The organism is Nostoc sp. NMS7, assembly GCF_017115085.1.
Taxonomy (GTDB): domain Bacteria; phylum Cyanobacteriota; class Cyanobacteriia; order Cyanobacteriales; family Nostocaceae; genus Nostoc.
The window spans coordinates 1-57,671 of record NZ_JABXKJ010000079.1 but is presented as its reverse complement, the minus strand read 5'-3'; the positions used below and the strand labels follow the sequence as shown (position 1 = coordinate 57,671).

Annotated in this window: 53 protein-coding genes and 2 tRNA genes (1 of these 55 running past the window's edge); 31 read left to right on the top strand and 24 right to left on the bottom strand. The window is 43.0% G+C overall.

Annotated features, from left to right (window positions below; all coding sequences use genetic code 11):
- A protein-coding gene (locus HWQ38_RS07900; protein ID WP_292792020.1) for a DUF2281 domain-containing protein crosses the window boundary here: on the top strand, positions 1 to 228 show its 3' portion. It extends 42 nt beyond the left edge of the window; only the last 228 of its 270 coding nucleotides appear in the window; its start codon lies beyond the left edge, outside the window; the stop codon is at positions 226 to 228.
- A complete protein-coding gene (locus HWQ38_RS07895; RefSeq protein ID WP_292792018.1) occupies positions 215 to 403 on the top strand; it encodes a hypothetical protein in 189 nt (62 codons plus the stop codon). Before HWQ38_RS07900 ends, HWQ38_RS07895 begins: the two co-directional genes overlap by 14 nt.
- Positions 404 to 827: 424 nt before the next feature.
- On the opposite strand, the gene HWQ38_RS07890 is transcribed toward HWQ38_RS07895, so the two are convergent.
- The 3 genes from HWQ38_RS07890 to HWQ38_RS07880 all read right to left on the bottom strand — a co-directional run bounded on the left by HWQ38_RS07890 (position 828) and on the right by HWQ38_RS07880 (position 1,799).
- The gene (locus tag HWQ38_RS07890) at positions 828 to 1,106 is read right to left on the bottom strand and encodes a BrnA antitoxin family protein (protein WP_292792016.1); all 279 of its coding nucleotides are present in this window, start codon (positions 1,104 to 1,106) and stop codon (positions 828 to 830) included.
- A complete protein-coding gene (locus HWQ38_RS07885; RefSeq protein WP_292792026.1) occupies positions 1,069 to 1,293 on the bottom strand; it encodes a BrnT family toxin in 225 nt (74 codons plus the stop codon). The genes HWQ38_RS07890 and HWQ38_RS07885 overlap by 38 nt, the downstream gene beginning before the upstream one ends.
- 179 nt (positions 1,294 to 1,472) lie before the next feature.
- Positions 1,473 to 1,799, bottom strand: coding sequence for a hypothetical protein (locus tag HWQ38_RS07880; RefSeq protein ID WP_292792014.1), 327 nt, complete (start codon positions 1,797 to 1,799; stop codon positions 1,473 to 1,475).
- A gap of 219 nt (positions 1,800 to 2,018) precedes the next feature.
- Here HWQ38_RS07880 and HWQ38_RS07875 point away from each other — a divergent pair, with 219 nt between their 5' ends.
- Entirely contained in the window at positions 2,019 to 2,435 is a 417-nt protein-coding gene (locus HWQ38_RS07875) for a hypothetical protein (RefSeq protein ID WP_292792012.1), read from the top strand.
- 112 nt (positions 2,436 to 2,547) lie between these two features.
- On the opposite strand, the gene HWQ38_RS07870 is transcribed toward HWQ38_RS07875, so the two are convergent.
- Positions 2,548 to 2,620: transfer RNA gene (locus HWQ38_RS07870), tRNA-Thr, on the bottom strand.
- 33 nt (positions 2,621 to 2,653) lie between these two features.
- Here HWQ38_RS07870 and HWQ38_RS07865 point away from each other — a divergent pair.
- Entirely contained in the window at positions 2,654 to 2,941 is a 288-nt protein-coding gene (locus HWQ38_RS07865) for a DUF3493 domain-containing protein (RefSeq protein WP_292792010.1), read from the top strand.
- Positions 2,942 to 3,020: 79 nt separating this feature from the next.
- Here the strand turns inward: HWQ38_RS07865 and HWQ38_RS07860 are convergent, their stop codons facing one another.
- The 4 genes from HWQ38_RS07860 to HWQ38_RS07845 form a co-directional block, all read right to left on the bottom strand.
- Positions 3,021 to 4,706: a DUF1565 domain-containing protein gene (locus HWQ38_RS07860; RefSeq protein ID WP_292792008.1), complete on the bottom strand. Its 1,686-nt coding sequence runs from the start codon at positions 4,704 to 4,706 to the stop codon at positions 3,021 to 3,023.
- A 361-nt stretch (positions 4,707 to 5,067) separates the two neighbouring features.
- Positions 5,068 to 5,208, bottom strand: coding sequence for a hypothetical protein (locus HWQ38_RS07855; protein ID WP_292792006.1), 141 nt, complete (start codon positions 5,206 to 5,208; stop codon positions 5,068 to 5,070).
- Between the two features lie 32 nt (positions 5,209 to 5,240).
- Positions 5,241 to 5,666 (bottom strand): hypothetical protein, encoded by a 426-nt coding sequence (locus HWQ38_RS07850; RefSeq protein WP_292792004.1) that lies wholly within the window; start codon positions 5,664 to 5,666, stop codon positions 5,241 to 5,243.
- A gap of 436 nt (positions 5,667 to 6,102) precedes the next feature.
- The gene (locus HWQ38_RS07845) at positions 6,103 to 7,074 is read right to left on the bottom strand and encodes a M48 family metallopeptidase (RefSeq protein WP_292792002.1); all 972 of its coding nucleotides are present in this window, start codon (positions 7,072 to 7,074) and stop codon (positions 6,103 to 6,105) included.
- Positions 7,075 to 7,185: 111 nt separating this feature from the next.
- Between HWQ38_RS07845 and HWQ38_RS07840 the strand changes: the two genes are divergently transcribed.
- The 3 genes from HWQ38_RS07840 to HWQ38_RS07830 all read left to right on the top strand — a co-directional run bounded on the left by HWQ38_RS07840 (position 7,186) and on the right by HWQ38_RS07830 (position 11,540).
- A complete protein-coding gene (locus tag HWQ38_RS07840) occupies positions 7,186 to 8,736 on the top strand; it encodes an ATP-dependent DNA helicase (RefSeq protein ID WP_292792000.1) in 1,551 nt (516 codons plus the stop codon).
- Positions 8,737 to 8,977: 241 nt separating this feature from the next.
- Positions 8,978 to 9,193 (top strand): DUF2839 domain-containing protein, encoded by a 216-nt coding sequence (locus HWQ38_RS07835; RefSeq protein WP_292791998.1) that lies wholly within the window; start codon positions 8,978 to 8,980, stop codon positions 9,191 to 9,193.
- A 253-nt stretch (positions 9,194 to 9,446) separates the two neighbouring features.
- Positions 9,447 to 11,540, top strand: a complete 2,094-nt coding sequence (locus tag HWQ38_RS07830; protein ID WP_292791996.1) for a prolyl oligopeptidase family serine peptidase — start codon at positions 9,447 to 9,449, stop codon at positions 11,538 to 11,540.
- A 510-nt stretch (positions 11,541 to 12,050) separates the two neighbouring features.
- Here the strand turns inward: HWQ38_RS07830 and HWQ38_RS07825 are convergent.
- The gene (locus tag HWQ38_RS07825) at positions 12,051 to 12,518 is read right to left on the bottom strand and encodes a hypothetical protein (protein ID WP_292791994.1); all 468 of its coding nucleotides are present in this window, start codon (positions 12,516 to 12,518) and stop codon (positions 12,051 to 12,053) included.
- Positions 12,519 to 12,876: 358 nt separating this feature from the next.
- Between HWQ38_RS07825 and HWQ38_RS07820 the strand changes: the two genes are divergently transcribed.
- The 4 genes from HWQ38_RS07820 to HWQ38_RS07805 all read left to right on the top strand — a co-directional run bounded on the left by HWQ38_RS07820 (position 12,877) and on the right by HWQ38_RS07805 (position 17,506).
- Entirely contained in the window at positions 12,877 to 15,636 is a 2,760-nt protein-coding gene (locus HWQ38_RS07820; RefSeq protein ID WP_292791992.1) for a pitrilysin family protein, read from the top strand.
- Between the two features lie 490 nt (positions 15,637 to 16,126).
- Entirely contained in the window at positions 16,127 to 16,624 is a 498-nt protein-coding gene (locus HWQ38_RS07815) for a hypothetical protein (protein WP_292791990.1), read from the top strand.
- Positions 16,625 to 16,658: 34 nt separating this feature from the next.
- Positions 16,659 to 17,084: a hypothetical protein gene (locus tag HWQ38_RS07810; RefSeq protein WP_292791988.1), complete on the top strand. Its 426-nt coding sequence runs from the start codon at positions 16,659 to 16,661 to the stop codon at positions 17,082 to 17,084.
- 212 nt (positions 17,085 to 17,296) lie between these two features.
- Positions 17,297 to 17,506, top strand: a complete 210-nt coding sequence (locus HWQ38_RS07805) for a hypothetical protein (RefSeq protein ID WP_292791986.1) — start codon at positions 17,297 to 17,299, stop codon at positions 17,504 to 17,506.
- A gap of 228 nt (positions 17,507 to 17,734) precedes the next feature.
- On the opposite strand, the gene HWQ38_RS07800 is transcribed toward HWQ38_RS07805, so the two are convergent.
- Both HWQ38_RS07800 and HWQ38_RS07795 read right to left on the bottom strand, forming a co-directional pair.
- The gene (locus HWQ38_RS07800; RefSeq protein WP_292791984.1) at positions 17,735 to 18,367 is read right to left on the bottom strand and encodes a DUF4231 domain-containing protein; all 633 of its coding nucleotides are present in this window, start codon (positions 18,365 to 18,367) and stop codon (positions 17,735 to 17,737) included.
- A 3-nt stretch (positions 18,368 to 18,370) separates the two neighbouring features.
- The gene (locus HWQ38_RS07795) at positions 18,371 to 19,123 is read right to left on the bottom strand and encodes a hypothetical protein (protein WP_292791982.1); all 753 of its coding nucleotides are present in this window, start codon (positions 19,121 to 19,123) and stop codon (positions 18,371 to 18,373) included.
- A 463-nt stretch (positions 19,124 to 19,586) separates the two neighbouring features.
- On the opposite strand from HWQ38_RS07795, the gene glyA reads away from it, so the two are divergent.
- From glyA to HWQ38_RS07770, 5 genes are all read left to right on the top strand, one after another.
- Entirely contained in the window at positions 19,587 to 20,870 is a 1,284-nt protein-coding gene (gene glyA, locus HWQ38_RS07790; RefSeq protein WP_292791981.1) for a serine hydroxymethyltransferase, read from the top strand.
- Between the two features lie 156 nt (positions 20,871 to 21,026).
- Entirely contained in the window at positions 21,027 to 22,277 is a 1,251-nt protein-coding gene (locus tag HWQ38_RS07785; RefSeq protein ID WP_292792024.1) for a competence/damage-inducible protein A, read from the top strand.
- A gap of 49 nt (positions 22,278 to 22,326) precedes the next feature.
- Complete coding sequence (locus HWQ38_RS07780) at positions 22,327 to 22,587, top strand: CopG family transcriptional regulator (protein WP_292791979.1); 261 nt, start codon at positions 22,327 to 22,329, stop codon at positions 22,585 to 22,587.
- A complete protein-coding gene (locus HWQ38_RS07775; RefSeq protein ID WP_292791977.1) occupies positions 22,574 to 22,990 on the top strand; it encodes a PIN domain-containing protein in 417 nt (138 codons plus the stop codon). Before HWQ38_RS07780 ends, HWQ38_RS07775 begins: the two co-directional genes overlap by 14 nt.
- A 128-nt stretch (positions 22,991 to 23,118) precedes the next feature.
- A complete protein-coding gene (locus HWQ38_RS07770) occupies positions 23,119 to 23,733 on the top strand; it encodes a hypothetical protein (protein WP_292791974.1) in 615 nt (204 codons plus the stop codon).
- A 137-nt stretch (positions 23,734 to 23,870) separates the two neighbouring features.
- Here the strand turns inward: HWQ38_RS07770 and HWQ38_RS07765 are convergent, their stop codons facing one another.
- Positions 23,871 to 24,662, bottom strand: coding sequence for a class I SAM-dependent methyltransferase (locus tag HWQ38_RS07765; RefSeq protein ID WP_292791973.1), 792 nt, complete (start codon positions 24,660 to 24,662; stop codon positions 23,871 to 23,873).
- Positions 24,663 to 24,914: 252 nt separating this feature from the next.
- Between HWQ38_RS07765 and HWQ38_RS07760 the strand changes: the two genes are divergently transcribed.
- The gene (locus HWQ38_RS07760) at positions 24,915 to 26,435 is read left to right on the top strand and encodes an ABC transporter permease subunit (protein WP_292791971.1); all 1,521 of its coding nucleotides are present in this window, start codon (positions 24,915 to 24,917) and stop codon (positions 26,433 to 26,435) included.
- Between the two features lie 159 nt (positions 26,436 to 26,594).
- Here the strand turns inward: HWQ38_RS07760 and HWQ38_RS07755 are convergent, their stop codons facing one another.
- Complete coding sequence (locus HWQ38_RS07755) at positions 26,595 to 26,783, bottom strand: hypothetical protein (RefSeq protein WP_292791970.1); 189 nt, start codon at positions 26,781 to 26,783, stop codon at positions 26,595 to 26,597.
- Between the two features lie 235 nt (positions 26,784 to 27,018).
- Between HWQ38_RS07755 and HWQ38_RS07750 the strand changes: the two genes are divergently transcribed.
- On the top strand, positions 27,019 to 28,164 hold the full coding sequence (locus HWQ38_RS07750; protein WP_292791969.1) for a histidinol-phosphate transaminase: 1,146 nt from the start codon (positions 27,019 to 27,021) through the stop codon (positions 28,162 to 28,164).
- A gap of 8 nt (positions 28,165 to 28,172) precedes the next feature.
- Here HWQ38_RS07750 and HWQ38_RS07745 read toward each other — a convergent pair whose 3' ends face one another.
- Positions 28,173 to 28,727, bottom strand: coding sequence for a hypothetical protein (locus tag HWQ38_RS07745; protein WP_292791968.1), 555 nt, complete (start codon positions 28,725 to 28,727; stop codon positions 28,173 to 28,175).
- A gap of 740 nt (positions 28,728 to 29,467) precedes the next feature.
- The gene (locus tag HWQ38_RS07740; protein WP_292791967.1) at positions 29,468 to 30,073 is read right to left on the bottom strand and encodes an N-acetyltransferase; all 606 of its coding nucleotides are present in this window, start codon (positions 30,071 to 30,073) and stop codon (positions 29,468 to 29,470) included.
- Between the two features lie 991 nt (positions 30,074 to 31,064).
- Here HWQ38_RS07740 and HWQ38_RS07735 point away from each other — a divergent pair.
- The 3 genes from HWQ38_RS07735 (at position 31,065) to HWQ38_RS07725 (ending at position 36,071) form a co-directional block, all read left to right on the top strand.
- On the top strand, positions 31,065 to 34,655 hold the full coding sequence (locus HWQ38_RS07735; protein WP_292791966.1) for a response regulator: 3,591 nt from the start codon (positions 31,065 to 31,067) through the stop codon (positions 34,653 to 34,655).
- Between the two features lie 68 nt (positions 34,656 to 34,723).
- A complete protein-coding gene (locus tag HWQ38_RS07730; RefSeq protein ID WP_292791964.1) occupies positions 34,724 to 35,950 on the top strand; it encodes a hypothetical protein in 1,227 nt (408 codons plus the stop codon).
- A gap of 50 nt (positions 35,951 to 36,000) precedes the next feature.
- Positions 36,001 to 36,071 (top strand) — tRNA-Gly (locus HWQ38_RS07725).
- A 582-nt stretch (positions 36,072 to 36,653) separates the two neighbouring features.
- On the opposite strand, the gene pstB is transcribed toward HWQ38_RS07725, so the two are convergent.
- From pstB to pstS, 4 genes are all read right to left on the bottom strand, one after another.
- Positions 36,654 to 37,460, bottom strand: a complete 807-nt coding sequence (gene pstB, locus HWQ38_RS07720) for a phosphate ABC transporter ATP-binding protein PstB (protein WP_292791962.1) — start codon at positions 37,458 to 37,460, stop codon at positions 36,654 to 36,656.
- A 57-nt stretch (positions 37,461 to 37,517) separates the two neighbouring features.
- Positions 37,518 to 38,399, bottom strand: coding sequence for a phosphate ABC transporter permease PstA (gene pstA, locus HWQ38_RS07715; protein ID WP_292791960.1), 882 nt, complete (start codon positions 38,397 to 38,399; stop codon positions 37,518 to 37,520).
- A gap of 19 nt (positions 38,400 to 38,418) precedes the next feature.
- Entirely contained in the window at positions 38,419 to 39,369 is a 951-nt protein-coding gene (gene pstC / locus HWQ38_RS07710) for a phosphate ABC transporter permease subunit PstC (RefSeq protein ID WP_292791958.1), read from the bottom strand.
- 167 nt (positions 39,370 to 39,536) lie between these two features.
- Positions 39,537 to 40,721: a phosphate ABC transporter substrate-binding protein PstS gene (pstS, locus tag HWQ38_RS07705; protein ID WP_292791956.1), complete on the bottom strand. Its 1,185-nt coding sequence runs from the start codon at positions 40,719 to 40,721 to the stop codon at positions 39,537 to 39,539.
- Between the two features lie 474 nt (positions 40,722 to 41,195).
- Between pstS and HWQ38_RS07700 the strand changes: the two genes are divergently transcribed.
- The 3 genes from HWQ38_RS07700 to lspA all read left to right on the top strand — a co-directional run bounded on the left by HWQ38_RS07700 (position 41,196) and on the right by lspA (position 42,900).
- The gene (locus tag HWQ38_RS07700; RefSeq protein ID WP_292791954.1) at positions 41,196 to 41,360 is read left to right on the top strand and encodes a hypothetical protein; all 165 of its coding nucleotides are present in this window, start codon (positions 41,196 to 41,198) and stop codon (positions 41,358 to 41,360) included.
- 306 nt (positions 41,361 to 41,666) lie between these two features.
- Positions 41,667 to 42,254, top strand: a complete 588-nt coding sequence (locus HWQ38_RS07695; RefSeq protein WP_292791952.1) for a biotin transporter BioY — start codon at positions 41,667 to 41,669, stop codon at positions 42,252 to 42,254.
- Positions 42,255 to 42,423: 169 nt separating this feature from the next.
- On the top strand, positions 42,424 to 42,900 hold the full coding sequence (gene lspA, locus HWQ38_RS07690) for a signal peptidase II (protein WP_292791950.1): 477 nt from the start codon (positions 42,424 to 42,426) through the stop codon (positions 42,898 to 42,900).
- Positions 42,901 to 43,103: 203 nt separating this feature from the next.
- Here lspA and HWQ38_RS07685 read toward each other — a convergent pair whose 3' ends face one another.
- A complete protein-coding gene (locus HWQ38_RS07685) occupies positions 43,104 to 43,751 on the bottom strand; it encodes a hypothetical protein (RefSeq protein WP_292791948.1) in 648 nt (215 codons plus the stop codon).
- Positions 43,752 to 44,185: 434 nt separating this feature from the next.
- On the opposite strand from HWQ38_RS07685, the gene HWQ38_RS07680 reads away from it, so the two are divergent.
- Positions 44,186 to 46,453, top strand: a complete 2,268-nt coding sequence (locus HWQ38_RS07680; RefSeq protein WP_292791946.1) for a transglycosylase domain-containing protein — start codon at positions 44,186 to 44,188, stop codon at positions 46,451 to 46,453.
- A 53-nt stretch (positions 46,454 to 46,506) separates the two neighbouring features.
- Positions 46,507 to 46,872 (top strand): four helix bundle protein, encoded by a 366-nt coding sequence (locus tag HWQ38_RS07675; protein WP_292791945.1) that lies wholly within the window; start codon positions 46,507 to 46,509, stop codon positions 46,870 to 46,872.
- A 69-nt stretch (positions 46,873 to 46,941) separates the two neighbouring features.
- Here HWQ38_RS07675 and HWQ38_RS07670 read toward each other — a convergent pair whose 3' ends face one another.
- Entirely contained in the window at positions 46,942 to 48,384 is a 1,443-nt protein-coding gene (locus HWQ38_RS07670; protein WP_292791944.1) for a DUF4335 domain-containing protein, read from the bottom strand.
- Positions 48,381 to 49,007 carry a DUF3038 domain-containing protein gene (locus tag HWQ38_RS07665; protein WP_292791943.1) on the bottom strand — a complete coding sequence of 209 codons (627 nt, stop codon included), beginning with the start codon at positions 49,005 to 49,007 and terminating at the stop codon, positions 48,381 to 48,383. Before HWQ38_RS07665 ends, HWQ38_RS07670 begins: the two co-directional genes overlap by 4 nt.
- A gap of 515 nt (positions 49,008 to 49,522) precedes the next feature.
- Here HWQ38_RS07665 and HWQ38_RS07660 point away from each other — a divergent pair.
- The 3 genes from HWQ38_RS07660 to HWQ38_RS07650 all read left to right on the top strand — a co-directional run bounded on the left by HWQ38_RS07660 (position 49,523) and on the right by HWQ38_RS07650 (position 51,507).
- Complete coding sequence (locus HWQ38_RS07660) at positions 49,523 to 50,041, top strand: adenine phosphoribosyltransferase (protein WP_292791942.1); 519 nt, start codon at positions 49,523 to 49,525, stop codon at positions 50,039 to 50,041.
- Between the two features lie 77 nt (positions 50,042 to 50,118).
- Positions 50,119 to 51,165 carry an ABC transporter permease gene (locus HWQ38_RS07655; protein ID WP_292791941.1) on the top strand — a complete coding sequence of 349 codons (1,047 nt, stop codon included), beginning with the start codon at positions 50,119 to 50,121 and terminating at the stop codon, positions 51,163 to 51,165.
- A gap of 60 nt (positions 51,166 to 51,225) precedes the next feature.
- Entirely contained in the window at positions 51,226 to 51,507 is a 282-nt protein-coding gene (locus HWQ38_RS07650) for a hypothetical protein (RefSeq protein ID WP_292791940.1), read from the top strand.
- Positions 51,508 to 51,996: 489 nt separating this feature from the next.
- Here HWQ38_RS07650 and purF read toward each other — a convergent pair whose 3' ends face one another.
- Complete coding sequence (gene purF, locus HWQ38_RS07645) at positions 51,997 to 53,496, bottom strand: amidophosphoribosyltransferase (protein ID WP_292791939.1); 1,500 nt, start codon at positions 53,494 to 53,496, stop codon at positions 51,997 to 51,999.
- A gap of 381 nt (positions 53,497 to 53,877) precedes the next feature.
- Positions 53,878 to 56,379 (bottom strand): phosphoribosylformylglycinamidine synthase subunit PurL, encoded by a 2,502-nt coding sequence (gene purL, locus HWQ38_RS07640; protein ID WP_292791938.1) that lies wholly within the window; start codon positions 56,377 to 56,379, stop codon positions 53,878 to 53,880.
- A gap of 145 nt (positions 56,380 to 56,524) precedes the next feature.
- Here purL and HWQ38_RS07635 point away from each other — a divergent pair, with 145 nt between their 5' ends.
- Together HWQ38_RS07635 and HWQ38_RS07630 are read left to right on the top strand one after the other, a co-directional pair.
- Complete coding sequence (locus tag HWQ38_RS07635; RefSeq protein WP_292791937.1) at positions 56,525 to 56,722, top strand: DNA-binding protein; 198 nt, start codon at positions 56,525 to 56,527, stop codon at positions 56,720 to 56,722.
- The gene (locus tag HWQ38_RS07630; RefSeq protein WP_292791936.1) at positions 56,722 to 57,117 is read left to right on the top strand and encodes a type II toxin-antitoxin system death-on-curing family toxin; all 396 of its coding nucleotides are present in this window, start codon (positions 56,722 to 56,724) and stop codon (positions 57,115 to 57,117) included. The genes HWQ38_RS07635 and HWQ38_RS07630 overlap by 1 nt, the downstream gene beginning before the upstream one ends.
- The last annotated feature ends 554 nt before the right edge of the window (positions 57,118 to 57,671 follow it).

Sequence of the window (57,671 nt, the reverse complement as noted above, 5' to 3'; positions counted from 1 at the left end):
CCCAGTTACCTGAAAATTGAACTTTTACATTATGCCGAATATTTAATCACTAAATCTTCAACACTTCCACAAGTCGAAGATGTAACCGTTTTAGAAACCAATACAGAAGAAAGAGAAAATTGGCAATTCTTCTCTTTAAATAACTTAAATCAATGTTATGCAGAAGATGAACCAGAATATGCTATAGAATCAATTAAAGAATATAACCCTAATTATGAAAGAAGGTAACATAATACTAACTCCTATTCTTCAAGCAAATGGAGAAATAAAAAACCGTCCTACGCTTATTTTGAGAGAAATGCCAAAATATCAAGACTTTTTGATATGTGCGATTAGTACACAATTAAAACAATATATTCCTAACTTTGACGAAATCATTTCACCTAATGATGATGATTTTTAATCCAGTGGTTTAGTTCGTCAATCTGTTATTAGATTAAGTTTTTTAGCTGTCATTACTCGTAACAGTATAATTGGCTCAATTGGCACAATATCAACAGAAAGGCATAAAAAATTATTACATAATCTTAGTCAATATCTAATTCAATTAATAGAGTAATTGCCACAGACATCAATCCTACAAAATAGTGCGGGCTACGCCAACGCATTTGTGATTTCGGGGTTCGCATTTATTATTTTTGTGTTTGCAATTATAGATTTGGCGATGCCCTTCGGCGCAGGCTCAGGGTAAGACCTGGGTTGGGCTACGCTAACGCATTTGTTATTTTGGCGATCGCGCTTTTGAGTAAATATTAAGCAATACCCCCCAATATAAATTGTCATCTAATCGAGGGGGAAATTCCGGTGTAATATTGAATTTTAAATTGTTACACTGCTCTGTGTTCCTCGCAGTTTTTGATGTAACGACGTAAAACAGAGTTGATTAAGGTTTTATATTCTCCGCTTTGAGCTTGAAACCACTCTAGTATATCTGGCTCAATCTGTACCACGTGCTGTGCTTGAGGTGCGGGAACTCGGAGAGTAGCTTTCTGAAAAAAATCTTCTGTCAATGGTGGAATATCAGAGTAGTCAATTTCTTCATCATTCATTGACTCCAATGCTGTCCAGTTAGTACCAGAGGTATTTCTCAAGTTTTTGTCGCTCATACCGATTTGCCCTTCGTGCTGAAATGATCCGAATCACATTATTTTTGCGTTCTGTCCAAACTACAACGGCTACACCGTTGCCGAGGAAACCTATACCGAACCAACGGTTTTCTCCGTAATCAAAACGATCATCTAACTCAATTAGCATTGGACTTTCAAACATCTCAGGAACATCGGCGAAATCAATCTCATGTTTGCGAAGATTCTCTAAATTTTTCGCCTCATCCTACTCAAACTGCATGAAAATTTAGACACGCTAATTGAACCATCTCTATTATCCTGCATAATATCCCAATACGCTCAGTGTTAGAGATAAAAACTTACGGGGAAGCAAGCTACGCGCAGCCCCTCGTAAAGAAGTGCGGGCTACGCCAACGCATTTATCGATTTGGCGATGCCTACGGCGGGCTTCGCCAACGCGTTTGTAATTTCCGCGTATGCATTTATGGATTTGGCGATCGCAATTGCTATTTCGGGGTTCGCAATTGTTATTTCAGGGTACGCAATTGCTATTTCGGAGTTCGCGTTTGTTATTTCGGAGTTCGCGTTTGTTATTTCGGGGTACGCAATTGCTATTTCGGAGTTCGCATTTGTTATTTCGGGGTTTGCAATTGCTATTTTGGGGTACGCAATTGTTATTTCGGGGTACGCAATTGTTATTTCGGGGTACGCAATTGCTATTTCGGGGTTCACAATTGCTATTTCCGCGATCGCATTTATTGATTTTGTGATTACTGTTGCTGATTGTACTTATTCTAAAACAACAAATCGATATGAGAAATGAGTAAAAATACAGACAAACTCGTAATTATTTCGTTTAACTTTTAATGAAATAAATCCACAAAACTACCCATCTCAGGCAAAAGGATACTCCACTATATTGAAAAAGGAATTATTAAAAAAGAATGTGTTATGTCTTTAAAAACTCGTGGTTCTGCTGCTGTTGACAAAGCCCAACTCCGTCTCGCCTTGCTTAAATCTATTGATGAAAATCTGGATTTAGGACATGGGTTAACCATTGAAGCTTACACTCACTTAATCAACACTACCCGTGCTGTGCTAGAAGCTAATAATACGCTGGTTTCCAATCTGGAAGAATCGCGTAAAACAGTAACCCAGATGGATAAAGCTCTCTCCGAAATATCTGAACGAATGCTAAGTGGAGTTGCAACTGTATACGGCAGAAACAGTATAGAGTATTCCAAGGCTGGCGGCTCTAATCGAAAACGAAATAAACAATCTAGTTCAAAAGTTACTCCAGTTTTAGCGGTTCTTACTACTCAACCTACTCAAGCTGTAATTGCGAATGCGTCAAGTAACAGTATATAAATTGTTGCTTTCCAGAAAGATGACAATAATTTGTCACAACTACATCAATGTGTCAGTGACGACAGATAATTAGTCACTGTACACTTGATTTATGTCAAACTTAACTAATCAAAGCCGATGATGGGACTCGAACCCACGGCCTGCTGATTACGAATCAGCTGCTCTACCAACTGAGCCACATCGGCGTACACAATCTATAACTATACCATACTTTAATCATGGTAGATCAAAATCCTAAAAATCGTCTTAACCCTGAACAATATGCCAGCCTCAAAGCAGAAATAGCCGCTCCTTATCGCGGCTTACGACAATTTATTTACATCGCTTTCGGTGCTTCTGGCTCACTCGGTGCATTCGTCTTTTTCTTCCAAGTGCTTGCCGGACGGGATGTTGAGAGTGCTTTGCCTAGTTTAGCTCTCCAAGTAGCGATCGTTGTTTTAATGGTCTTCCTCTGGCGCTGGGAACAGCGTCGGCAACAACGCCCTGAATCGGTTAAAAAACCCTAAAATTAATAAAACTCACAATATTGGAAGCGCCAGACTAACAAATTATCAGTCTGGCGCTTTCAATTTGCTAACTAGGCATTTACGGAACTGTTACCAAATAGGATGAAGGAATTGGTTGAGCGCGTCCAGCATTGACGAGTGCCTGGTAAACAAAAGCCGCAACTTCGGCTCTAGTCGCCTGACGATTAGGATTGAGTTGCTTCGCTGTGGGATAGTTAATTACTAATTGCCGTGCAGTTGCCGCAGCAACGGGTGCGATCGCATAATTAGGAATCTGGGCAGCATCAGTGTAAAAGTTAAGGACATTCTGATTATTCGTAGTTAAGCCCAAACCATTAGCTAAAGCTACTAAAGCCTGCACTCTTTGAATTTGCTGCTGTGGCTTAAAAGTGCCATCGGGATAACCAGAAACAAATTGACTCTGGTAAGCAGATTGAATTGCAGCGTAAGCCCAGAAATTGCTTGCTACATCCTTAAATTTAATGGCTGGGCGTTTAGCTGGTGGTGTTAGGGCTTTAGTGACAATAGCGGCGAATTGAGCGCGGGTTACAGGTTCATTGGGTTTAAAGCTGCCATCAGGAAAGCCAGCAATAATATTTTGCGAGGCTAAAGCTTGGATGTAGTTTTTTGCCCAGTAATTTGCTGGCACATCTTTAAACCCTCCAGACGGGATGTTAACAGCTGCGGCAACAAAATCTACTGAGCCAAAAATCTTTTTCTGATCGATATCGTTGCCAACAGCGACAATTTTACCGGTTTTAGTGGCGTTGTTCACATCATAACGAGTGTTCTTGCGGATAAGATTACCACCAGGATTCTCGTTGGTGCCGAGGTCGGGTAGAGCGTTGACAGTTGCGACTACTCCATCCCGTTTATTGTTCTGAATGACATTCTTACGCAATACGGGCTTCGCTGACTCTGAGATAAAAAGACCGTCTTGGTTTTCGACAATTTGGTTTTCCACAATTAGAGGTGTGGAAGTGCCACCGATCGCTAGACCAAAACCAGTATCCTGAAATAAGTTATTCCGAATCTCTCCTTGGGCAGCTTTAGCAATTGAAATCCCATTGCCTTTGTTTTGCACAAAGACGTTACTCTCAACTTTGGGATTGCCTGTACCCGTGACAAAAACGCCCTCTCTGAGACTGTTAGTAAAAGTACTGTTTTTGATAGTGGGATTAGTTGATTCTACCCACACACCCGTACCCCGCGCATTTGGGTTGGTGACGGTGACACCGGCGATCGTGGTATCTTGGTCGGTAAGAATGGTAATATCCTGTCTGGCAAAGGTGCGACTAGTGTAAAAACCTCCACCTGAAATCAATATCGCCTCACCTTTAGAAGCTTCATCACCCCGCAGTGTTACCCCTGGTTTAAGCAAGAGCGGGAAGCTTTCGCCACTTTCCTGGTTATAGTTCCCAGGTGCTAATTGAATAACTGCACCTGGTTGGGCTTGACTGAGAGCGAAACTGATGCTTTTGTAGGGTGCAGATGACGTTGTACCAGCACCAGCACTATTTACACCATTTGTGGGATTAACATAAATCACTGCGGCTGTTGCGGGAGCTTGCGCTGTGAGAGTTGAGCCGATACCTTCTGGATGAGTCGCACCAGGATTAACCTCACCCGCTAGTAATATTGACCCACTAGAAACAACAAGCATTGCCGTTAGTCCGGCTCCCACGCGCAAAGTATATCTGAGATGATTGCTAGAAAGAGGGCGAAAATTTTTCGCCTTAGAAATGTGAAAACCCCGATATTTCATTTTTTGAGTCTGTGATGTGCTGAATTACGGTATGTCGAACAAGGTTGAAAGTAGCAGCTTTGTAGCTGCTATAAAACCCATGCAAAACTATACTGGATGATTAGCACTGATTCAGCTAAATTCCCTAGATAGATCACAGAACTTATACATTAGTTATATTGTGTTATTGAGAAAACTTTATTGGTACACCATTTATGACATTTTAAGACAAAATTAGTTTTGTCAATAGTAATTACACGATAAATCGGCTAGGTAGTGGGGTATTAAATTTACCTTTTTACTGACTTGACTATGAGATACCTATCAATAGGTTCGGTTAAGGCAAGAGACGCGATAAATCGCCGTCTCTACAAAGGACTGATTATTGTAAAGACGGCGATTTATCGCGTCTTTGCGATCTAGGACGTGTCATTGAGATACCTATAAGAAAAAAGGCGATCGCGCGATCGCCTTTTGGATAAAATGCGATCGCAGAAAATATTATTGATATCTTATATAACAAAGGCTCAGTATTTTACTCTCCAAGTCAAACCTTTATTTCTGCTCTAATTTTAGGGAATGCCTAGAGGAAACAGCTTTCATTTTCAAGTTAGTAAATTGCCCGATCGCTTTTAGCAATTCTTGCTGATCTGGTTGCAAATTCAGTTGTTCTAGAGCTTGATTCATCTTCTTACCAGCCCGGAGATTGTGAGCAAGTTGGGCACGCTGGGATGTGTTTAAGACTGCTTCAATTTCCCTGTTTCTTCTCTGACGCACAGCCTGGAGTTGTTGGCTTTGTAGAGGAGTCAGGTTAATCACCGACGAGGTGGAGTAGCTTGCAGTTTTGGCAGTTTGGGGGAAAATGACACCAGAAGTAGTATGGAGTTGAACGGGTGCAGCTAAGGCAATTCCCGGCATGAAGAGAACAAAGAAAAGAATATTAATTAACACAAAAAGCCGTTTTGTCAAGTTAATTCCCATATTGATAAATGCCTATATCTAAATTTAATGCTCAGATATAGTTAAGCAATTTTCAAGTCCTAATTTTGGAATCTTGAATTTATCCACTCCCCAGAGCAAGTAAAATTCGGTATAATAAACTACATAATTTACTAGTCTTAAGGAAAGTAGGCACTATTTACTGATATCAGAAACCTCGATTTTGTTACCTGTATGAGTGCCCACCTCCGGTAATTCGGGAGCATCTGACTTTCGTGAAAAGTTTTGTAAAACCTCACCCCAACCCTCTCCTTACTAAGGAGAGGGAGTAAGAATCTTGTTTCTCATCTGGTATATTTGGTTTCACTGAAATGCTCGCCAGTAATTCTTCCTTAATTACGTTAGCGTCACGCAAAGCGAGTCCGCGTACTCTGTAAGAGTTGCAAGCTACGCTTTTAGCGTCTGGTAGAGAGCGTCATTACGAATTAGGATCAGACCTTCTTATTCTGTCAATTTCTCGTTGTAATTCTTCAATTTGACGGCGTAAAGTTTCTGTTTGATTTGTGGAAGATTCGGCTGCAACATTTACTGCTCCTGATGCGGGCGATCGCTGATAATTTCCGCGGCGAATTTGCTGATATTCTTCGGATACTGCCCACGCTCGTAAGTAATGCAAGCGTTCAACTGGGAACGGATGGCTCAACATTGTACCCTGAGCGCCACTGTACATCAAGAATTTATACACCTGATTCAGTCCATCTTCATCCAATGCCTGATAATTTTCTGACTGCTTGATAAATTCTTGTAAACTACATTCATTGGCATATTTGTTACTACCGCCAGAGACTTTCATCATTAAAGACATCACGGGATTCAAGTCATCCATCACTAGTAGGGCGGCGCGATCGGACGATAACTCAGCTTTCCGCCGCCACTCAAAAAAGGCGTAAATCAAGCCCTGAGAGACAAAATTACCGATGCCGAAGGTCAATTCTCCCAAGGCAGAAGCAGCACTCATCGCCCACATCGCCATTTGAATTAAAATAGTATGACCACATTTAATATGCCCCAGCTCATGGGCTAACACCGCCCGAATCTCGGCTTCGTCTAGTAAGTCTAGTATCCCTGTATTTATGACTATGTAAGGATTCTCTTGCCCCAGCGCATAGCTATTTGCTTGGGGATTTTGCGAGACAAACAGTGTCGGTTCTGGGTAAATATCCAAATCTCGGACGCATTCCCGAAATATCTGGTAAATAGTGGAATATTGACGCGGCCCAACTTGGATGGTGCTACCCATTAGATAGACTAATTGAGGACGTTCGTAAACAAATTCCAGAAATTTACGAGCGATTAAATCAAATCCTGGTAAATTTCGTAAAGCTTGCTCGGCTTGGCGATCTAGTGGATGCCTGAAGGCTTCGCTGGAAATTCCTGTGTAAGTTGGCATAATTTAGGGTAATTGGTAATTGGTCATTAGTTTTGGACTAATGAGAAAGGACAAGATAATAGAAATGGGGCAATTGGAAGTAAAAGTAACTTTGTATGGGATTAAAAGCCTGTGATTGAGGCAGAAGTTCATTTGTCACTACATAACTTTTTGCGATCGCAAGCGGGGTTCCCTTCCTGGCCCCATCATTTGACGATGGCCCGGTTGGTAGCACGCGCCTTGCGCCTGGGACGTAGCGCCTTAATTCAAGTCGGGGCGGTTTGTGGCTATCAAGGGCGATATCGTACTAGTTTCGTAGCATCAGCCCTAATGTGGCATGGCCCTGTAATTATTGTTGCTCAAGAAGCCGTGCAGCAACTTCTGCTGCGGGTAGAAATTCCCCGTCTCCAGCAGTGGCTACCAACCAACAAACCGATTAGGACGGGTGACGCTTGGCCTGATGCCCAGTTCCAAGGGCTATTGTTGACTTCCCCAGAAGCTTGGTTAAGAGGACAATTTGCTGGTGGCGATCGCTTTCCTCAAGGCATCCCCACAATTATTGATGGCGTAGATGATCTCGAAGATTGGGTGCGTGATCAACTTACCCAAGATATTCAACCCGATGATTGGGATCAACTCATGCTGGCTTGCCCAAACGAAGCAGAAGCAATTCGGGAAGCACGGATACAACTGACACACGAACTTTTTCAGCATCCTGCCAATCCTTATGAGTGCTATTTAATTTCCCAGCCAGAAATAGAAATTTTAAACCGTCTGCATTTAGCTTTAGAGTCAGTACAAGCACTGCCAGAACCTTGGAAACAATTCTGGCAACAATTTCAAACCCTTGATGAAAATCTTTCCCCCTATCCTCTCTTCTGGGCGACTATTGCCCATCGACAAGGTTTATTTTCTTTGCACTACGCCCCAATGGAATTAGGCGAAATACTCTCGCCCATTTGGCAGCGACAACCAGTAGTTTTAATTGGCAGCGCTATAGAACCGGAAACTGAGGCTCCCCTTTTCCTACAGCGCCTGGGTTTGGACGATTTAACTTGCCTGAAGTTCTCCTCGGAAAGTCAAGCAGAAGCAATTCAACTGTATGTACCGTATAAGTTACCCCTACCCAACACGCCAGAATTTCAAGCGGCATTTATTCACAAAGTCCGCACACTGGTTTGTCTAAGTGCTACAGCCCCAGGATTAACGGTTGTCTTGGTGGGCGATGTCCCACTCAAGTCTCAAGTTGCGACAATTCTGGCCTCAGAGTTTGGTTCGCGGGTGCAAGTGGAAAAAACTTGTTTAGATGAAAACGGTATTTTGATTAGCGGTTGGGAATTTTGGCGAGAACATCAACGAGTCTTGCCGGCACCCCATTTGTTAATTATTGCGACTTTGCCCCTACCATCTTTGGAAAATCCCCTAGTAGCTGGTAGGGTAGCTCGTTATAAGCGATCGCATCAAGATTGGTTTCGTTTATATTTGTTGCCAGCAGCTTTAAATGAATTACAACGAGCGATCGCTCCAGTCAGAGAAAGTCAAGGGATCGTAGCTTTACTTGATAGTCGCGTCGTTAACCGCAGCTACGGCGCTCAAATTCTCACTGCTTTAAGTCCTCTGGCACGGATTAACTATCTCGATCCCAGTCTGTTTTCTAGCACTGATGAAGAAAATTCAGCTTAAAGTTCAGTTGTCAATGCCCAATACTTCTCTACGAGAGGCTACGCCAACGACAACGCTACTTCGACATCGCTCAGTACAAGTCAGTACAAGTGCCCAATTTAAATTTTGTCAACGAAAGTGCGATCGTTTAAAAGTAAGGATTATTATCAGCTTATGAAAGTGATGTGATTCATCGCCTCTCTGTAGACATGATTTCTGGCAAGATAAATTTAGAACCTAAGTAAAATTTGAGTTGCTGATTATGGGTGAAGCAAAGCGCCGCAAAACCACACTAGGGGAAACTTATGGTCAAGAGACTCGCATCTTGCCTTGGCTTCCCATCACAAAAACTCAATCCGAAAAATTTGTCACTTGGACTACTCGTGGTGCCTGGATAGGCATTGGACTGATGGTTGTAGGATGGGCAACTATCCGTTTTATCGGACCAGCCTTCGGTTGGTGGCAAGTAGTCTCATAACAATTTAAAATTCCAAAATTAAAGGCATTTTCAGGCGGGAGCATCTGTTGTAGGGGCACAGCAATGCTGTGCCTCTACCGCGTGGTCTATTTACCTGAAAATAGCTGTAAATGAGGGTAGGCGTAGCCCTTGCTTATCCTAACGGAACTGCTTGCTGCTTAGTAGTATCCCGGCAGGTACTCTTTTCAACGGGAATTTTCCCGCAGGTTTGGTCAGTGTGTAGTATGTAAAGAAGCACTTTTGACCTGAGATTATGCCCTCCTCTGAAAAACCCCTCACCTACCCATCCAGCCACAAGAGCGATCAAGTTGATAACTACCACGGTACTTTAGTCGCAGATCCTTACCGTTGGTTAGAAGATCCTGACTCTGAAGAAACAAGGACTTGGATTGAAGCACAAAATCAAGTTACCTTTGGCTACTTGAGTGAAATTCCTACCAGGGAAAAAATTAAACAGCGCCTCACCAAACTTTGGGATTATGAAAAATATGGTATCCCTTTTAAAGAGGGCGAATCGCTAGGAGACGGTTCGAGCGATCGCTACTTTTATTTTAAAAACGACGGGTTGCAAAATCAAAGTGTCCTTTACACTCTAAAAACCCTCGACGACCAACCCAAAGTTTTACTCGACCCCAATAAACTTTCAGAAGATGGTACTGTTGCTCTTTCAGGATTGTCTATTAGCGAAGATGGTAAACTTTTAGCTTATGGTCTATCCACCTCTGGTTCTGATTGGCAAGAGTGGAAAGTCCGCGATGTTGAAACTGGTGAAGACCTTCAAGACCACCTGAAGTGGATTAAATTCTCTGGCGCATCGTGGACACATGATCATCAAGGTTTTTTCTACAGTCGCTACGATGAACCGAATGAAAAAACTCAATTAGAAGATGTTAACTATTATCAAAAGCTCTACTATCATCAACTAGGTAAACTTCAATCGGAAGATATACTAATTTATCATCGTCCTGACCAAAAGGAATGGGGTTTTAGTGGTGGCGTTACTGAAGATGGACGCTATCTAATAATTTCAATTTGGCTGGGAACTGATTCCAAGAATTTAGTTTTCTCCAAAGATTTAACTAACCCTAATGCTGAAGTCGTAGAACTGATTAACCAGTTTGAGGCAGATTACAGCTTTATCGACAATGATGATAACGTGTTTTATTTCCGCACGGATTTAAATGCACCACGCGGACGAGTGATTGCGATTGACACCAAAAACCCTGCGCCAGAAAATTGGCGAGAAATCATTCCCCAATCTGCGGAAACTTTGGAAAGTGTAGGCATACTCAATAACCAATTTGTTGCTGATTACCTCAAAGATGCTCACAGCCAAATCAAAATCTTTGACCTCAAAGGTGCGTTTGTACGCGAGGTAGAACTACCTGGACTCGGTTCAGCCGGTGGCTTTGGTGGCAAGCGTAATGATACCGAAACTTTTTATATTTACACCAGTTTCACCACACCAGGAACTATCTATCGCTACGATATGATAACTGGGAAAAGTACCGTTTTTCGCCAACCACAGGTAGATTTTAATCCTGCTGATTATGAGACTAAACAAGTCTTTTATCATAGCAAAGATGGTACTAAAGTACCCATGTTTATTACCCACAAAAAGGGCATTAAATTAGATGGAAATAACCCAACTTATCTCTATGCTTATGGCGGTTTTAATGCCTCAATGACACCTAGTTTTTCTGTGAGTCTTTTGGTATGGATGGAAATGGGTGGTGTCTATGCTATGCCCAATATACGCGGCGGTGGAGAATACGGCGAAGAATGGCATCAAGGAGGAATGAAGGATAAAAAGCAGAATGTCTTTGATGACTTTATTGGGGCTGCTGAGTGGTTGATTGCTAATAAGTATACTAAGACAGATAAGCTAGCGATCGCAGGTGGTAGTAACGGTGGTTTATTAGTGGGTGCTTGCATAACTCAACGTCCCGATTTGTTTGGTGCAGCTTTACCCGCAGTCGGCGTCATGGATATGTTGCGGTTCCACAAATTTACCATCGGTTGGGCTTGGACTTCCGAATATGGTTCAGCAGATAATCCAGAAGAGTTTCCAGCGCTGTATGCTTATTCGCCACTACACAACATCAAACCAGATACAGCTTACCCAGCAACCTTAATTACCACAGCCGATCATGACGATCGCGTTGTCCCTGCTCATAGTTTCAAATTTGCCGCAGCTTTGCAAGAGGCTCACACAGGTAATGCGCCAACGTTAATTAGAATTGAGACTAAAGCAGGTCATGGTGCGGGTAAACCCACAGCTAAAATTATCGAAGAAGCCGCAGATAAATGGGCTTTTTTGGTGCGTACTTTGGATGTTGAAGTTTAGGGGTTAATTTATTTGTAGGGTGGAATAGCACTTACTTAAGCAAAAGTTGCTGCTTAGATCCCCGACTTCTTCAAGAAGTCGGGGATCTAAATCCAGTGGATTTCAAAATCAAATCGGGTTGCTATAGATAAGTTAAAATTAAATCATCACTCTAGACAAATATTAACTATGAGATGGGAAGAAGTTTGTGAACATAAACAATTACAAGATTTACCCTTCAAAATTGAATTAAATAAATGGGGTCAAATCGTAATGAGTCCAGTCAAAATTAAACATTAATTATCACTCTATAAAGGCGATCGCTCATTAAACTGACAAGTTGGTAAATCTCTTGTAATCAATCGCTAATCTACTTTTGGGCTTTTGATCAAAGGATATTATCACTCAGATGCCAAATTAAAAGGGAATAAGGTTAAGCGATAAGAGTGAAGGTAAACAATCATTTACCTTCACTCTTATCGCTTTGCTTTATCTGAGCAAGAAGTTTAAATACTTATCCTTCTTGTGTAGTTAAAATGCGACAGATTGGGCTGTACCAGTCAAAGGGATTATTGTATAAGTTTGTGTTTGCCCCCGGTTGAATTGAGGAATCACAGAAAAGCGGTTTGTTGTTGTGATTCCCTTAGTTTCAACTGGGGCTGAGTTGCTGTTTTCAAGGTTTACACGCGGTAAGACCAAGGTAAATAAGATGCTGCCAGTATCTACTGTCTTACGGATAGTTACAGTCACTAGTGTACCAATTTCTGTTTCTACACTACGGATCTGCTCATTACCTGTAAAGTTTAATGTCTGTTGCTTATCTTTATAGGTAAAAAGGGGCTTGCCAATAAAGCTTGTCGTTGAGTAAGTAATGCTGACATTCTTTCCTTGAAACTGGTACAAGTTCGGTACTACTTCTAAGGCATTAGCTGATAATACAGGTATTGTTGTTAACAATATACCTAGTGTGAATGATCCAATTAAGTTTCTTGTTTGCATATCTCAAAAAGTTATTGCTAGTTTGGCAGAGATGCCTGGCTATGATGGGATTAACAATAGGAATCAAACTAAATTGTAGAGGTAGATATTCCGAAAAGCTTGTGATCTGCAACACATTGCAACCATTATTAATATACTTGCAAGAATTTGTGATAGTGCGTCAAGTCACATCTGTATTGAAAAATACTGAGTAAAAAAATATTAGTCCCTACTACTCAACCGCAGAAATAAAGCTACCATTGAAAATGGTGAAAAAGCTGAAAATTTAAGTCTTTTGACTTTTTCAAAACGGTACTAGGGTTTTGTTTTATAATTATAAATTTTGAATTTCCCATTGCTTATGAAGCTACGCTCATATATGCTTATCGGGTTTTTACTCAGCCTTCTGCTAAGTATTGTGCCTTTTTGGGGCAATTTTACGAATGCTGCAACACCGACAGCAGTCCCACCTGTATCTGCTATTTCATTCACCCAAGGGGTACAAAAAACGGTATTGGACAACGGCTTGACGGTGCTAACCAAAGAAGTCCATACTGCTCCAGTAGTGAGTGTACAAGTTTGGTATAAAGTTGGTTCCCGCAACGAGGTTAAGGGACAGAATGGCATTTCTCACCAGCTAGAACATTTGATGTTCAAAGGTACAACTGACCGTCCAGTCCAGTTTGGCAGGTTGTTTAGTGCTTTGGGTAGCCAGTTCAATGCCTTTACTAGTTATGACGAAACAGCTTACTTTGGCACAGTGCAACGAGACAAACTCGAAGCATTGTTGACACTGGAAGCCGATCGCATGGAAAATTCCTTAGTTGGGTCTGAGCAACTCACAAGTGAAAAGCGGGTGGTGATCTCCGAGTTACAAGGGTACGAAAATTCACCAGGGTATCGTCTGGATCGGGCAGTGATGCGAGATGCTTTTCCTAGTAGAGCCTATGGCTTACCTGTGGGAGGCACAAAAGCAGATGTACAGAAATTCACGGTGGAGCAGGTGCGGAATTATTACCAAACCTACTACAGCCCAGAAAATGCCACACTGGTAATTACAGGGGATTTTGCCACAGAACCTGCACTCAAATTTGTGAAAGAAACTTACGGGAAGTTGCCAAAACGAGCCAAAACGGCTGTGGCTAAAAATTCCGCCCAGGTGACAACTCCTACCTCTGTTGCTAAAAAAGCAGCGATCGTTTTGAAGGAACCTGGAAGTGCAGCACTTTTGCAAGCGGTGTATCCGTTAACAGATATCAACCATCCTGATGTGCCGGCAATTGATGTGATGGATGCTATCCTCACAGGTGGACGTAGCTCTAGACTTTACCAAGCTTTGGTGGAATCTGGACTCGCTAGTTCAGTGAGTGGCGGTGCTGCCGAACTCATCGAACCCGGTTGGTATGAAATTGATGCTACGGCGGCTCCCGGTAAAGAGTTGGCGAAAATTGCCCAGGTACTCCAGGAATCTTTAGCAAAATTGCAACAGCAGCCTGTAACCACAGAAGAATTGAACCGAGCGAAGACACAACTGCAAGCCTCGTATATTTTGGGTAATCAAGACATCACTAGTCAAGCTACCCAACTGGGATATAACCAAACTGTGGCGGGGGATTATCGTTATATTCAACGGTATCTGGCTGCGATCGCTAAAGTTACCCCAGATCAAGTTCAGGAAGTAGCAAAAACTTACCTCAATCCGGCTAAACAAACCATCGGCTTCTTTGAGCCAACCCAACCAGATGGTAAACCAGGAACTTCTAACGCTGGTTCTAGTCGCACGGTGGAAAATTTCAGCCCCGGTAAACCTGTAGATCCAGCAGAACTGGCCAAATATCTCCCACCTGCCACATCAGCTACAGATTCAGGCAAACAATCACTACCAGAAGAGTTTACCTTAAATAATGGTTTGCGGGTTCTGCTCTTGCGCGATCGCAATCTCCCCACGATTAACCTCAGTGGACAACTTAATGCCGGTAGTGAATTTGACGGCAATCAAAAAGCTGGATTAGCGAATCTGACTGCGAACAACTTAATGAATGGGACGCAGACTAAAAATGCTTTGGACTTGGCAAAAACCTTAGAAGACCGGGGAGCGGACTTAAACTTCAGTGCTAGCCGCGAAGGAGTTAGCATTAGTGGTCAAGGACTTTCCGCAAACCTGCCGATATTAATTCAAACTCTGGCAGATGTGTTAGAAAACGCCACTTTCCCAGCTGACCAGTTACAACTGAGTCGCCAGAGGGCGTTGACAAGTCTCAAAGTCCAGCAAGATGACCCTAGAGGGCTGGGACGACAACTATTTCAGCAAGCAATTTACCCAGAAAATCATCCATTCCATAGCTTTCCCACAGCCGAGAGCTTAAAGAGCATTACTCGTGATGATTTGCTTGGCTTTTACCAGACACACTACCGACCAGATAGCACAACGATCGCCTTAGTTGGAGACTTTGATCCAGTTCAGGTAAAAGCTTTGCTAAATCAGCAGTTTGGCAAATGGCAAGCCACAGGTAAGCCACCTGTGCTGAAAATAGCATCCGTACCATTACCGCAAACTTTGACACGTTTAAATAAAGTAATTCCTGGTAAAACAGAGGCTGTTACCTACATCGGCTACAACGGCATCTCTCGGAAAGACCCGCGTTTTTATGCAGCACTGGTGCTGAATCAAATTTTGGGCGGTGATACCTTATCGAGCCGCTTGGGTACGGAAGTGCGCGATCGCCAAGGTCTAACCTACGGTATCTATAGTGCTTTTGCCGCCGGAATTAATCCCGGGCCGTTCTTGATTCAGATGCAGACTGCTCCTCTTGATACCCAAAAAGCGATCGCCAGTACTCTGGCTTTACTCAAACAGTTGCGCGAACAAGGAGTAACTGAGGCTGAATTCAACGCGGCAAAACGTTCAATTACCAATAGCTACCCTGTGGATTTAGCTAATCCCAGTGATGTATCAAGCATCATTTTGGATAATGCTGTCTTGGGGCTTTCACGATCAGAAATCCGAGACTTTCCCCAGAAGATTCAAGCAGTGACTATGGCTCAGATGCAACAGGCTATTGAGGATTTAATTAAGCCGGGAAATCTGGTGATTGTCACCGCAGGTCCTGGAGATACTGTACCCAAGGTTGGATCGTAATTTCACGTAAGAGTGCAAAGATGTGCTTTGCACCCTTACGTGTTGGCTGAGATTAGACCTTTTGCTTTTATTCGTAGGACTTACGCAAAACTACACGCGGTAGGGGCAATACCCTGCGGTCAGCCTTCGTCTACATGAATTGCCCCTACCTAAAAATCATTCTTTTCAGTTATTGTTTGTGTAAGTCCTGATTCGGATTTTTGTCACGAAGTTTATTCAGCAATACCGTTTGGGTTAAGACTTGATTCAAGCGGATTGCCAGATATTACTAATTGCGATCGCCTAAAATTTATCAAAACTTTCTTGAGATTAAACTCTAGGGAACAATTAAAAATATCTGAAGTCAATTAATCTCTAATATTAAGTAATTAAACCGTAAATCAATTATTTATATAAATTTATAAATTGATCGCTTTTCAGTGGAAATATCAAGGGCGAAACTATAAAATTGGGTTATTTTTAGAATGTCCGCATATAGTCAACTATAATCGTGAAAAGTCTAGAACAGATTGATCCTATTTTTGAACGACTTTTTTCTAAGATTAGTCCGAAAATAGCAAACTCTTTCACTGATGAGCAAAGAAAAGCCATACAAAGGGGTTTCGGCTCTCAAATTAGGGCGCGTCATTTTTTAGATATAAGAGTTTCAGTCCCTATTCCCGGACTACGATTTTATTTAGTTTTATTAGCAGGTTCGGAACGTCGTTCCCAACAGCGCTTGCTATATGAAAAAGGCAAATATCCTCTTTTAAATACAGGCAATATCATATTCTTAACAGGATTTTTAACCATTTTATTGAGTTGTAGCTTCACTATTTTCCCTTTTTTATGGTCTTCCCTTACTTCGCTTACTTCCATTTCCACTTCGCCTTCCCCTACATCTCCTACATCTATTCCTTGGATTTTGGATAAATCTGAATGCGAATACACTAACAGAACTTGGCGTGATCAGAAGTGTTGGGATGATCAACACAGTCCAATGTTTTAAAGCTTATTCACACTGACAATAAAATAAAAACAATATGTCTAGAAAGCGTTTAACTAAATATTCTTCCAAAAATGAGACTTTTCTACAACAGTTTTTCAGCTGCATTCCTCCTGAAGTAGCAGCTACTTTTACCGATGCCCAATTGACAGAATTACAAAAGGTATTTAAAGAGCGGGTTAGCAAGCGTCATGCTGTGGATATCAGGCTTTCTATCCCATTCATTAAAAAGCACTTTTATCTAGTTTTTTTACTTGGCAAGGAAAAAAGGTCACAACAGAACGCAAAAGATACAATTTTCACACCTGTAAATAATATCTTACTAATCAGATATTGTTTGGTATTAATAACTTTTTTGCTTGCTGCGCTCTACATAGTTGAAATGGTGTTGAAAATTAATACCTTTCCCTATAACCAAATTCAAGAGTCTGTCAAATATTTAAGGGACATTTTTTCAATTTAGCATCGGTGCATCTACCTTTTAAGATCAAGTTTTTATATATTATTGCAAGTTTTTACTATCATCATAGCTAAAAAAATTAATGAAAAAGTTCTATAGGACTTGTATGTATCGGTAAATTTAGCGACTCTTGACAGGCGCACAGGCAATGTGGTTGTCCTGGCAGGGCAAGAAATAGAAATCGTAATTTACCCAAACGGATACTGGATATTTGTATGAACAACCCCGATTTCGCAACAATGACCCGCCCGGAGTTTCGCCAATATATTCTTGAGCATAGGGAGGATGACGAAGCTGTTTCGATTTACCTACAAAGATTCCAAGACCCAAATGCAAAGGTATATCCACCACCAAAAGGGTTAAATGACCCCTCCGTGCAAATAGCACTCCGCGAACATTTGGAGCAACGGCAGAAAGAAGCCTAACTTTTTATGGTTGGGTTGCTTTTACCGGAGTTAGACTGCGACGACTTTTAACTTTCTGCACTTGAATATTTTCTTCGATGATTTTTTGCCACAGTGTAACTATACCGCTAAACCCCAACAATACTTAGAATTGCAACTTATTTAATCCACGTTCCTAACCCTCTTGGAAAAGGAGGCAAATAGAGGAAATTTTACTCCAAACTCCTGCTGTATATTGTTTTCCCAATTTTATTCTTCCTTTTTCTTCTCTTCCAAATTGGTTGTCTTTGTATTTGGGATCACGATATGGTTTTCCTGAGTTTGTGGTTCTTCTTTCTTTTCTTGTACGACTTGAGTGGCATATATTTCCACATCTCGTTGAATAATATCTTCAACCTGAGCTGCGAAAACATTAAACGCCTCTTCGTGGCTTGTATACTTACGATAAGGCCCTGTCAACTGTGAGAATTGCCACCCTTGGCTTTTCAAAGATTCGACTGTACGGCGATAGTGTCGCCAACGTTCTCCATAGTGAAAAAACTCTTCAATCGCAGCACTAATAGCAACTATTTGGCTTAAACCAAAAGTTGACCAAATAATCACATCCCTGAGTCTAGTATTAGTTTCAATATTGTTAACTTTTAGAGTGGTGTTAATGTTTAGACTTACCAATGCGGGGAGAATTACACCACCAACAATAGTTGTGATCCGCAAAAGATAATGGCGATCGCGCGATAAATTCGCCTTACCTTCCATCCAGAGTACTTGGTCTAACCAGCGCGATCGCAAAAAATGTCTTTGCACATCGCCTAACTTCATACCTGCAAACAACTTATTAAAATCTTCCTTTAAAAATTCATGATAACTATCTTTTTTTGCCATTATTCACTCCTGATTATCAAGTAAATCCTTAATTATTTTGCCTAAGTTTTCAACTCCCTTCTCGATGTCGATTAAGTCGATATATTGTAATTTACCAGATTTAGCTAACTTTTTAGCTCGCTCATCAGTAGCCTGTCCCCGCAAGGCATTTGCAAGTATATCTGCGGTTCTACCACTACCAGCAATCACAACAACTGACCTTCCAACATTAACGCTAGAAAACGCATCCTCAAAGGTAATCTCACCACCGTTCAAAAGTATAGTTACAGAAGGTGCGTTATTAGCCAGCACAGTTGCAACGCCAGATATCCAAGCAGACTCGTCGCCCCAATTATTGCCAGGAACCAGTACAAAATGAGTATGGTTTGGCTCTAAGGGTGTCAAATCAGCAGCAGGTTCTTCTTGATTAGGTAAAGCCACTTTGTTTTCAGGTGTTACACCAATCAAAGCAAACTTAGCATCTATCTGGGTACGAGCCTTACCCATCAATTGGATGACTCCCGCATCGGTACCTCCATCGACAACATAAGCCCCCAAACTTTCGGCGATTGGGGCTAAAACTTCCGTAAACAAGCGTTGGATGCGGAGAAAATCGGCTTCACTGATATTACTTGCACCCCCCACCACTACTAAAACAGAACGCGAACCGCGAAGCCCTATTCCCTCAAGAGCATCTGATAATTCGGCTTGTTGAGCAACTCGAATCGCTAATGCTGTTTGTCCGCCGTCAAAGGTAAGTTTCAAACAATTTTTCATTCGTCAAAAATACTGACTGCTTAAGTTTTCCAGCGTAGAACTTCTTAGTCATGTTCCGCAAGCGTTGTATTACGCACAGGAATTAGCTTTTTCGCGCTTTTTGTCCCACAGAGGACTTACGCAAACAATAGCCTAAAAGAATGATTTTTAGGTAGGGGCAATACCCGGCGGTCAGCTAAAGCTACATGAATTACCCCTACAGTATGTAGTTTTGCGTAAGTTCTACCACAGAGTAGCGATCGCAATTACGCTCAATTTAGCCCAGCTTCAAAAACCAACGTTCTTATAATAAATAAGTTGGTACAAATAAACCTCAATACTACGGAGACGATTAATCGCCTCTGTAGAGCAGTCAAAATCATTGAACTATAGCCCAAAGTCTATAGACTCTTGAAAATCGACTGTTAGGTACTGTATCCAACTAAAATCAGCCGTTGTACAAATTTCCACAAGGATAATTGAAGTGACTAGGACTAATTCAGATTTTCTTACCTCCAGTGATCCGGCGATCGCAGAGTTAATCAACGACGAACTACAGCGTCAGCGAGACCATTTGGAGTTGATTGCTAGCGAAAACTTTACCTCTGCTGCTGTACTGGCGGCTCAAGGTTCAGTACTGACAAATAAATATGCCGAGGGATTACCTGGTAAACGCTACTATGGCGGTTGTGAGTTTATCGACAAAATCGAGCAAATAGCGATCGATCGCGCTAAACAGATATTTGGTGCTGCTCATGCGAATGTGCAACCCCATTCTGGCGCACAGGCCAATTTTGCAGTGTTCCTCTCGCTGCTGCAACCAGGGGACAAAATTATGGGGATGGATTTGTCTCATGGGGGACATCTCACCCACGGTTCACCTGTAAATGTTTCAGGTAAGTGGTTTCAAGTTAGCCATTACGGTGTCAGTCAACAAACAGAACAACTAGACTATGACCAAATTCGGGAGCTGGCGCTGAGGGAGCGTCCTAAGCTGCTGATTTGTGGTTATTCCGCTTATTCTCGGATAATTGACTTTGAAAAGTTCCGTAGCATTGCTGATGAAGTCGGCGCTTACTTACTTGCCGATATTGCCCACATTGCTGGTTTAGTTGCTAGTGGTCTTCATCCTGATCCCATTCCTCATTGTCACGTAGTAACAACAACTACACATAAGACTTTACGCGGTCCTAGAGGTGGTTTAATCTTGACCAGCGACGCAGAACTAGGTAAAAAGCTCGATAAAGCTGTTTTTCCTGGCAACCAAGGTGGACCATTGGAACACGTGATTGCGGGTAAAGCAGTAGCTTTTGGAGAAGCTCTGAAGCCTGAGTTTAAGACCTATTCTGCCCAAGTGATTGAAAATGCTCGTGCTTTGGCCGAACAACTGCAAAACCGGGGTTTAAAGATTGTCTCTGATGGCACTGATAACCACTTAATGCTGGTGGATTTACGTTCTATTGGGATGACGGGTAAGCAGGCGGATCAGCTAGTTAGTACTGTAAATATTACTGCTAACAAAAATACAGTTCCCTTTGATCCGCAATCGCCATTTGTTACCAGTGGACTGAGGTTAGGTTCACCGGCAATGACCACGCGGGGCTTAGGAGTAAGAGAATTTACCGAGATTGCAAATATTATTAGCGATCGCCTGCTTTCTCCAGATTCGGAGGTAGTTATCAAAGATTGTTGGCAACGGGTAGCAGCATTGTGCGATCGCTTCCCCTTATATCCTCACCTAGAAATTCCTGTACCAGCACTAGCATAAGGGCATGGGGCATTGGGCATGGGGCATTGGTTATTTCCCTCTGCCTCCCCTGCCTCCCCTGCCTCCCCTGCCTCCTTTGCTCCTCATCCCCCACTTCCCACTCCCATTCGGCTACGCTCACGGCAAGCCTACTCCCTACTCCCCTTCCCCAATCTAATGAGTGCAGAAATTATTTGTGTTGGTACTGAACTGCTGCTAGGAGATATCCTCAACGGCAATGCTCAATATCTCGCCCAACAATTAGCGCAGCTAGGTATCCCCCATTACTATCAAACAGTGGTTGGGGATAATCCAGAACGGTTGAAGCAAGTTATAGAAATTGCTATTTCCAGAGCGCAAATTCTCATTTTCACTGGTGGACTCGGCCCGACACCAGATGACCTCACCTGCGAAGCGATCGCTGATTTTTTTAAAGTCCCTTTGGTAGAACGCTCTGACATCATCGAAGACATAACCCAGAAATTCGCCCAACGTGGTCGGGTTATGTCACCAAGTAACCGTAAGCAAGCTTTGATTCCCCAAGGTGCGGAAATTCTACCCAACCCCACTGGAACAGCACCCGGTATTATTTGGCAACCCCGTCCTGAAATCACGATTTTTACCTTTCCCGGTGTTCCCAGTGAAATGCATCCGATGTGGGAAGAAACAGCCGTGCCATTTCTCAAAAGTCAAGGTTGGGGTAAAGAAATTATTTACAGCCGGAGTTTAAAATTTTGGGGTATTGGTGAATCGGCTTTGGCGGAAAAAGTTGCTGACTATTTGAAGTTGCCAAATCCCACAGTCGCCCCTTATGCAGGTAAGGGGGAAGTCAGATTGCGAGTTTCTGCTAAAGCAACTTCCGAAGCAGCAGCAGAAGCCCTAATTGCGCCCATCGAGAAACAACTCAAAGAAATCGCCGGACTAGATTTTTATGGTGTTAATGATAATACCCTAGCTTCCGTGGTCGGTCAGTTGTTGCGGGCATCAAAAGAAACGCTTTCGGTGGCAGAATCTTGCACTGGTGGCGGTTTAGGACAAATGTTGACTGAGATTTCTGGGAGTTCTGATTACTTCTGGGGTGGCGTAATTTCTTATGACAATTCGGTGAAGGTTGGGCTACTGGGGGTTAACCAAGAAGATTTAGATAAATTTGGGGCGGTAAGCGCGATCGTTGCAGAGCAAATGGCTGTTGGGGTGAAAACCCGCCTTGCAACAACTTGGGGATTGAGTATCACTGGTATTGCTGGTCCAACTGGAGGGACAGATACTAAGCCGGTGGGTTTAGTTTACATTGGTTTAGCTGGGCCAAAAGATGAAGTGGCAAGTTTTGAGTATCAGTTTGGTGCAGCGCGAGGTCGAGCTTTAATTCGTCATGTGAGTGCGAATGCAGCGTTGGATAATTTGCGGCGGAAGTTGTTGACGAGGTAGGAGGTATGTTAGGTTTGTCATACAAATTGTATGACAAGCAAACCTAACGATGCGAATTAATGCGCGATTAGATGAAGAGTATGCTGACAAACTAGCTTACATCCAACAGCAGACTAATCAGGCAGTAACGGATGTGATTAAGTCTGCTATTGAATTGTATTATCAGCAGCTTCAGCAGGAGCAAAAGAATGCGTTGTCGATGCTGATCCAAACAGGCTTTATTGGTTGTGGTCAGACAGATCCGGATCTGTCTATAAATTACAAATCAATTTTGAGAGATGGCTTGAAAGCTAAATATGATTATCCTTGATACTGGCTTTTGGTTAGCTTTAGCAAATCGAAATGACTTGTACCACACTCAAGCAATAACAGTACTTGCCAATGTCAACGAACCTCTGATTACGACTTGGGCTGTTGTTACAGAAACTTGCTATCTACTGCTAATAAAGATGGGCAATCACGCGCAAGTAAGTTTTATCAATAACTTATTTTTAGAGGTATTTACGGTTTTTGATTTGCAATCGCATCATGGTAAGCGCATTTCTGAACTTATGGCAAAATATGCCGACTTACCAATGGATCTTGCCGATGCTTCATTAGTGGTTTTGGCAGAACATCTGGGACATGGAAGAATTTTGTCGATAGATTTTAGAGATTTTAATACTTACCGTTGGAAAAATCAGCATCCATTTGAAAATCTGATGCTATTTTAAAAAACTTAATTACGTTAGCGTAGCGGTAGCGAGTCCGCGTACTCTTACAGAGAAGCAAGTTACGCTTTTAGCATCTGTCTGCGACACGCTGCGCGAACGTAGAGAGCGTCATTACGAATTATGCAGCTATGACCAAAATTCCCATCCTCCAGCCAAATCACTCATACACCTTCAGAAGCTATTTTGAGATGTCATTCGAGCCAGAAGACATACTGGCTGAATTTGGCTATTCTTTAAAACGTTCCTCTCTCAATCAACAAAAGTCCAGCATTGAATTAGACAGACTCGCAAATCTCAAATCTAGAATTGAGGAGAGTTTGCCATATATTAGTTTGACTAGTGAAGCAGCCCGCAGAGAGTTACTAATTGCCCCAATTTTATTGGATGTTATTCATTACACCCGCGCCCAGCTTAGAATCGAATATCCTCTTATAGTTACAGAACAGTTAAAAGGTTCGCTTGACTATTATCTCCACACAGATTGTAAACTCTTAGTTGTAGAAGCTAAAAATGCTGATTTGGCAAGGGGTTTTACCCAGCTTGCTGTAGAACTGATTGCTATTGATGCGTGGACTGACTCTCAAGAGCCAAATTTACAGGGGGCTGTTTCTACAGGAGATATCTGGCAATTTAGTCTATTGAATCGAGAAAGTAAACAAATAACTCAAGACCTCAATTTATATCGTGTTCCTGCTGACATAGAAGACTTACTTCGTATTTTGGTGGCGATACTAGGTTACTGACTCAAACCCAATGAATCTTTTTAACTGTTAACCTTAGAGCTACAACAGCAGCTTCGTATTTGTAGGTAAGATGACCTAAAAATCGTAGTACTCAAGGTACTTAGTCGGGTAAACTCTGAGCTTTTAAAAGCCCCCATTTACCCGTTCGCGGAGTGTTCCGCAGGAAAAAGAAGTGGTGGGTAGTTTACTTGCTTGCTTGCTACCACAATCATTCGGCGGCTATCAACCGCGAACGGTTCCCCATCGTAACCATAGCCTTCTACTTCGCTGAAGCCCGTTTGCAGGAGCCAATCGCGGATTTCGGGAAAGGTAAAATTGCGAACAAAGTATTCACCGCGCCGCACTTGTCCATCACGAATGATAATTCGCTCGGTATGGGTACGATTGGTAAGCGCATCGTAACGCGTGCGTGCGAGCATATAATTCCCCTCACACTCAGTAATTAACTCAGGCGTAAACTCTTGCAAGACGCGGCTAAAATTCTGAATATCAAGTAGCAATTTGCCACCTACTTTTAGAGCGCGATACGCTTGGGTTAAGACCGATCTATTTTCATTGTCATCGAAGTAACCAAAGGCTGTGAAGCAGTTGATGATGCAGTTGAAGCGATCGCTAAAGGGTAGGGAACGCATATCGCCTTGAAGGTACTCTACCTTAACACCGTTGCTAGCCGCATCTTGATTTGCTTTTTCTAAAAAGAAAGCTGTTGCATCAAGTCCAGTTACATGATAGCCACGAGCCGCTAGCTGATTAGCAATCCGTCCATGCCCACAAGCTAAGTCTAAAATACTCATCCCTGCTTGTAAATCTAGCAATCGGCAAATAAGGTCAACTTCGTGTTGAGTACGTTCTGGTGTCAACAACGTTTCATAAAAGTAAAGATAATCTTCCTCGAACACGCTGTTACCATCAAATGTATTTGCAACCATTTTGAATCTGTTTTATAAAGTGAATTTTCAATATGGATGGGATGATAGTTTTGAAGAGGATTTACTCAAGTTGCGAGCATCAGTTGCCAACGCATCCACAGAAGCGTCTACGGACAACTCTTTACCGCAAGAAAGTGTCCATTGTTCTACAAAATCTTACTATTATTACAGCAATTGTGCTTAACTGGATTTTTGATTTTGGAAAACCAGTCATAGTCTAAGCTTGGATATTTTTGGAGAAGTCTAAAAAATATGACTGGATTAACTGTTGTCCTTTGGTTACGTCAGCTAGTTTTTGGCTTAAGCTTAAGCTGTCTACTTTTACTTTCAGGTTGTATCACAGATGGTTCCACTGTTGGTAACACACTCACCGTTGCTACAGAACCTACGTTTCCGCCTTTCGAGTTTCAATCTGCCAGTGGTGAGTTACAAGGCTTTGACATTGATTTGATGAATGCGATCGCTCAATCTGCTGGCTTGAAAGTTAAGTATCAAAATATGCCTTTTGCTGGTATGATTCCAGCGTTGCAAGCGCAAACTGTAGATGCCGCAGTTGCGGCAATGACGATTACTGCCGAACGGGCGAAGACAATTTCCTTCTCGCGTCCTTACTTCAAATCAGGGCTAGCGATCGTCACCCGCACAGATAATCAAAACATTACCAATTTTGATAATCTTAAGAACAAAACCATTGGCGTGCAAATTGGGACAACTGGCGCACAGAAGGCTAAAAGTATTCCCGGATCGGAAATTCGCACTTTTAATGATTCCCCTTTAACCCTTCAAGCATTAATCAATGGTAATGTCGATGCCGTTCTTAATGATCAGGTCGTTATCTTATATGGCATAAAGAGCGGCAACCTTAACGGACTCAAAGTGGTCAGCAGTCTGCTAACAGAAGAATTTTATGGCATTCCTACACCTAAAGCATCGCCCAACTTGCAAGCGATTAACCAAGGTTTAGAAACGGTGCTGAAAAATGGTATTTACGCCAAAATTTACCAAAAGTGGTTTGGTATCCAACCGCCACAACTACCAGAAAAATCACCCATCGAAAACCAGGCTGCCGAAAAAGGCGTATCCCAACTATTTACCTCACTAAGCATTATCTTGAAGTCCCTACCCACATTGCTAAATGGGGCTTTAGTAACACTTGAACTCACAGCAATCTCAGTCTTGCTGGGTATGATCGGGGGTACACTGATTGGAATTGTTCGCCTTTTCCCCACTCCGCCTTTGCCCTGGATTGCTAGGGCGTATGTAGACTTTTTCCGGGGGACACCGTTGCTGGTGCAAATTTTTATGATTTACTTTGGTTTGCCTGCTTTAGCCCAAAGTTTTGGTTTCACCTTCACTTTAAATCGTTTAGCAGCAGCGGTGATTGCATTGAGTCTCAATAGCGCTGCCTACATTGCTGAAGTTGTCCGGGCAGGTATTCAATCAATTGAGCCTGGGCAAGCAGAAGCCTCTCAATCACTGGGTTTAAGCTCAGTGCAAACGATGCGCTATGTAATCTTTCCTCAAGCCCTCCGGCGGATGCTGCCACCTCTGGGCAATGAGTTCATTAGCCTGCTCAAAGACACCAGCTTAGTCGCGATCATCGGGTTTGAAGAGTTGTTCCGCAAAGGACAGCTGATTGTAGCTGAAAACTATCGTTCATTTGAGATTTACGCCACTGTCGCCTTGGTTTATTTATTCCTGACCCTGCTTTGTTCTCAAGCCTTTACTCGCTTTGAGCGATTGCTCAATCCCGTTAAGCAAAAGAGCAAGTAAAAGACACGGGGGCAGGGCATGGCTGTTTTGATTATGAGAGAGGAAAGAGGCGATCGCACTTTTGTGTAGAGGTTGCGATCGCCTTTGATTAATAAATCTCTATCAAGGTATTGCGTCACCATCTGAATCAAATGTATGCGCTCGGACAGACCATGTGAGTTAAGTGATCGGTGACCACAATTGATCAAGTTCAGAATCCCAAGCGATCGCACCCCACCATGCAAACGCTTGAGGATCACCAAACAAAGCATCAGCACGTTGATGCTCCTCCACTCGGGCGCGAGTAGTCATCAGCATTGTGCGCGGAACACCTGTCAGTTGAGATGAAAGTTGAGTCACATAGGGCATGGGAAAGAAGTTACCAATGCCCTGTTTGGCCTATGCCCCAAGGGTTGGGCGGAGCAACCTCGACCACCCACTCAAGGGAATTGAGTTTCCCGCCGCTTTCAATATAAACTTAGCTTTTAATAATAAATTATCTCATTAAAATTTGTGGATTTGATTTTGGCCTTCCGGCTTCTGCTTGCTGTAGACATCGTTTCTTTTGATTTACGATAAATTCAAATATTGGTTGACTAAAATTATGCTTCCTTTCATCCGGTCAGATTTAGCACAATTCACCGCGTATAAACCTCACCCCAGTAGCGATACAGCCGCATCTGTTCCCGCACAGTTCGATCGCCTGGATACAAATGAAAGCCCCTACGATTTACCACCTGAGTTAAAAGAGAAGCTAGCCTGGACGTATCAGCAAGTAATTGAAACAAATCGTTATCCCGATGGCGGACATGAAACCCTTAAGGATGCGATCGCACACTACGTCAATCAGTCGGCCGCCCTCTCGCTATCCAATACTGCTGCCAATATTTCTGTTGGCAATGGTTCAGATGAACTAATCCGCTCTTTATTAATCGCCACCTGTCTCGGAGGAGAAGGTTCAATTCTCGTTGCCAATCCCACTTTTTCTATGTACGGAATTTTGGCACAAACTTTGGGCATTCCTGTAGTGGCGGTGGGTAGAAATGAAACAAATTTTGAAATTGACATCAGCGCCGCACAGTCTGCGATCGCAAAAACTCAAAATCCCCTGATTCGCGTAGTTTTCGTAGTCCATCCTAATTCGCCAACTGCTAATAGCTTAACTGCCGCAGAGTTGACATGGTTAAAAAGTTTACCACAGCATATTTTGGTAGTAATTGATGAAGCTTACTTTGAATTTAGTCAAACTAGCCTAGTAGGTGAATTAGCACAGCATCCCAATTGGGTAATATTACGCACTTTTTCTAAAGCCTTCCGATTGGCAGCTCTCCGTGTTGGCTATTGCGTTGCTCATCCTGAAGCGATCGCCATCTTAGAAAAAGTTCGCTTACCCTACAATCTGCCCAGCTTTTCCATCGCAGCAGCATTAGTTGCTTTACAAAATCGCACACTCTTGCTAGAGTCAATTCCCGAAACCCTGAGTGAACGAGCCAAACTCATCGAAATTTTGTCCCAACAACCAGAACTACAAATTACCGCCAGCGCTGCTAACTTTATTTACCTGCGTCTGAAACCAAATGGCTTTAATTCACAAGATGCTGTGTTAAAAACTTTTCACCAGAAACTTAGAACACTTGGCACCCTTGTACGACATATTAGCGGAGGATTGCGAATTACTGTCGGCACAATAGAGGAAAACGCCCGCACCGTTAATCGGGTCCAAGCTGCTTTGGCAAATTTGGAATTTTAGCAATTCACTCAGTAATTAAATCGGCTGTCCACCTGACTGCCCAAACGGCGGACTATTCCCACTGTTTGTGGCAGCACACCTACTAAAAGAGCAAAAGCAACATCGGGCAGAAGAGCTACTATTTCTGGTGGAAAATATTGTTCAAATTGATCGAGAATTTTCTGAACTCGCTGCCCAGACACTGGGTTTTCTGTAATTTGTTTGATCAATCGAATCCACTGTCGCCTAATCAAGTAAGCCTTCTGACGTTCTTCATTAGATTCGGGAGTTAATAAAGACAGATTACCTATGGGCAATGCCCTTTGGCAATCACAATCGTAATCCCCACCCACAGCAGCCCCAGGCCCAGCAAACTCTGCATGGTAGCGTTTAAAAAGTATTAATCCATTTCGTCTACGACTATTGACGATGAAAACTTCTCCACTGTGCAAACGTGTAAGGATATCCGAGCCTTGTGATTGCTCAGTTCCATCTTGCATAATAAGAGAGTCAAGGAAACTAGTTTCAGGGTAATAAGTTGATACCATAGAGGTTTGATAGCGTCGATGCTGTTCGCTATCCATGTTTTTTAAATTTTCAACGAATTTGGTAGTAGTATGCACTTCAAAACGGAACTAGGTGTTATATCAAATTAGGTTTTTGAATTCTTTTATTATCAAGAGTCTTTTGGCCAATTTAACTAAGATAGTAATGAATAGGCATTGTTTCCTAATTGAGTGATCATATTTTATGAAATATAATTAGATTTGTCTCCAAATTCGGAGATTGTTTTCTTAAAGTTTTTATAAAGATAAATATCTGAATTACAAAGTTATTATGAGGAGTTGCTGATTTACTAAGGGTCATTGTACAGCTATTTTCACTATAGTTTATTTACTTATCTATATAAAATACTCCAAAGTATTATTCTTTAAATGAGAAATAATAAAAAAGACAAAATGTAACATTTAAGTGAACTTTTCTCAAGTTATCTTTTATTAAGATAATCAGCTTTTATTAATATGATCAATAAGAAGAGCCGGAAAAAGTCTAAATAAAATATTCTGAAAAGAATTATCCAAAGTTATATACAGCATATTTCATGAGTCAAAATTCACAATTCAGAACTAAAACACGCTTTTTACCTGGTTTTGAGACGAATCATTGTGTATTTCATAAACTGGAAATATGCTGTATATCTAGCTATTTAGCAATCTGGGCTGAGTTGTTAATTAAGTTAGTTTGTACTTTGATGATCGATATTGGTAATAGATTTTCTCCAAACTAATTACAACATCAAAATTTACCATTACCAAAATAAAATTCAGATAGTGGAATCAGCACTCAGATGCTTGTGCAAGAACATTTGGCTAGAGCGTCCTAGTAAAAATGTATTCCAATTCAATTCGACTTTATGCACCCGATATCCCGCCTTAAAATAAAGTTGCCTTGCCTGATGATTATTTTCCAAAACGTGGAGATATAAGTCTTGAAATCCCCACTCGCGGGAGACTTTTTCACAGCTACTCAGTAACCCTGAAGCCACACCATGTCTACGGTATTTTGGGTGAACCGCTAAATTAGATAAGTAAGGAAAACCCATACCAAGCTGGCTCCACGAATCACTGTAACGTACACCCAATTCCACACTTCCCACTAAATTATGAGCCGCACCAGTAGTAGCTTCAAAAGCAACTAAACAAATATGACGCGGCGGAGGTGATGTCATGCGATGCCTTAAGTCTTCGTAAATACCCAAACGTAGCAATGGAAAAGCCCATCCCCACATACCCTTTTGGGAGTGAAAGCTTTCAGCAATAATTTGGGCAACATCAAGCAAATCAGCAGGTATAGCTGTACGAATTTCAAATTGGCAGCAAGCTGGATCGATTGGCTGTTGCTGGTATGGATGAAAAAACCGATATTTCAAGGCTACTTTAGTATTGATTTTATTGAACGAAAATTTTCTCAAATCTCCTCAAACACCATTTAAACTTATTGAAAACTTTATATCTGCCCAGGATATTGAACTCACCTAAGATTGCTAATTCGCTTTTCCTTGTAGAGTATACAAAGTTTTACACTTTAGTTTGGGGCTTTATAGCATCCATTTTTGAAACAGTCTTAGAAGTTACAGCTTCATAAATCTACAATCTTTCCCTTGTTTTAGGTAGGGAGGATATCAGTCTGTTTATCACAAAAACATCTGTCAAGTCGTACAGGTTTAGGTGGATGGGTAGATAAATAGCATAACCTGTCCGTAGGCAGAACCGACAAAATTGTTAAGTAAGTACACTACCGATAAACTCTGGTTGTAGTACTGAACTTGTTTATGAAATTGCCGCTACACTAATAGAACTTTGCTACTAGGCCATAGGAACAGGCTGTACAGCTACTAGGGAAGAATCTGCAAGGCTCCTAATCCCTAACTTATTAAGCACTACCACTTGTCTTAATGATAGTTCTGATTGCTAAATTAGAAAGAGGTATTTGTCTAATAGTATACTTTGGCTTTAAATCTTATTGTTTTAATTTTGCTGACTCTACCATGACTAGCATAAATAAAATTTACCTGCAAGTGTTAGTAAAAGCGCTGGGGAGGGAAAACTTAGTATGCAGCTTGATTTGGATTTTTCAGCTAGCGATGAGCGCTGTATGTAATATCAGACATTGCTCACAGGAGGTGAAAGAAGATTTGGCAAGCAAGCATCGACTCTGTAACCCTAAAACTGACTATGAAAGCAATTACACTGCACCAAAGAAAATGGTAATGGGCATAAGCCATTGAGACGAATTACTGTGAGTAAACACTCCTACACTCAGCAGTCATGTAGCCAAACAGCCTTATTGGTCGAAATGCTCTGCTCTTACCTGATCAGATTATTCTTTATCCGACTGCCGTTGCAGCAGAAAGGCGGTGCATGAAATCCCCAGCAAACAGTAAGCCGAAAATTTTGGTTGTCGATGATGAACCAGACAACCTTGACTTGCTTTACCGCACTTTCTATCGGGACTATAAGGTGCTGAGGGCAGACTCTGGTCCTGCGGCACTCGATCTGCTGGCTCAAGAGGGAGAAATCGCAGTGATTATCTCAGATCAGCGGATGCCGATGATGAGCGGTACAGAATTTTTGAGCCTGACAGCAACTCAATATCCAGATATTATCCGGATTATTTTAACTGGCTACACCGATGTCGAAGACCTGGTGGAAGCAATCAACGCTGGTAAGGTATTTAAATATGTCACCAAACCGTGGGAAGCTGAGGAACTCAAAGCAGTGGTACGCCAAGCTTTGGATACTCACAATGTCCTCAAAGCTCGCACCCGCGAACTAACCCGCACTCTTCGACAAGAATCGCTGCTGAATACCGTCACAAATACGATTCGCAGTGCTTTAGACTATCGCCAAATTTTGCAGGCAATTGTAGATACAGTCGGTCATATGTTGGAGGTGGATGTCTGTCTGTTGCGTCCCTTCCAAGATGAGCAGTTGGCGGATAAAGGATTCATTTATCAGAAGACTGTTTCTGAAGAGGCCGGGGAAGTTGCAGTCAGTCTTTCCCCTCTCTCTCCAAAGGGGGGTCTGAGTCCCACCATCCCCGGGCCTGTGTCTCTTTTGGCTGAGACCGTGTGGGAAACCCGGGAAGTTCAGGTGATTCACGATGTGAGCGATGATCAGCGCATTCACGGTGATACTCCCGAACTGCGCCAACGTGAGGCAGCTTTTGCTGCTGCTAACATTTGTTCTAGTTTAGTTGTGCCATTGATCTGCCAACAAGAACTGATGGCAGTGCTAGCACTGCACCAGTGTTCTCTGCCTCGCTTCTGGGGGGAGGATGAGGTGCAGTTAGTGTTGATGGTGGCGGATCAAGCAGCTTTAGCTTTGTCCCAAGCTTATGCTTACGAACAAGTACGTGCCCTTGCCAAGCGAGAGAGCTTGATTAATACGATTACTAGCGCGATTCGCTCTAGCTTAGATCCTCAAGATATCTTTGCGGCGATCACCCAGCAATTGGGACAAGCTTTACAAGTCGATGGCTGTGTCTTGTCTTTGTGGACTGAAGAAGATGAGTTTGCCGAGTGTGTGGGCTTGGGTGACAGTTTTCAACATCCAGAAAACTTGCGTAGGCACAGCCCAACCCAGGCATCGCTAGCCCCGGACAAAAATTTAAGTAGTAATAAGAATTTATTAACTCAGAGAATACCCTATTCTCAAGCATCTATACAGGAGAATCCCATCCTTCAACAGATGCTACAGACACATGAACCAGTGATAATTGGTGATGTCAGCCATTGTGCCTCACAAGTACAGGTTTTTAATTTGCCTTTAAAAATGCCAGGACGATCGCTAATGGTTGTGCCATTATTAGCTGATGGTAAATGTATCGGTAATATTACTTTGCATGAAGGTAACAAAGTCCGCCGATGGCTCTCATCTGATATCGATTTGGCGAAAGCAGTAGCAGCTCAAGCCGCGATCGCTGTGCAGCAGTCACACTTGTATCAAAAAACTCGCCGACAAGCTGAACGCTTAATAGAATTAGATAAACAAAAAACCGAATTTTTTCAAAATATCTCCCATGAGTTTCGCACACCGATCACCTTGATTCAAGGGCCTTTAGAGTCGGCGGTGGCGGCTGGTGAAGGATTATCTTACTCCCAAAGTGCGATCGCCTTGCGTAACTCCCGCCGCCTGCTGCGACTGGTAAATCAACTCCTAGATTTACAACGCCTAGATGCGGGGAGAATGCAGCCTAGTTTCCATCCCTGCGATTTAGTCGAATTTGTCAGCCAAATTGTTGAATCTTTTCGTCCCTACTGTGAGAAAAAAGGACTGCATCTCACTACCCAGTTAAATGAATGTTCTACGGTGTACTTGGATATGGAAAAATTTGACAAGGTGGTTTACAACCTGCTGTCAAATGCGATGAAGTTTACTCCCGAAGGTGGCACAATCAGCGTCAGACTAAAATCTGAAGGCGATCGTTGCATATTGCAAGTACAAGATACTGGAATTGGCATTGTTAAACAACAAATTCCCTACCTATTTGAGCGTTTCCGCCAAGCTGAAGGTTCAGCAAACCGCTCCTATGAAGGCAGTGGTTTGGGTTTAGCTTTAGTTAAAGAATTGATAGAATTACATGGTGGTGAAGTCACTGTGGAATCAGTTTATGGCGAAGGCACTACTTTTAGTTTATGGCTTTTGACTGGAAATGCTCATTTACCGACACAGCAAGTACTAGAAACGCCTACCGAACTGAATATGAGCCGCGCTAGCGTAGAATTGGCTGATTTAGAATTGGTAGAGTCAGGAATAGACAATATTGAAGATATTACAAGAAACTTCTCTCCCAGTATTGAGACTCAAGATTCAGCCCTAAGCGAAAACTCTGAGGATAAACTTGCAACTATCAGAGGTTCAAAGACTTGGCACTCAATTTTAGTTGTAGACGACAACCCGGATCTGCGAAACTACGTATCCGAGATTTTTCGCCGCAACGGTTATCATGTACGAACAGCTCATAACGGTTCTGAAGGGTATGCGATCGCTAAGGAAATTATACCCAACTTGATTGTGACTGACTTAATGATGCCCTTGGTGAGCGGACTTGAGATGATTCAGATGCTCCGTAAAGAGGAGAAGCTTAAAGGAACACCAATCATTTTGCTGACAGCGAAAGTAGATGAGGAAACCCGCATCGAAGGTACAGAACATGGGGCGGATGCTTATTTAGCAAAACCATTCAATGATCGGGAACTTTTGGCGGAAGTTCGGAATCTTTTAAGATTGAAGGAAAATGAACGGCGAATCGTGGAGTTAAATACTTATCTAACAGAATCGGTGCTAAAGCGCTTTTTGCCGACTGCATTGGTGCAAAAAGCTGCAACCGGAGATTTAACGTTAGATTTGCGCCCCGAACCACGCTTAATTACAGTTTTGTTTAGTGATATCGTCGGTTTTACACAGCTAGCAAATACTCTCAGATCGCGCCGGGTAGCAGAGTTGCTAAATGAATATTTAGCAGCCATGACCAAGGTTGTATTTAGCAATGGCGGCACTGTAGATAAATTTATGGGAGATGCTATCTTAGCTTTATACGGAGCGCCGGAAGAATTAACCCCTAATGAACAGGTGCGTCGTGCCATCAATACAGCAAGAGCAATGCACGGCTCACTGGCTGAGTTGAACCAGCGCTGGCAAGACCAAGGTGTATTCGATGGCCACAAACTTACTAGCGTACAGTTCCGGTGCGGTATCCACCAAGGTACTGCTGTTGTGGGGATGTTCGGTAGTGCTGAACGTGCCGATTATACTGCTATTGGCCCAAGTGTGAATATTGCTGCAAGGTTGCAAGCTGCTGCTGTTCCCGGTACAATCTTGGTTTCTGCTGCCGTGGCAGATTATTTGCAGGAAGAAGAGATTACTAAAGGTAGTTCGCTAGAACTTAAAGGAGTAGATGAAACAGTTTTGACCTTTGCTGTTACATCAGAGATAATGTTTAATCGCTAAAATTAAGACTGGTATTTTCAAGCATTAGCAATGAATAAGAGTGCCTAATCATATCCAGTTTCGATAATATGACACCATCGGTTGCAGATAAAACTCCAATTCCAGCCAAGGTCTGGAGACGACACACCGATCCACCAGGTTTGTGGATTTCTGTCGTTATAGCTTCAGTCTCTCTGCACTTGCTGGTGTTCTGGCTGATGCGCTCATCTAATGCATTTAGTCTCTGGTTTCCCCAGCAAAGTCAATCTGCTGTCCCCATTGAATTGATAGACATTACTCCTAAAACAAAATTAATAACCAAATCAAAATCAACAGCCCAAACAGTTTCGCCAAAGCGACTATCTTCAACTCAAAAGTCTGTACCAGCACGTTCACCACAAACAGCACGAATTATACCCAGAAATCAAGATTTTGGCGCAATAAATTCTGCGGATAATCTCCAGCAAAAGAGCCGAATTTACGCCTCTAAAGCTAATAGCAAACCTTTTAGGCAACAGAGAGTTTCTACGTCAAAACCTACAGTCACAGCGAAGCCGATAGCCACAGCGAAACCTATAGCCACAGCGAAACCTATAGCCACGCCGAAACCTATAGCCACGCCGAAACCTATAGTTCCAGTCGGTAATTTACCTTGGAATCGCCGTCAAGAAATCAAACTGGGAAAGGGAAGGCTATTACCAACAGGTATTCCATCAAATTCACCAGTTTCGGAAGCTGAAAACAGAGAAACTCCACCAACTCCCACCAGAGAAACTCCACCAACTCCCACCAGAGAAACTCCACCAACTCCCACCAGAGAAACTCCACCAACTCCCACCAGAGAAACTCCACCAACTCCCACCAGAGAAACTCCACCAACTCCCACCAGAGAAACTCCATCAACTCCTACTATGGGAGCATCGGTAGCAATAGTAACTTCTTTGCTTAGAGATGAAATGAGTAACTTGATACAATCACGACGATACCGTTCTGATGGTTTACCAGAGGTTATCGCTAAATACCAGGGAAGCAACACAAAACAATTAGACTCAAGTTTTCTTGGCCACGATTCTGGACTTGAGCCAGCAAAGCTCTTGGCTAGCTTAATAATTGATAACAATGGCAACTTTCAACAGGCTAAAGTTCTAGAAATAGAACCAGCAAGACTGCAAAGTGAAAAAACCAGATATGAGCAAGTCCTCAACGAAGTTTTCAAAACAGAAAACTTTATTGCTGGTTCCAACAACGATGGCAGCAAACCACCTTTGAGCAATCTGTATGTCAGGATCAAAATCCAACCTGCCAATTCCAAATAAATGCTTGAATTTTCGCAAAACCTGTGTTATATTTAGAAAGTTGGAGATTTGCGGGCGTAGTTTAGTGGTAAAACTATAGCCTTCCAAGCTATTAATGCGGGTTCGATTCCCGCCGCCCGCTTATAACGAGAAACCCGGAAATGCAGTAATGCAAGAAGTAAGTTTGGGCCTAGGAAAATAACCAGTTAATTCTTAAGTGGTTGAATCATGAATGCCTACGAATAAATAGCAAGGTAAGCCAACACTAGTACTAGGCTCTATTATCAAGTGATTTTTTTGCCCGTTCAGGAAATGCAAGTCTGATGTTAAATAGCTTAATTATTACTTTTCTTGACCAAGAAAAGTAATAATTGATCAAGCGATGCCCTTCTCTACGAGACGCTGCGCGTAGCTTGCTTCCACGAAGTGGTACGGCGCAGGCTTAGGGTAAGACCTGCGGTGGTCACTGAGCTTTGTCGAAGTGCGGGCTACGTCTACGCTAACCTTAGAAATAAGAATTAAATAACATACAATTTATGTCCCTGGCTTACCTCACCCTCAATCCCTCTCCTTATAAAGGAGAGGGAAGCTAGAGACAGGATGAAGTTTTACATTTTATTTAATCCACGTTCCTTAGCAAAAAAATAAAAAAACTAGAGGAATATCGCATAGCTTTAATTTTTCGAGTATCCCTCATCGCTTTAACATCAATAATGTCAAATATTTATCCAAATTTGCCACTGACGTAATCTCGCGTTTCTTCCTGCTTAGGATTGTTAAAAATTACTTCTGTTAAGTCGTACTCTACCATGTAGCCGTTACGACCTCCTGTGTCTGAAGTCCGAACATTAAAAAAGGCTGTCTTATCTGAAACCCGCGCTGCTTGCTGCATGTTATGGGTGACAATGACGATAGTATATTGCTCTTTAAGTTCGTGAATCAGTTCTTCAACCCGTAAGGTGGAAATGGGGTCAAGAGCAGAGCAAGGTTCATCCATCAGTATAATTTCAGGTTCGACTGCGATCGCTCGAGCAATACATAAGCGTTGTTGTTGTCCACCAGATAAAGACGAGCCACTTTGCCGTAGTTTATCTTTGACTTCATCCCACAAAGCCGCTTTTCTGAGGCTGCTTTCTACCAATTCATCGAAATTACCTTTGTAACCGTTGATTTTGGCTCCAAAAGTAATATTGTCATAAATTGATTTGGGAAATGGGTTTGGTCTTTGAAACACCATCCCAATTCTCCGACGCACTTCTACAGGGTCGATGTCGGATGCATACAAGTTTTTATCGTAAAAAAATATTTTACCTTCTGCGCGAAATGATTCAATCAGGTCATTGAGGCGGTTATAGCATCGCAACAACGTACTTTTACCACAACCAGAAGGACCGATAAAGGCTGTCACCTGATTTTTCGGTATATCTAGCCAAATATTCTGTAAGGCTAAAAACTTGCCGTAGTAAATGTTGAGATTTTCGGCGCGTAAAACGGTTTCCGTGTCATTCAATGTGCTAACATTACTAGCCATAAATTAAGTCTTGTGTTGGTTTGGGCGATGGGTATCTGGAATATGGAAGGTTGTTTACTAAGCTTTTTGACGAGTTGCCCAGCGAGCGATGATACTTGTGATTAGAACCATAAATACCAAAATCAAAGATGCTGCCCAAGCTAGTGATTGCCAATTTTTAAACGGAGAAATGGCATATTTATAAACCAAAACGGCAAGGGAAGCTGTTGGTTGGAATAAGCTATCAGGCCAAAAGTTGGAAAATAGAGCAGTAAATAGTAAAGGTGCGGTTTCTCCAGATGCTCTGGCAATCGCTAGCGTTGCGCCAGTTACAATTGCTGGTAAAGCTGCTGGTAAAACTACTTGACTCACTGTTTGAAAGTTAGTCGCTCCTAACCCTGCCGATGCTTGTCGCAAATCTTGCGATACTAACTGTAAGGCTTCATCGGTAGTTCGGAGAATAATTGGCAACATTAAAATTGCCAGTGCAAACCCTCCACCGAGAGCTGAATATGATCCTAAGTTCAACTTTACCAGTGTTAAAACTACAATGCCATAGGCAAATACCCCAGCAATAATTGAGGGAACTCCACTAAGGACGTTAGCCGCAAAACGTACCCCTCTGGCTACATTAGCCGAACTAAATTCTGTGATGTAAATCGCCCCCAAAACTCCAAAGGGGATGCTAATCAAGGCAGCAATTCCTACCATCAGCAGCGTGCCTAAAATGGCATTACCAAAGCCTCCTCCCTTTTGTAGAGCTTTGGGTGGCAGTTCTACAAACACGGCCAGATTCAGACTGCTAAAGCCTTTAATAATCACGTAAGAGAGTACTGCTAGCAAAGGTAAAAGTGCCAATACTCCGCAGGTAAATGCGATTACGGTCATCACTGTATTAAACAGTGTTCTACCAGACATGGCGGAGCTAGTTAAACTGCGCTCTGGAAAATTAGAAGTCATAATTTAACCCAAAACTAAGCTATATTCGCTTGACTCTCAAAACGATTAACTCTGCCATAATATTGACTACTAGCGTCAAGAAAAATAGAACTAAAGCGGCGTACATTAAAGCCGCAACTTGCAAACCACTAGCTTCTGAGAATTGATTTGCCAGTAAAGAAGAAATCGTATTGGCTGGTGCTAAAAGAGAGAGACTGATGTTGTTGGAGTTGCCAATTAACATCGTTACAGCCATTGTTTCTCCCATTGCCCGGCCGAGTCCCAGCATCACAGCACTAACTATGCCCGAAAAGGCTGCTGGGATGAGAACTTGCAAAATTGTTTCCCAGCGCGTTGCTCCTAGTCCTAGAGAGGCTTGGCGCAAACTGGAGGGTATAGAAATCAAGGCATCGCGGGATAAGGCTGTGATGATTGGCAAAGTCATAATCGCTAAGATGACTCCCGCCGGCAACATTCCTGGCCCTGTAGGAGAAGTGCTAAAAAATGGCACCCAACCAAAGTAACTATTTAGCCATTTTCCAAAGTTGGTTAAGATTGGCACTAAAACGAAAATACCCCACACGCCGTAGACAACGCTGGGAATAGCTGCCAGCAGTTCTACTGCGAAAACCAGTACCAACTTTACTTTAGTGGGCAAAAAATCTTCGCTCAGTACAACAGCAGTACCAACCCCAATTGGTACTGCTATCAGCAGACCAATAAAAGAACTCAAGAGAGTTCCATAAATTTGAGGTAGCACCCCGTAGCTATCATTAACTGGGTTCCAAGTGGTGTTAGCTAAAAAGCCAGCACCAAACTTTTGGATGGCAGGCCAAGCACCAATTGCAACCTGCGACCCGATCCATAATAAAGTGGCAGCAACCCCAAAGGCGAAAATTTTAGTCAGCCAAATAAAACCTCGATCTAGGGACTTTTCTACGTCAGAGCGATTTTTCATCGCTGATGACAGATTTTGAGAATTTGTAGTCATGAATACCGACTTTAACAATTAAATCAGAGAACAATGTGTGAGGCAAGCAGAATAAAATTGTCGCATCATCATCTGGTTAAATTCATACGTTAGTAACTCCCTGTTCACAGTTACTAATCTCCATAAAACGACCAGTCTATCAATTAGTGATTAGGGATATTTGATGCTTACTTGCTAGCGCTAGTACCACTGCCAACAGAGATTTTATACTCTGGACTGATTTGGTCAGCAGCAGCAGCTACCTTGGTAATGACGTTTTGAGGTAGAGGAACATACCCTAGTGTCGTAGCCTGCTTCTGACCCTCAGTCAAAGCGTATTCGATCGCGGCTTCAATTGCCTTAGCTTTTGCCGGATCAGGATATTTCTTGTAAGCCAAAATCCAGGTGTAAGTGACGATGGGATAGGAATCAGCCCCTTCGGGATCGGAAATGAAGACGCGGAGATCTGGTGGTAGAGCTACTGATTCCAGAGTTTTAGAGGCTGACTGCTCACTAGCTACAACAAACTTACCGCTTTTGTTTTCCAAAGCAGCAAACTTGAGACTATTTTGTTTGGCATAGCCGTACTCGACATAACCAATAGAACCTTGAGTTTGTTGGATTTGGGCAGTAACACCCTCATTACCCTTAGCACCGACTCCCGTAGGCCAGTTGACAGTTTTGCCTTCACCAACTTTAGTCTTCCACTCCGGGCTAATAGCGCTGAGGTGTTTTGTAAACACACCCGTGGTTCCGCTACCGTCGGAACGATAGACAACTGCAATCTTATCTTTAGGAAGTTTTGCACCTGGGTTAGCCTTGGCAATTTGGGGATCATCCCAAGACGTGATTTTGCCTAGTAAAATATTGGCGTAAACTGCCCGTGGTAGCTTGAGTTCTGGAACATCTGGCAAGTTGTAAGCCAGCACAATACTACCAGCAGTCACAGGCAGTAAAATAACGCCCTTATCTGCTGGCACTTTCTTGATTTCTTCATCCTTCATCGCAACATCGCTGGCACCAAAGTCTACAGTACCTTTGATAAATTGCTCAACTCCAGCACCGCTACCAACTGATGCATAGTCAACTTGCAGATTTGAATATTTTTTGTTTAAATCCGTGAACCAGGTGTCATACAGAGGTGCCGGAAAAGACGCGCCAGCCCCGGTTAACTTTACGGTTCCGCCGCCAAGGTCTAATTTGCCGGGGCTAGAGGTAGTAGTCTCTGTAGCTGTGCCAGAAGGAGTCTCCTTGGTGGCTGTATTATCTGGGGTTTGCTGTCCGCCACAAGCTGTTAGGGTGATTGTCAGTGCTAACACTGAAATTGAACCTGTGAGGCGATGAGTTGTTAGTACGCTAAGACGTGAGAGCATCGCGGTCAATTTTTTATGAAATTTCCAGGTGAGCGTTTCTAAGATACTTCTAAAAGACCACAATTAAGATTAACAATAGGTTAACAAAGTAAAAAATACTTATTTTTTTTTGATGAAGTGTAAACCCTTATTTCTAATTTGGCTTGATAAATTTTATACTTTCACTTTATTTTAAGTTAGGAATAGTACTAGATTTAAGATACTTACACGTATTTACAAAACTTTATTCTTAGTGTATTTTTTTCGGTCAAGTCATCAAAAAACTATGTCAATAGATGACAAAGCGTGGTAAGCTAATCTACTTTTGATTTGCATCACCAGGGCGGGTTAAGACTTCGGCGTGAGCGCTCAGTCCTTCGACAAAGCTCAGGAACCATCGAACGCTGCCCAGCCCTCAAGAGTTTTACTTCCAGGTAATATGCAACTTTCTATGTCCAATAGCTTAAAACAAAAGGCTTATAAATTTGGGAGCTTATGGAAAACTGTTTCTGCTTACCAGCCGAAGCAGACCGGAAGCAAATAACTAAACAATCTCATTTAGGCTGTGAAATTATTGTTATACAAAGCAGGGGAAGAGAAACACTCAGTTGCTTATATGTGGAGAATATGTGGAGCGATCGCCTAAAAAAACTGGATTAAGGAAATATTTTAAGCACTTTGTACTCAATTTAGGCAATGCTCTGAAAAATTAGTACAAATATTAAGCTCAATGGCATTTATTTTACCATATTTTAGGTGAAATAGCAAAATTAGAACACACCTCAGTCAATCAAATCAGACAATAGACACCTAAGCTGTAATTCGCAGAATTCAAAAATTATATACCAAAAAGGCAAAAGAAAATATGCTAGTTCTTAAGATATCAGCAAAAATTTCATTTCAATATTAATGAATATACTGGTTGCTGTTGGTTTTCCCTTTTGCCTTTCCCTGGTTGCCTGATAAATGTTTGCTGTTTCCAATCAATTACTATGGTCAATGATTGGCTTACTCCTGACAATGGGTGGTACCTTCCTAGAAGCTTATGGCATCACCTTACCTTGGAGTTGGAGTAAGCACGGAATTCCGACTTTTTCTTTAGGTGTCTATTGTCAAATTGGTGCAGTGCTGTTGGTGGGTTGTTTAGGGGGCAAAAATGCCGGTGCGCTTTCGCAAATTGCCTATTTAGTCATGGGGTTAACTTTATTACCTGTATTTGCCGATGGCGGCGGTATTGGTTATATGAAGCTGTCTCAGTTTGGCTATCTACTAGGCTTTATTCCTGGAGCTTGGATTTGTGGCTTGTTTGCCTTTAAAGCTAGACCTCGACTAGAAACTCTCGCTTTTAGTTGCATCTGTGGCTTGTTAACTGTCCACATCTGCGGTATTACTTATTTGATTATTAGCTATATTTTTCAGTGGAAAGGCACAGAAAATTTATCCTTGATGCAAGCAATCCTCAGATACTCGTGGTTTGCGCTACCAGGTCAACTAAGTGTGGTGTGTGCCGTTAGTGTAATAGCATATATATTACGTCACTTAATGTTTTATTAGTTGATTGTCATTTGTGAAAAGCTTATGACCAATGACCAATACTTCTCTACCAGAGGCTACGCCAACGGCAACGCCAGTACAAGTGACCAATGACCAATACTTCTCTACGAGACGCTGCGCGAACGGCAACGCTCAGTACAAGTGACCAATGACCAATGACTAATTCGCCATGCGTTTAAAAAATAGCCTTTTCTGGATCGCTGCCTTCATAGCTTTTTTCTTAGACCAAATAACAAAATACTGGGTGGTACAAACCTTTAGCTTGGGGCAGACACTACCACTTTTATCTGGGATATTTCACTTTACCTATGTGACTAACACTGGTGCCGCTTTTAGTCTGTTAAGTGGGAAAGTAGAGTGGTTGCGCTGGCTATCTTTAGGAGTGAGTTTAGTATTGATAGCCTTGGCGTTGTTTAGTCCAACATTAAATTTGTGGGATCAGTTGGGCTATGGCTTAATTTTAGGTGGAGCTATGGGTAACGGTATTGATCGCTTTGTTTTAGGCTACGTCGTTGATTTTATTGATTTTCGCCTGATTAACTTTGCTGTATTTAATGGGGCAGATTCATTTATTAGTATCGGTATTGTTTGCCTATTAATTGCTTCCTTGCAAAAAACACCGACTTCAACTGGCGGGTTGCATTAAATTATTAAGCCTGGGATGGTTAATCCCAGGCTATTGATATACTGAAACCCTTGTTTAGTCCTATATGCGAAGACTTGATCTCTAGGTTCCAGGGATTTTGATTTGTGATCTTACACCAGTTCACATAACTGGTGCAAGAGGTTAAGATGCGCTGGCGATCGCTGATGGCAAATTAGTATTCAGATTATGCCTTAGCTTTTAATTTAATTACCTGTGCCAGGAGTTTTTGGCGAACTAGAGCCTGGAGTGCTGGGAGAGGTACTTGGTTCGATACTGCTGCCAGGAGTGCCAGGAGTGCCAGGTTGTTCAGGTGGGGTTGAGCTACCTGGTTGGGTAGTGCTGCCAGGAGGAGTGCCTTCAGGTGGAGTAACGCTTCCTGGTCCTGGAGTTAAGTTGTTAGGAGCACCAGGTTCAGGTGGGGTTGGGCTACCTGGTTCGGTAGTGCTGCCAGGAGTACCAGGTTCAGGTGGGGTTGGGCTTCCTGGTGCTGGAGTTAAGTTGCCAGGAGCGCCAGGTTCAGGTGGGGTTGGGCTTCCTGGTCTTGGAGTTAAGTTGCCAGGAGCGCCAGGGTCAGGTGGGGTAACGCTTCCTGCTGCTGGAGTGCTTTCGGGAGTAGTGCTACTAGGAGCGCTAGGGGTGGCTGCTGTGCCACCGGGACAGCGCGAGTTGAGCGGAAAATACTCGCAGAGAATTTTCATCCCTTCTGGCGACATTTTGATTTCCGCTGGTGAACTAGTGGCATCGCTAGTAGATTGGGCTATAGGGGATTTACTGGATTGGCCTACAGCAATGTTAGCGGTGAGCGCCAAAGATAGAGCTGTACCAATCATGGTCAGAGATTTTCCCATCATTCTAAAATTAACCTCAACGGAACACTCGCCCCATTAAAACAGACTATCAGATTTAGAAAATCTTCCTAAATGAAGATATTTAGGTTTGTTTCAAAATATGTGGATATGTAAAATTGGTAAAAATTAAATCTGTTGTTTCTTGATAATTAGTGTTTAAAAATACAAAATCAAAAGTTATGTTTGTAGTTATTGAACTAGTAATAGTAGCTAAAATCAGCCTTTGAGAATGGATAAAAAATTTCTGCCTCTGTAAAGAAGTGACAAAAATTACAAATTATCTTCAAGTATGAAATAAGTTTAAGTATAAATTAGATAAAAAAAGTTCCGTATAGTCAATTTATGCTTTGGCTTATGAGTAAAATGATGAAAGACCAACATCTAAATTGATTGTAATTCGCCCGATTCTTCACTAAAAACTGTGATGTGAATAGCCGATGAGTTCTCCCCAACCGCCTCACAAGCCACAAACGTTACTAGGTCAACTGACTCAAGCAGTACATACGATTCAAGCTAGGGTCGATTTTTCTAAATTGGCGCTCAAGCCTAATGCCAAGGTACCGGAACTTTGGGTGCAGGATGCGGGGGCGGATAAAGCAGAAGTATATCCACTGTTGGGCGATCGCTATATTCTAGGTCGTAGCTCTAAATCCAGCGATATCGTCATCCGTAATCCTGTTGTCAGCCAAATTCACCTGTCGCTATCGCGGAATTCTACTCAGCGCACACCAGTTTTCGTGATCAAAGACGAAAACTCCACCAATGGCATTTATCGTGGCAAGCGTCGTGTTAGTTCCCTGGAACTGCGTCACGGGGATATTCTGACTCTGGGACCTCCAGAACTCGCCGCTTCTGTGCGGTTGCAATACGTCTATCCACCAGCTTGGTACGTCAAAGCTGCAAGTTTGACAGCTTATGGTGTCGGTGGTGTCAGTGCCCTGTTAGCATTAGTAATTGGTGTCGAATGGCTGAAATTTACAGTTAAACCTCTACCTACAGCTACACGCGCCCCAGTAGTTGTTTACGCCCGTGATGGAGCCACCCCACTAAGAGAGCCTCGAACTACCTCTCATGTAGACATGAAACGTTTAGAGGAATTTGGCCCTTATTTGCCTGCTGCGGTGGTGGCTTCCGAAGATAGTCGTTATTACTGGCACTTTGGGGTTGACCCTTTGGGGATTTTACGAGCCGTGTTGATCAATAGCCGCAGCGGAGATGTGCAACAAGGAGCTAGTACTGTTACCCAGCAAGTTGCCCGCAGTTTGTTCCGCGAGTATGTAGGCAGACAGGATACCCTTGGACGCAAATTACGGGAGGCAATTGTCGCCCTGAAACTCGAAACCTTTTACAGCAAAGATGATATTTTGCTGATGTACTTAAATCGGGTTTTTTTGGGGGGAGATACCTCTGGTTTTGAGGATGCATCCCGATATTACTTTGAGAAGTCAGCTAAAGAATTAACTTTGGCAGAAGCAGCAACGTTAGTGGGAATTCTACCAGCCCCCAACGGCTTCGATTTTTGTGGGGATAGTCACAATAAGCTAGAAGCTGCTGAATACCGCAATCGCGTGATTAAGCGGTTGCTAGAGATGGGCAAAATTAAACCAGAGGATGCGAACCGAGCTAGACGCTCCACTGTTCAAGTTAGTCCTAAAGTCTGTGAACAGCAAGCTAAAACGATCGCTCCTTATTTTTACAGTTATGTCTTCTCGGAACTGGAATCAATCTTGGGACAGGGAGCCGCAAGAGAAGGAAACTATATCATTGAAACCCAGCTTGATCCAGCGATCCAGAGCCAAGCCGAAGCAGCATTGCGGAATTCAGTCAATAACAGTGGCGCAAATTTTAATTTTTCTCAAGGGGCAGTAGTCACCCTTGACTCTAGTACTGGTAGCATCCTGGCAATGGTAGGCGGGACTGATTACAAAAAAAGTCAGTTCAATCGTGCTGTCCAAGCCAAAAGACAACCAGGTTCTACCTTCAAAATCTTTACTTACACTGCCGCTATTCAACAGGGAATTTCAGCATCAAAAAGTTATTCCTGCGCCCCTTTAACTTGGCAAGGTTTTACTTATAAACCCTGTCGTTCCAGTGCTGGTAGCTTAGATATTGCCACCGGGCTGGCTCTTTCAGAAAATCCCATCGCTTTGGGAGTTGCTAGAGAAATCGGGCTGAACAAAGTGGTGGCGATGGCAGAGAATTTGGGAATAAAGTCACCCCTCGATCAAGTTCCGGGCTTGGTGCTGGGTCAAAGTGTGGTCAATGTTTTGGAAATGACTGGTGCTTTTGGCGCTATTGGCAATCGCGGTGTGTCAAATCCTCCCCATGCGATTAAGCGAATTTTAGACAGTAGTGATTGCCGCGATCGCAATGATATCAAAACCTGCCGTGTAATCTACTCCTTCGACGAAGATCCCGATGCCAACAAACGAGTGCTGCCAAATAGTGTCGCCGATGAGATGACTAATTTGATGCGTGGCGTAATCACCAGAGGTACTGGTCGTAGTGCTGCCATTGGATTGGGGGAAGCTGGGAAAACTGGCACGACTGATAAAAACGTTGACTTGTGGTTCATCGGTTTTATCCCTAGTCGGCGGCTTGTAACTGGTGTTTGGCTGGGAAACGATAATAATTCCCCGACATCTGGCAGCAGCGCTCAAGCAGCTCAGTTGTGGGGCAATTATATGCGGCGGATTACAAGGTAAATTGGGCATTGGGCATTGGGAACTATTGATCAATAAATGATCAATGGATTTTTGTGAGAAGACCTGATTTTGAGGACTTAGAAGTTTATCAACTTGCTGAGAAGCTAGCCAATCAAATTTGGCATATTGTTAAAGGATCGGATCATTTCACTAAAGATACACTGGGCAAGCAAATTGTTCGGTCTGCTGATAGTGTTTGTGCGAACATCGCAGAAGGTAGAGGTAGGTACAACGACCAAGACAATCGACGTTTTGTCAAGATTGCGAGAGGGTCTTTGTATGAAACAATCAGCTGGTTGAGGTTAGCCTACGCCAGACAGTTATTGACAAATGAACAGGTAAGCAGATTTAAACCAATTCTTGATGAACTGTTACCCAAGCTTAATGCTTATCTTAAATCCATAGGGAATAGGGAATAGGGACTTAATTCTCTGCCCCATGCCCCATGCCCCATGCCCCATGCCCCATGCCCCATGCCCCATACCCAATTATTGTTGATATCCCTGCCAAGGAGTGATTTCCAGCGTACCGCTAGGCTTGAATATCACTTGGAAGTGGGCGAGAGGTTCTTTATTGTTGGGGGCTGCTACATTGGAACCGTAGATAGCGTTGAACATCTTCGGAAGCGGTGTTTCTCGGAAATAGTCAAAGGCGACTTGGTTGAGTGGTTCATAGTCAGCAATTACACCATCTTTGTTAACCGCTACCCGATATTTTAAATCTCGCGTAAAGGTGGGGGTACCACTCCAGGTTTTGCGAACTGCATTATAAAGCTTTTGGTTTAAATCTTTAACTATATTAGAGTCAGTAATTTTTGCGCCGAGTACCTGTGGTGTACTAGCATATCCCCGCCAAGGGCTAACTTCTAGTACACCTTGTGTATTAAACACGACTCGGAATTGGGCGATCGGTTCATTAGAAATGGGAGTGCGGTTAGCAGGATTGTAAAGTAGGTTAGGCAGAGGAGTTTTCCCCACTGCTAGATTCGCCTCTTTATTCAACGCCTTGTACCCAACGATCGCTCCATCCGCAGCTACACCCAGACGATAAATTAATTCCTCGTTCAATCCTGAGCGATTAGTCCAAGCTGGATGAATTTGGTTGTATACTTGGCGATTCAATGCACGTAACTGGGATGGATCAGTAATTTCTGGAACTGTATTTAAAAGTGCTTCTAAATCTTTAACTGCTGGCTTGGTACTAGCTGTGGGTGTTGCAGCCGCGATCGGAGTTGCAGCAGCGATCGGAGTTGCATCTGCTGATGCTAGAGGGGTGAGGCTTTTTGTTGTAGAGCTACTTTGATCATCTGGTTTAGGCTGAGGTGGACGCATTTGGGGAGGTGGAATCAAGTTAAAAGCGATCGCTGCTATTGCTAAAGTTGATACTCCCACAGCCGCAGGAACGGCCTGTCTGACCAAAGCTTGACTAGCACCGCCATAGCGTCTGGTAACTGGTTGTAGTTCTAAAGAAAGTTCTGGTAAAGTTTGGCTATCAGCAAAAAACTGATCGACTGCTTCCACTAAATCAAACAGCTGCACCGTATTCAAATCTATTTCAATCGGTGGACGTTTGGAATTTTTAGAGTGAGACTCGAACCCCTCTGGTGTACCTTCTGAATGTATAATTAACCTGTGTCGGTTGCTGTCAAGTTTCTGAAACTCTACTAGCTCCGATTCCTGGTTGTGTGCTTGCGGATTGGGTACACTACTTAAAAATTCTTGGGCGTAACCACTAACAGCCCTCACCAGACTTTCAAAAAATTCCCGCCCTCCGGTTAGGGGTTGATTGTAACCAGATAAATAGCATTCTGCATTTACCAATATTGATAATTCCGGGCGCATTTCCTGGAACTGTGCAGCCCTAGTGACATCACTTAACCCTTCTAAAAGCAGTGTACAATTAGGTAGACTGTACTTACGTTGAATATTCATTCCACTTCACCGTCAAATAAACTAATCCAGAACCTCTGCATTCCAGCTGTACCCGTACAAAATAGTAATTGTCCTAACAAATTTATTGCTAGCTCATCTAATTTTTCATCAGAACTTAATGCCAGTAAACCAGAACGTCGAGTATTCATCCGGCTTTTAAAATGCGCTCTAAACCGCTCTAAATAATTAGATAGGCGCAAATTCTGTTCTAATGGAATCTGCTTTTCTTCCATTTGTTGACAGATCATTAGTAACTGGCGGATGACAACAGTTAAACGCCGCGCCATGTAGCAAGCAATGACCACCAGAGCTTTTGCTTCCATAATAGTTAAGGGACGGCGCATATGCGCTCTTCGTAGCGGGTTAGAGCTACGCATCCGCCATAAATTCACCCTGTCTTTAACAATTCCTTTAAGATCCAACTCTTGAGCAAAAGCCAGGATTGCTTCCGAACCACCAAGCTCTAAAGCTTCAATTGCCAGTAAAATTAGGTCAATTTGCAACCGCGTTCTTCGAGGACACGTCTTGGAAGCGATCGCCGGATCTGGTAAAGTGTCCAGAACCGTCGGCAGTGAGTCTTGGGTTGGACTGTTGAACGGCGTTAAACTTGCTGACACATTCATTCTATAAATACCTTGTGCGGTTCCAACAGATTAGATAAAACAAATTAAGACCGGTAGCCAAGACTTGAACATTAGACTTGTAGCAGTAGCATGACTACCTGATATATACATTAGTTAACTCTTTCTACTCAAAGATTTCCTTATATTGAAATCAAAGTTTTAAAACATCAGTTAATTCACCTCATTTATTAGTGCAATACCTTTTCTAGCTTGGTTTAGATTCTAAATATCGTCAATAAAGGGTGAAGCTTCAGCCGCGACTCCCAGCGTATGACATTATAGTGTACGATTTTTCAGGTATCTGAAATTGGGCATTGGGCATTGGGCACTTGTACTGACTTGTACTGAGCTTGCCTGCCCTGAGCCTACGTCGAAGGGTCGAAGTAGCGAAGCCGTTGGCGCAGCCTAAGAAGAGAAGTATTGGGCATTGAGCATTGCTTATTAATTCATCTCCCCCATCTCCCCCATCTCCCTCATTTCCCACTCCCCACTCCCCATTCCCCATGCACTTTTTTATGGATTTGAAGTCTCTCGTTCGTGACATCCCAGATTTCCCCAAACCCGGAATTTTATTTCGGGATATTACTACACTGCTGCGCGATCCAGAGGGACTGCGCTATACTATTGACTTTTTAACACAAAAATGCAATGAAGCTGGAATAACGGCGGATTATGTCATCGGTATAGAGTCGAGGGGATTCATTTTTGGCTCACCTCTGGCTTATAAATTAGGAGTTGGTTTTATTCCCGTCCGCAAAAAAGGTAAGTTACCAGCAGAGGTTCATTCAATTGAGTATCAACTAGAATATGGTACAGACTGCCTGGAAGTACATCAAGACGCTTTACCCCAAGGTAGCCGAGTTTTGATTGTGGACGATTTGATTGCCACGGGTGGAACTGCAAGTGCGACAGCAAAGTTAGTACAGAAGATTGGCTGCGAACTGGTGGGGTTTGGGTTTATTATCGAGCTACGGGATTTACAAGGGCGAAAATATTTGCCGGACGTGCCGATTATCTCTCTAATTGAATATTAGTCACTTGTACTGAGCGTTGCCGTTGGCATAGCCTCTCGTAGAGAAGTATTGGTCATTAGACAAAGGACAAAAGACAAATGACATCTACGAAGATTTCCTTAGAGACAGGTCGGGATTGGCTAATCAGGCTAGTCACGAGCGAAACTTTTGTTTATGTCGCAAAGCGGCTATTGCAGGCACTACTGACTTTGTTTTTGGCGGCGGCGTTGTCGTTTTTCATTATTCAACTCGCTCCCGGTGATTATGTAGATACGCTGCGGCAAAACCCGAAGATATCTCCAGAAAGAATTGCAGAAATCAAGCGGCAGTTTGGTTTGGATAAGTCTTGGCCAGAGCAATTTTGGCTGTGGCTATGGCGAATCTTGACAAAAGGGGATTTTGGCACGAGTTTTATTTATCAACGTTCAGTGGCATCGCTGTTGTGGGAACGGGTACCAGCGACTTTGCTATTAGCGATCGCATCTTTAATTGTCACATGGGCGATCGCCATCCCTCTAGGGATTTTTGCTGCTGTTAACCAAAATAAGCTAGGAGACAGAATTTTACAGGTAATTAGCTACGCCGGACAAGGCTTTCCCACTTTCATCACTGCCTTAGCGTTGCTGGTTTTAGCCCAAATCACCTCGCCCTTATTCCCAGTGGGTAGCATGACTAGCATCAATCACTCGGAACTGTCGTGGTTTGGCAGAATCTTAGATATCGGCTGGCACATGATTTTACCGACGATCGCCCTCTCAATTACAAGTTTTGCTGGTTTACAACGGATCACTCGCGGCGAATTATTAGATGTGCTGCGTCAAGATTACATCCAAACGGCTCGTGCCAAAGGACTGCCAGAAAACCGCGTCATCTACGTTCATGCACTCCGCAATGCGATAAATCCCTTAATTACCTTATTGGGTTTTGAATTAGCTGGTTTATTAAACGGTGCCTTCATTGCGGAATTTTTCTTCAACTGGCCCGGTTTAGGGAGGTTGACTTTACAGGCTTTACAAGCTCAAGATTTATATTTGTTAATGGCAAGCTTGGTAATGGGCGCAGTGCTGCTGATAGCTGGTAATTTAATCGCCGATTTAATGTTAAAAGCCGCCGATCCACGCATTCGCCTAGAAAATCTTAATTAGTCATTAGTCATTAGTCATTAGTCATTGGTTTACCTCATCTCCCCCATCTCCCCCATCTCCATGCTGTCCGAAGTCTATTACTTGGTGCGCTCAAAAACTGACGGTAATTATCTCATCGCTCGTCCTGATGCCGAAACATCAGGTTATTTATTACTGTTTCAGGAAAACTTTGATGCCCTTAGCTATCTCAACACCCATGCGGCAGAAGTGGCAAACCGTTTTGCTGTAGAATCTATTGCGCGTACACAGTTAGGAAACTTGCTCAAGCGTTGGGGTTTTAGCGGTGTGGGTATTGTGACTGACCCGTTATTGCCCAAAGTTGAGTTTTTACAGCACACTTAAGCTGTACTTTCTATTTGTTAATTGAATATCGGTCATGAATCATCCATACCTGAACTCCCGCATTAATTAACATCAGATCACAAGATGATCTCTCGTCCAGAAGACTTGTCGTGTAAATCTTTCCAAACCTCATTGGGATCTTTCACCTGTGTTCATCACTATTTATTAAAAATTGTGAATAGTAATAAATTACGGCAATTCTGCGAACTTGTATTAAGTAAATAAGGCCAGCGCACTCTCTCAGATATCGGCTGGTTCAGAAATCATCTCTGTTAGAGTATTTACCTATTTTAGCCTGAGTGGAAATGGGACATTAGTTAATAGTGAAGAGTGAGGAGTTAGGAGTTATTATTCCCTCTCTGCTCCCCTCAGTCCCTAGTACAGTACGGCGTAAATAAACCACCCATTCCAAATCAATGAAACGCTTATGCTGTATTCATTTTGAATTTTGAATTTTGAATTTTGAATTCGCCTTGCGGTACTAGCCCCCTACACGACTACCTTTTCTAAAATCAGCTTAGAACGCTTCACTTGCTGAGGAATTTCTACGGGATAATCTCCAGTGAAGCAGGCAGAACAGAAACTATTGGTGTCTTCTCTTGTCGCTTCTAGCATTCCCTTCCAACTAAGATAGGCGAGGCTGTCTACTTCCAGTTGCTTGGCAATTTCCGCTACTGACTTGGTAGCAGCAATTAGCTGATCTTGAGAATCGGTATCGATGCCATAGAAGCAGGGATGAGTTACAGGCGGAGAAGAAATTCGCATATGTACTTCTACTGCACCAGCCTCACGCAAGGTTTTGACTAGTTTACGGCTAGTAGTACCCCGTACAATCGAGTCGTCTACGATGATCACTCGTTTACCCGCCAGCACATCTTTAAGGGGGTTGAGTTTCATGCGGAGACCTGACTCGCGCATGGCTTGGGTTGGTTGAATAAAAGTTCGCCCAACGTAGCGATTTTTAATCAGTCCTTCAGCGTAGGATACACCAGACGCTTGGGAAAATCCGATCGCAGCAGGTATACCAGAATCAGGAACACCAAAGACAATATCGGCATCTACAGCAGATTCTTTAGCTAGTTGCCGCCCTAACCGCATTCGGTAGCTGTACAAACTCTCGTTGTGCATGACGCTATCAGGGCGGGCAAAGTAAATCATCTCAAAAATACACAATTTCCGCTCGGACTTTTGACTCCAATGATCGGAAGCTAAACCTTCTTCAGTAATCCAAACTAATTCCCCTGGTTCTACGTCTCGCAGGTATTCGGCTCCAATGATGTCTAAACCACAAGTCTCCGAAGCCAAAACGTAACGGATTGGATTACCAGCCAAAGTCCCAATTACTAGGGGGCGAATGCCATTGGGGTCACGGACACCCATAACGCCGATGGGAGTGCCAATAACTAAACTAAAAGCTCCTTGGCAACGGTGAAATGCCTGAATAGCACCTTCTACCCAATCTGCGCCAGCATTGACGGCTTCTGCGATCGCAAAAGCAATCATTTCTGAGTCTGTTGTCGTGACTAAGTTACATTTATTCTCAAGCAACTCTTGACGCAGTTGCACAGTATTGACTAAATTACCGTTATGCGCTAGAGCTAATGAACCTAAACGGGTTTCCAGCACTGCGGGTTGAGCATTAACTTTGCGGCTAGAACCTGTGGTGGAATAACGAGTGTGACCAACAGCAAGGCTACCGGGTAACTGATCCAAGATGGATTCATTGAAAACTTGAGACACCAAGCCCATATCTTTGTGGAGATGTACTTGTGTTCCCTCAAAGGTGGCAATACCAGCTGATTCTTGACCCCGATGCTGGAGGGCGTACAATCCAAAGTAGGTCAGTTTAGCAACGTTTTCTTCTGGGGCGTAGATGCCAAAAACACCACAAGCTTCTTCTGGCTTGTCAGACTGATTTTCATGACTATTTATTGGGTTGTTGGTCTGATCGGGGTATTCATCCGAAGTGACAGAATGAATAGAAATCATGCTAGCTTTGCTCCTGGTGGGGGGGTCAATCAATTTTGGATTTTAGATTGACGATAGCGGAGCGTTAGCGAGTCCGCGAGCGTCTTTTGGATTGATCGCACCATAGTAGGGATGCGGCTTGGGATTTGAGACTGGCTATTTTAGATTTGTTTCGCCCACTAGGAGCAAGACATGAACCAGAAGCAATGCCACCAATCCAAAATCTAAAATTCCAAATCTAAAATCGGTAGTCAAGTCACTGGGATTATCTGGATAGATGGTGGTAGAGTTCTTAACAAATCTTTAACCATCTATTAAAACAGTAGCGTAATTATGCTCAGAGACGTTAAAAAAAGAGTGAGGAGTTAGGAGTTATGCTTTATTATTCCTAACTCTTCACTTTCAACTCCTAACTTCTTCGGGGGTGGTGGTGGGGATGGCGAGACGCTTGGCGATCGCATGGAAATAGCGATCGTTCATATCTTCGATACTAACTTTGATTAAGGTTTGGTTATCAGTGGTGAAAACCCCCAAACCCGTCTCAAAATTACCAACCTTACCCAGTTTTTGCCATTCTTGACCGAGATGTTCCTGTAAATATGATTCCCAAATTTCTTGTTGTGATGATGCTACAGAAACTAAAATTCTGGCACCACCTTCAGCAAACAGCACCTCATCGAGGCGGTTTGCCGAAGGTGGTGCTATTTCTAACTTGATTTCGGCACCAAGATTGCCAGCAATACAACATTCGGCTATTGCGATCGCCACTCCTCCCTCAGCACTATCATGGGCTGAACTTACCCAACCATTACGAATTCCTTCACGACAAACTTTCTGCACACGGCGTTCTAAGTCAAAATTTACCCGTGGCGGTTTTCCGGCAACAGTACTGTGGATTGTGGCTAAATACTCAGATGCTCCTAAACTGATTTTGGATGCCAGAGGCAATCCGAGAAGATAAATTACATCGCCTGATGTTTGCCAACCTTGACCACAAATTTTGGTTATATCGGGAATCAAGCCCACCATACCGACAACAGGAGTGGGATAAATCGGTTGTGGGATGCCTTCGGAATCGAGGGTTTCGTTGTACAAAGAAACGTTTCCGCCTGTGACTGGTGTTGCCAATTCTCGGCAACCTTCCGCCAAACCACGACAAGCTTCTGCCAATTGCCAGTAACCAATCGGTTTTTCTGGCGAGCCAAAATTCAGGTTATCCGTTACCGCCAGAGGTTCTGCACCCACACAGCTAAGATTACGTGCAGCTTCTGCCACCACTGCCTTAGCTCCTTCGTAGGGGTCAAGATAAACATAACGAGGATTGCAATCTACCGTCGCCGCAACTCCTGATTTTAAATTTTGGACTTCGGCTACGGTTCCGTCGAGCGAAGTCGAGATGCTCAGTCCAACGATTTTAGATTTTAGACTTTCCTGCGGAACGCTACGCGAACGGCTACGGTTCCGTCGAGCGAAGTCGAGATGCTCAGTCGAACGATTGGGGATTTGTTCTAGGGGGCGCAAACGGATCACAGATGCATCTGCACCACCTGGCAGTATCACTGTATTATTTTGTACTTGATGGTCATACTGACGATATACCCAATTTTTAGAAGCGATCGTGGGTGTATCGAGCAAAGTAAATAAAATATCATTCCAGCTTTGCAGCCCTCCTTGGAGTTCTATACCAGCAGTTGTGCAATCAGGTAAGGAATCAACAGTCCATTCCCAAGCTTTAAGTGCATATTCTGGCGGTTCTGTCAACAACTCCCGATGATAAAGTGGGGTATTCTCCGCCAAAGCCTCAGCCGGAATTTCTGCTGCTACTTCACCCTGGAAGAAAATCCGCACGATCGGTTCAGCGATGACAGTACCGGCAACAACGGCTTGAAGTCCCCAACGGTGAAAAATATCGATTAATTCCTGCTCACGCCCCTTGTGAGCAACAAACAGCATTCGTTCTTGAGATTCCGAAAGCAGATATTCATAGGGAACCATCCCCGTCTCCCGCACGGGAATCTTATCTAAATCTAGTTCAATTCCCACACCGCCTTTAGCCGCCATCTCTGAGGTAGAACAGGTGATCCCCGCCGCTCCCATATCTTGGGCGGCGACAACTGCACCTGTCTTAAACGCCTCTAGACAAGCTTCAATTAACGACTTTTCCAAAAATGGATCGCCCACTTGCACAGCAGGGCGATCGTCTATTGACTGATCACTCAATTCTGCACTCGCAAAACTCGCGCCTCCCATGCCATCGCGCCCGGTGGTGGAACCAACATACAGCACAGGGTTGCCTAAGCCAGATGCTCCAGATTTGACAATTTCTGCTGTTTCCATCAACCCTAGTGCCATGACGTTCACGAGGGGATTACCAGAATAAGCCGGGTCAAAATAAACTTCACCGCCCACTGTGGGTACCCCAACGCAATTACCATAATGTGAAATTCCCGCCACTACGCCTTGGAACAGCCTTTGAGTTTTGGCATCTTCTAGGGAACCGAAGCGCAGGGAATTTAATAGAGCAATGGGACGCGCACCCATTGTAAAGATATCTCTGAGAATGCCTCCTACTCCCGTTGCGGCTCCCTGAAAGGGTTCGACTGCTGAGGGGTGGTTGTGGGATTCAATCTTAAAAGCTAATTGGAATCCGTCACCCAAGTCTACAACACCAGCATTTTCACCAGGTCCTACGAGGATGCGATTGCCTGTCGTGGGAAACTGTTTTAATAGCGGTCGTGAATTTTTGTAACAGCAATGCTCTGACCACATCACCCCAAACATTCCCAGTTCGGCTTTGTTAGGATGACGCCCTAACCTACGGACAATTTCTTCATATTCTTCTGGCTTTAAACCTTCTGCGGCAATTTCTTCGGCAGAAAAGGCTGGTTTTGAGGTTGCAGTCATGGAAGTAATGCACTCTGGGGGACAGAGCATTATTCTATCGATTTCTTAGTCACTCTCGAAATAACCTTATTGATGCGGTTACGCCTAGAGGTTGACATTTGTTCTAGTGCTAAAGTAATGGTATCTTCAAGCCTCGTATTTGATCATGAACACCATTACCATCAAAATTCCCGATGAGCGTTTGTTGAAGCTGCAAGAAACTGCTAATCATCTTGGCGTATCAATAGAAGAATTAGTGCTAATGGGTATTGAAGAAGTACTAAATAAACCAAACGTATCTTTCAAAGGTGCGATGAATTACGTACTCCAGAAAAACACTGAACTTTACAAGCGGTTGGCGTGATGCGCTATCTCACCCTAGAAGAGGTGTTGGAACTCTATCATCACATAGTTGAGCAGTCAGGTGGATCGGCAGGTATTTCCAATATGGGTGGATTGGAATCAGCGATCGCTCAACCACAAATGACATTTGCTGGTGAGGAACTTTACCCTACAATAGTTGAAAAAGCTTCTGCTCTTGGTTTTTCCCTAATTAAAAATCATCCTTTCATCGATGGGAATAAACGCATTGGTCACGCGGCGATGGAAGTATTTCTAGTGTTGAATGGTTTTGAGATTAACGCAGCGCTGGATGAACAAGAGCGGGTAATTTTACAAGTTGCATCTGGCGAGTTAGTACGAGACGAATTTAGCGAATGGCTTCAGAATCAGATAGTACCAAAGCCAAATTTTCTATAATTCATCTGAAAATAGGTTTGTGTTTAGGGATTTCCAATAAATAAATTATCCAATCTTGTGGGGTGGGCATCTTGCCCGCTTTTAGTTAGTGGGCGCTAGTGTCGCCCACCCCACAATAAATAATTAGATATTTTTTTATTTGTCAGTCCCTTAAGCGATGCCTACGGCGGCAAGCTACGTATTTCTACTTTCCTGTAAATTGAAGCGCGGTATTTCCAAGTAACTTCACTACGTATTCACTCCAATTCTTGACACCATAACTTACAGATATCTACTCCAACTTAGAAATTATTCTAGTATATACAGTTTAGCTATACCAATAAAGTGACGAGAATCACACGTATGTATGATTAGGATCGTCTCGCAGCGATCGCTAACTAGAGATAATTAATGACAACTGAACTCTAGCCGAGTCATTAATAGGGAACACACTTAATTGCCGACAGCCTTAATCAAGGACTGTCGGTTTTTTGTATCTATATGTCATTTGTCCTTTGAGCAATGCCCAATGCCCAATGCCCAATGCCCAATGCCCAATGCCCAATGCCCAATGC

Bases quoted from the DNA above. Each gene is read 5' to 3' on its own strand.
- HWQ38_RS07895 (WP_292792018.1), top strand. From the start codon at position 215: ATGAAAGAAGGTAACATAATACTAACTCCTATTCTTCAAGCAAATGGA.
- HWQ38_RS07890 (WP_292792016.1), bottom strand. From the start codon at position 1,106: ATGAGCGACAAAAACTTGAGAAATACCTCTGGTACTAACTGGACAGCA.
- HWQ38_RS07875 (WP_292792012.1), top strand. From the start codon at position 2,019: ATGTCTTTAAAAACTCGTGGTTCTGCTGCTGTTGACAAAGCCCAACTC.
- HWQ38_RS07865 (WP_292792010.1), top strand. From the start codon at position 2,654: ATGGTAGATCAAAATCCTAAAAATCGTCTTAACCCTGAACAATATGCC.
- HWQ38_RS07860 (WP_292792008.1), bottom strand. From the start codon at position 4,706: ATGAAATATCGGGGTTTTCACATTTCTAAGGCGAAAAATTTTCGCCCT.
- HWQ38_RS07850 (WP_292792004.1), bottom strand. From the start codon at position 5,666: ATGGGAATTAACTTGACAAAACGGCTTTTTGTGTTAATTAATATTCTT.
- HWQ38_RS07845 (WP_292792002.1), bottom strand. From the start codon at position 7,074: ATGCCAACTTACACAGGAATTTCCAGCGAAGCCTTCAGGCATCCACTA.
- HWQ38_RS07835 (WP_292791998.1), top strand. From the start codon at position 8,978: ATGGGTGAAGCAAAGCGCCGCAAAACCACACTAGGGGAAACTTATGGT.
- HWQ38_RS07830 (WP_292791996.1), top strand. From the start codon at position 9,447: ATGCCCTCCTCTGAAAAACCCCTCACCTACCCATCCAGCCACAAGAGC.
- HWQ38_RS07825 (WP_292791994.1), bottom strand. From the start codon at position 12,518: ATGCAAACAAGAAACTTAATTGGATCATTCACACTAGGTATATTGTTA.
- HWQ38_RS07820 (WP_292791992.1), top strand. From the start codon at position 12,877: ATGCTTATCGGGTTTTTACTCAGCCTTCTGCTAAGTATTGTGCCTTTT.
- HWQ38_RS07810 (WP_292791988.1), top strand. From the start codon at position 16,659: ATGTCTAGAAAGCGTTTAACTAAATATTCTTCCAAAAATGAGACTTTT.
- HWQ38_RS07805 (WP_292791986.1), top strand. From the start codon at position 17,297: ATGAACAACCCCGATTTCGCAACAATGACCCGCCCGGAGTTTCGCCAA.
- HWQ38_RS07800 (WP_292791984.1), bottom strand. From the start codon at position 18,367: ATGGCAAAAAAAGATAGTTATCATGAATTTTTAAAGGAAGATTTTAAT.
- HWQ38_RS07795 (WP_292791982.1), bottom strand. From the start codon at position 19,123: ATGAAAAATTGTTTGAAACTTACCTTTGACGGCGGACAAACAGCATTA.
- HWQ38_RS07785 (WP_292792024.1), top strand. From the start codon at position 21,027: ATGAGTGCAGAAATTATTTGTGTTGGTACTGAACTGCTGCTAGGAGAT.
- HWQ38_RS07780 (WP_292791979.1), top strand. From the start codon at position 22,327: ATGCGAATTAATGCGCGATTAGATGAAGAGTATGCTGACAAACTAGCT.
- HWQ38_RS07775 (WP_292791977.1), top strand. From the start codon at position 22,574: ATGATTATCCTTGATACTGGCTTTTGGTTAGCTTTAGCAAATCGAAAT.
- HWQ38_RS07770 (WP_292791974.1), top strand. From the start codon at position 23,119: ATGACCAAAATTCCCATCCTCCAGCCAAATCACTCATACACCTTCAGA.
- HWQ38_RS07765 (WP_292791973.1), bottom strand. From the start codon at position 24,662: ATGGTTGCAAATACATTTGATGGTAACAGCGTGTTCGAGGAAGATTAT.
- HWQ38_RS07760 (WP_292791971.1), top strand. From the start codon at position 24,915: ATGACTGGATTAACTGTTGTCCTTTGGTTACGTCAGCTAGTTTTTGGC.
- HWQ38_RS07755 (WP_292791970.1), bottom strand. From the start codon at position 26,783: ATGCCCTATGTGACTCAACTTTCATCTCAACTGACAGGTGTTCCGCGC.
- HWQ38_RS07750 (WP_292791969.1), top strand. From the start codon at position 27,019: ATGCTTCCTTTCATCCGGTCAGATTTAGCACAATTCACCGCGTATAAA.
- HWQ38_RS07745 (WP_292791968.1), bottom strand. From the start codon at position 28,727: ATGGATAGCGAACAGCATCGACGCTATCAAACCTCTATGGTATCAACT.
- HWQ38_RS07735 (WP_292791966.1), top strand. From the start codon at position 31,065: ATGAAATCCCCAGCAAACAGTAAGCCGAAAATTTTGGTTGTCGATGAT.
- HWQ38_RS07730 (WP_292791964.1), top strand. From the start codon at position 34,724: ATGACACCATCGGTTGCAGATAAAACTCCAATTCCAGCCAAGGTCTGG.
- pstB (WP_292791962.1), bottom strand. From the start codon at position 37,460: ATGGCTAGTAATGTTAGCACATTGAATGACACGGAAACCGTTTTACGC.
- pstA (WP_292791960.1), bottom strand. From the start codon at position 38,399: ATGACTTCTAATTTTCCAGAGCGCAGTTTAACTAGCTCCGCCATGTCT.
- pstC (WP_292791958.1), bottom strand. From the start codon at position 39,369: ATGACTACAAATTCTCAAAATCTGTCATCAGCGATGAAAAATCGCTCT.
- pstS (WP_292791956.1), bottom strand. From the start codon at position 40,721: ATGCTCTCACGTCTTAGCGTACTAACAACTCATCGCCTCACAGGTTCA.
- HWQ38_RS07700 (WP_292791954.1), top strand. From the start codon at position 41,196: ATGGAAAACTGTTTCTGCTTACCAGCCGAAGCAGACCGGAAGCAAATA.
- HWQ38_RS07695 (WP_292791952.1), top strand. From the start codon at position 41,667: ATGTTTGCTGTTTCCAATCAATTACTATGGTCAATGATTGGCTTACTC.
- lspA (WP_292791950.1), top strand. From the start codon at position 42,424: ATGCGTTTAAAAAATAGCCTTTTCTGGATCGCTGCCTTCATAGCTTTT.
- HWQ38_RS07685 (WP_292791948.1), bottom strand. From the start codon at position 43,751: ATGATGGGAAAATCTCTGACCATGATTGGTACAGCTCTATCTTTGGCG.
- HWQ38_RS07680 (WP_292791946.1), top strand. From the start codon at position 44,186: ATGAGTTCTCCCCAACCGCCTCACAAGCCACAAACGTTACTAGGTCAA.
- HWQ38_RS07670 (WP_292791944.1), bottom strand. From the start codon at position 48,384: ATGAATATTCAACGTAAGTACAGTCTACCTAATTGTACACTGCTTTTA.
- HWQ38_RS07665 (WP_292791943.1), bottom strand. From the start codon at position 49,007: ATGAATGTGTCAGCAAGTTTAACGCCGTTCAACAGTCCAACCCAAGAC.
- HWQ38_RS07660 (WP_292791942.1), top strand. From the start codon at position 49,523: ATGGATTTGAAGTCTCTCGTTCGTGACATCCCAGATTTCCCCAAACCC.
- HWQ38_RS07655 (WP_292791941.1), top strand. From the start codon at position 50,119: ATGACATCTACGAAGATTTCCTTAGAGACAGGTCGGGATTGGCTAATC.
- HWQ38_RS07650 (WP_292791940.1), top strand. From the start codon at position 51,226: ATGCTGTCCGAAGTCTATTACTTGGTGCGCTCAAAAACTGACGGTAAT.
- purF (WP_292791939.1), bottom strand. From the start codon at position 53,496: ATGATTTCTATTCATTCTGTCACTTCGGATGAATACCCCGATCAGACC.
- purL (WP_292791938.1), bottom strand. From the start codon at position 56,379: ATGACTGCAACCTCAAAACCAGCCTTTTCTGCCGAAGAAATTGCCGCA.
- HWQ38_RS07635 (WP_292791937.1), top strand. From the start codon at position 56,525: ATGAACACCATTACCATCAAAATTCCCGATGAGCGTTTGTTGAAGCTG.
- HWQ38_RS07630 (WP_292791936.1), top strand. From the start codon at position 56,722: ATGCGCTATCTCACCCTAGAAGAGGTGTTGGAACTCTATCATCACATA.